This window comes from Cellulomonas timonensis, from assembly GCF_900046455.1.
Classification (GTDB): domain Bacteria; phylum Actinomycetota; class Actinomycetes; order Actinomycetales; family Cellulomonadaceae; genus Cellulomonas_A; species Cellulomonas_A timonensis.
In genome coordinates this window covers 345,119-399,557 of the sequence record NZ_FCOT01000012.1, presented here as the reverse complement: position 1 = coordinate 399,557, position 54,439 = coordinate 345,119, and the positions used below count along the sequence as shown (strand labels likewise).

General features: G+C 72.9%; 63 protein-coding genes and 1 riboswitch (2 of these 64 cut by a window edge). Of the genes, 50 read left to right on the top strand and 13 right to left on the bottom strand.

The features are described from left to right. From fliD to BN3788_RS10055, 41 genes are all read left to right on the top strand, one after another. Nucleotides 1-581, top strand: partial view of a flagellar filament capping protein FliD gene (fliD, locus tag BN3788_RS10255; RefSeq protein WP_066585359.1) — the end only. It extends 778 nt beyond the left edge of the window; only the last 581 of its 1,359 coding nucleotides appear in the window; its start codon lies off the left edge, out of view; the stop codon is at nt 579-581. 43 nt (nt 582-624) lie between these two features. Next, nucleotides 625-1,062 (top strand): flagellar export chaperone FliS, encoded by a 438-nt coding sequence (locus BN3788_RS10250; protein WP_066585356.1) that lies wholly within the window; start codon nt 625-627, stop codon nt 1,060-1,062. Then, on the top strand, nt 1,052-1,381 hold the full coding sequence (locus BN3788_RS10245) for a hypothetical protein (RefSeq protein ID WP_147525105.1): 330 nt from the start codon (nt 1,052-1,054) through the stop codon (nt 1,379-1,381). The genes BN3788_RS10250 and BN3788_RS10245 overlap by 11 nt, the downstream gene beginning before the upstream one ends. Nucleotides 1,382-1,595: 214 nt before the next feature. Continuing rightward, entirely contained in the window at nt 1,596-1,937 is a 342-nt protein-coding gene (locus BN3788_RS10240) for a flagellar basal body rod protein FlgB (RefSeq protein ID WP_066587023.1), read from the top strand. Beyond that, nucleotides 1,937-2,338 (top strand): flagellar basal body rod protein FlgC, encoded by a 402-nt coding sequence (flgC, locus tag BN3788_RS10235; RefSeq protein ID WP_066585351.1) that lies wholly within the window; start codon nt 1,937-1,939, stop codon nt 2,336-2,338. The genes BN3788_RS10240 and flgC overlap by 1 nt, the downstream gene beginning before the upstream one ends. After that, the gene (locus BN3788_RS10230; protein WP_066585349.1) at nt 2,338-2,649 is read left to right on the top strand and encodes a flagellar hook-basal body complex protein FliE; all 312 of its coding nucleotides are present in this window, start codon (nt 2,338-2,340) and stop codon (nt 2,647-2,649) included. Before flgC ends, BN3788_RS10230 begins: the two co-directional genes overlap by 1 nt. Next, nucleotides 2,649-4,247 (top strand): flagellar basal-body MS-ring/collar protein FliF, encoded by a 1,599-nt coding sequence (gene fliF, locus BN3788_RS10225; protein ID WP_066585348.1) that lies wholly within the window; start codon nt 2,649-2,651, stop codon nt 4,245-4,247. The genes BN3788_RS10230 and fliF overlap by 1 nt, the downstream gene beginning before the upstream one ends. Beyond that, nucleotides 4,247-5,248: a flagellar motor switch protein FliG gene (fliG, locus tag BN3788_RS10220; RefSeq protein ID WP_066587022.1), complete on the top strand. Its 1,002-nt coding sequence runs from the start codon at nt 4,247-4,249 to the stop codon at nt 5,246-5,248. The genes fliF and fliG overlap by 1 nt, the downstream gene beginning before the upstream one ends. After that, entirely contained in the window at nt 5,238-5,882 is a 645-nt protein-coding gene (locus BN3788_RS10215; protein WP_066585342.1) for a FliH/SctL family protein, read from the top strand. The genes fliG and BN3788_RS10215 overlap by 11 nt, the downstream gene beginning before the upstream one ends. Then, entirely contained in the window at nt 5,879-7,243 is a 1,365-nt protein-coding gene (locus tag BN3788_RS10210) for a FliI/YscN family ATPase (protein ID WP_066585339.1), read from the top strand. Before BN3788_RS10215 ends, BN3788_RS10210 begins: the two co-directional genes overlap by 4 nt. Beyond that, nucleotides 7,240-7,677: a flagellar export protein FliJ gene (gene fliJ, locus BN3788_RS10205; RefSeq protein ID WP_066585337.1), complete on the top strand. Its 438-nt coding sequence runs from the start codon at nt 7,240-7,242 to the stop codon at nt 7,675-7,677. Before BN3788_RS10210 ends, fliJ begins: the two co-directional genes overlap by 4 nt. Continuing rightward, on the top strand, nt 7,674-8,354 hold the full coding sequence (locus tag BN3788_RS10200; protein WP_066585334.1) for a C40 family peptidase: 681 nt from the start codon (nt 7,674-7,676) through the stop codon (nt 8,352-8,354). The genes fliJ and BN3788_RS10200 overlap by 4 nt, the downstream gene beginning before the upstream one ends. After that, nucleotides 8,351-9,178: a hypothetical protein gene (locus BN3788_RS10195; protein WP_066585331.1), complete on the top strand. Its 828-nt coding sequence runs from the start codon at nt 8,351-8,353 to the stop codon at nt 9,176-9,178. Before BN3788_RS10200 ends, BN3788_RS10195 begins: the two co-directional genes overlap by 4 nt. Before the next feature lie 100 nt (nt 9,179-9,278). Beyond that, nucleotides 9,279-9,737, top strand: coding sequence for a flagellar hook assembly protein FlgD (locus tag BN3788_RS10190; protein ID WP_066585326.1), 459 nt, complete (start codon nt 9,279-9,281; stop codon nt 9,735-9,737). A 30-nt stretch (nt 9,738-9,767) separates the two neighbouring features. Next, on the top strand, nt 9,768-10,946 hold the full coding sequence (locus tag BN3788_RS10185; protein WP_066585325.1) for a flagellar hook protein FlgE: 1,179 nt from the start codon (nt 9,768-9,770) through the stop codon (nt 10,944-10,946). A gap of 148 nt (nt 10,947-11,094) precedes the next feature. Beyond that, the gene (locus tag BN3788_RS10180) at nt 11,095-11,391 is read left to right on the top strand and encodes a flagellar FlbD family protein (protein WP_066585316.1); all 297 of its coding nucleotides are present in this window, start codon (nt 11,095-11,097) and stop codon (nt 11,389-11,391) included. Then, nucleotides 11,391-12,158: a motility protein A gene (locus BN3788_RS10175; protein WP_066585313.1), complete on the top strand. Its 768-nt coding sequence runs from the start codon at nt 11,391-11,393 to the stop codon at nt 12,156-12,158. Before BN3788_RS10180 ends, BN3788_RS10175 begins: the two co-directional genes overlap by 1 nt. Next, entirely contained in the window at nt 12,155-13,054 is a 900-nt protein-coding gene (locus BN3788_RS10170; protein WP_066585310.1) for a flagellar motor protein MotB, read from the top strand. The genes BN3788_RS10175 and BN3788_RS10170 overlap by 4 nt, the downstream gene beginning before the upstream one ends. A gap of 5 nt (nt 13,055-13,059) precedes the next feature. Further along, nucleotides 13,060-13,578, top strand: a complete 519-nt coding sequence (locus tag BN3788_RS10165; RefSeq protein WP_066585305.1) for a flagellar basal body-associated FliL family protein — start codon at nt 13,060-13,062, stop codon at nt 13,576-13,578. 144 nt (nt 13,579-13,722) lie between these two features. Continuing rightward, on the top strand, nt 13,723-14,667 hold the full coding sequence (locus tag BN3788_RS10160; RefSeq protein ID WP_066585300.1) for a flagellar motor switch protein FliM: 945 nt from the start codon (nt 13,723-13,725) through the stop codon (nt 14,665-14,667). Next, entirely contained in the window at nt 14,667-15,389 is a 723-nt protein-coding gene (gene fliN / locus BN3788_RS10155) for a flagellar motor switch protein FliN (RefSeq protein ID WP_066585299.1), read from the top strand. Before BN3788_RS10160 ends, fliN begins: the two co-directional genes overlap by 1 nt. Then, a complete protein-coding gene (locus BN3788_RS10150) occupies nt 15,389-15,997 on the top strand; it encodes a flagellar biosynthetic protein FliO (protein WP_066585298.1) in 609 nt (202 codons plus the stop codon). Before fliN ends, BN3788_RS10150 begins: the two co-directional genes overlap by 1 nt. Beyond that, on the top strand, nt 15,994-16,854 hold the full coding sequence (fliP, locus tag BN3788_RS10145) for a flagellar type III secretion system pore protein FliP (RefSeq protein ID WP_066585297.1): 861 nt from the start codon (nt 15,994-15,996) through the stop codon (nt 16,852-16,854). Before BN3788_RS10150 ends, fliP begins: the two co-directional genes overlap by 4 nt. A gap of 2 nt (nt 16,855-16,856) precedes the next feature. Beyond that, entirely contained in the window at nt 16,857-17,129 is a 273-nt protein-coding gene (gene fliQ, locus BN3788_RS10140; RefSeq protein WP_066585296.1) for a flagellar biosynthesis protein FliQ, read from the top strand. A gap of 5 nt (nt 17,130-17,134) precedes the next feature. Then, complete coding sequence (locus tag BN3788_RS10135) at nt 17,135-17,917, top strand: flagellar biosynthetic protein FliR (protein ID WP_234346596.1); 783 nt, start codon at nt 17,135-17,137, stop codon at nt 17,915-17,917. After that, nucleotides 17,914-19,053, top strand: a complete 1,140-nt coding sequence (locus BN3788_RS10130) for an EscU/YscU/HrcU family type III secretion system export apparatus switch protein (protein ID WP_066585291.1) — start codon at nt 17,914-17,916, stop codon at nt 19,051-19,053. The genes BN3788_RS10135 and BN3788_RS10130 overlap by 4 nt, the downstream gene beginning before the upstream one ends. A gap of 36 nt (nt 19,054-19,089) precedes the next feature. Then, nucleotides 19,090-21,147 carry a flagellar biosynthesis protein FlhA gene (locus BN3788_RS10125; protein WP_066585289.1) on the top strand — a complete coding sequence of 686 codons (2,058 nt, stop codon included), beginning with the start codon at nt 19,090-19,092 and terminating at the stop codon, nt 21,145-21,147. Continuing rightward, complete coding sequence (locus tag BN3788_RS10120) at nt 21,125-22,273, top strand: hypothetical protein (RefSeq protein WP_147525104.1); 1,149 nt, start codon at nt 21,125-21,127, stop codon at nt 22,271-22,273. Before BN3788_RS10125 ends, BN3788_RS10120 begins: the two co-directional genes overlap by 23 nt. A 57-nt stretch (nt 22,274-22,330) precedes the next feature. After that, nucleotides 22,331-22,615 carry a carbon storage regulator CsrA gene (gene csrA, locus BN3788_RS10115; protein WP_066585286.1) on the top strand — a complete coding sequence of 95 codons (285 nt, stop codon included), beginning with the start codon at nt 22,331-22,333 and terminating at the stop codon, nt 22,613-22,615. A 160-nt stretch (nt 22,616-22,775) separates the two neighbouring features. Beyond that, nucleotides 22,776-25,076: a chemotaxis protein CheA gene (locus tag BN3788_RS10110; protein WP_234346595.1), complete on the top strand. Its 2,301-nt coding sequence runs from the start codon at nt 22,776-22,778 to the stop codon at nt 25,074-25,076. Then, on the top strand, nt 25,073-25,489 hold the full coding sequence (locus tag BN3788_RS10105; RefSeq protein ID WP_066585283.1) for a chemotaxis protein CheW: 417 nt from the start codon (nt 25,073-25,075) through the stop codon (nt 25,487-25,489). The genes BN3788_RS10110 and BN3788_RS10105 overlap by 4 nt, the downstream gene beginning before the upstream one ends. A gap of 27 nt (nt 25,490-25,516) precedes the next feature. After that, complete coding sequence (locus BN3788_RS10100) at nt 25,517-27,151, top strand: methyl-accepting chemotaxis protein (protein WP_066587018.1); 1,635 nt, start codon at nt 25,517-25,519, stop codon at nt 27,149-27,151. 116 nt (nt 27,152-27,267) lie between these two features. Beyond that, nucleotides 27,268-28,863, top strand: a complete 1,596-nt coding sequence (locus BN3788_RS10095) for a methyl-accepting chemotaxis protein (RefSeq protein ID WP_066585281.1) — start codon at nt 27,268-27,270, stop codon at nt 28,861-28,863. 120 nt (nt 28,864-28,983) lie between these two features. Next, nucleotides 28,984-30,135 carry a protein-glutamate methylesterase/protein-glutamine glutaminase gene (locus tag BN3788_RS10090; protein ID WP_066585277.1) on the top strand — a complete coding sequence of 384 codons (1,152 nt, stop codon included), beginning with the start codon at nt 28,984-28,986 and terminating at the stop codon, nt 30,133-30,135. Continuing rightward, nucleotides 30,132-31,007: a CheR family methyltransferase gene (locus tag BN3788_RS10085; protein WP_082812786.1), complete on the top strand. Its 876-nt coding sequence runs from the start codon at nt 30,132-30,134 to the stop codon at nt 31,005-31,007. The genes BN3788_RS10090 and BN3788_RS10085 overlap by 4 nt, the downstream gene beginning before the upstream one ends. Continuing rightward, the gene (locus BN3788_RS10080; protein ID WP_066585272.1) at nt 31,004-31,387 is read left to right on the top strand and encodes a response regulator; all 384 of its coding nucleotides are present in this window, start codon (nt 31,004-31,006) and stop codon (nt 31,385-31,387) included. Before BN3788_RS10085 ends, BN3788_RS10080 begins: the two co-directional genes overlap by 4 nt. Continuing rightward, complete coding sequence (locus BN3788_RS10075) at nt 31,384-31,863, top strand: chemotaxis protein CheX (protein ID WP_066585270.1); 480 nt, start codon at nt 31,384-31,386, stop codon at nt 31,861-31,863. Before BN3788_RS10080 ends, BN3788_RS10075 begins: the two co-directional genes overlap by 4 nt. An 88-nt stretch (nt 31,864-31,951) precedes the next feature. Beyond that, the gene (locus BN3788_RS10070; RefSeq protein WP_199824763.1) at nt 31,952-32,314 is read left to right on the top strand and encodes a response regulator; all 363 of its coding nucleotides are present in this window, start codon (nt 31,952-31,954) and stop codon (nt 32,312-32,314) included. Then, nucleotides 32,311-32,805 carry a hypothetical protein gene (locus BN3788_RS10065; protein ID WP_066585261.1) on the top strand — a complete coding sequence of 165 codons (495 nt, stop codon included), beginning with the start codon at nt 32,311-32,313 and terminating at the stop codon, nt 32,803-32,805. Before BN3788_RS10070 ends, BN3788_RS10065 begins: the two co-directional genes overlap by 4 nt. A gap of 75 nt (nt 32,806-32,880) precedes the next feature. Beyond that, on the top strand, nt 32,881-33,708 hold the full coding sequence (locus BN3788_RS10060) for a CAP domain-containing protein (RefSeq protein WP_147525103.1): 828 nt from the start codon (nt 32,881-32,883) through the stop codon (nt 33,706-33,708). Nucleotides 33,709-33,807: 99 nt separating this feature from the next. Next, a complete protein-coding gene (locus tag BN3788_RS10055) occupies nt 33,808-35,286 on the top strand; it encodes an NCS2 family permease (protein ID WP_066585256.1) in 1,479 nt (492 codons plus the stop codon). Here BN3788_RS10055 and BN3788_RS10050 read toward each other — a convergent pair. After that, nucleotides 35,264-35,776, bottom strand: coding sequence for a VanZ family protein (locus BN3788_RS10050; protein WP_082812785.1), 513 nt, complete (start codon nt 35,774-35,776; stop codon nt 35,264-35,266). The genes BN3788_RS10055 and BN3788_RS10050 overlap by 23 nt on opposite strands. A gap of 83 nt (nt 35,777-35,859) precedes the next feature. Between BN3788_RS10050 and BN3788_RS10045 the strand changes: the two genes are divergently transcribed. Together BN3788_RS10045 and BN3788_RS10040 are read left to right on the top strand one after the other, a co-directional pair. Beyond that, entirely contained in the window at nt 35,860-36,399 is a 540-nt protein-coding gene (locus BN3788_RS10045; RefSeq protein WP_315969754.1) for a MarR family winged helix-turn-helix transcriptional regulator, read from the top strand. Beyond that, entirely contained in the window at nt 36,396-37,724 is a 1,329-nt protein-coding gene (locus BN3788_RS10040; protein WP_066585254.1) for an MFS transporter, read from the top strand. Before BN3788_RS10045 ends, BN3788_RS10040 begins: the two co-directional genes overlap by 4 nt. A 39-nt stretch (nt 37,725-37,763) precedes the next feature. Here the strand turns inward: BN3788_RS10040 and BN3788_RS10035 are convergent, their stop codons facing one another. Both BN3788_RS10035 and serC read right to left on the bottom strand, forming a co-directional pair. Beyond that, nucleotides 37,764-39,041: an MFS transporter gene (locus BN3788_RS10035; protein WP_066585252.1), complete on the bottom strand. Its 1,278-nt coding sequence runs from the start codon at nt 39,039-39,041 to the stop codon at nt 37,764-37,766. After that, nucleotides 39,034-40,176 (bottom strand): phosphoserine transaminase, encoded by a 1,143-nt coding sequence (serC, locus tag BN3788_RS10030; RefSeq protein ID WP_234346593.1) that lies wholly within the window; start codon nt 40,174-40,176, stop codon nt 39,034-39,036. The genes BN3788_RS10035 and serC overlap by 8 nt, the downstream gene beginning before the upstream one ends. Before the next feature lie 96 nt (nt 40,177-40,272). On the opposite strand from serC, the gene BN3788_RS10025 reads away from it, so the two are divergent. The 4 genes from BN3788_RS10025 to BN3788_RS10010 all read left to right on the top strand — a co-directional run bounded on the left by BN3788_RS10025 (nt 40,273) and on the right by BN3788_RS10010 (nt 43,953). Continuing rightward, nucleotides 40,273-40,962: a metal-dependent transcriptional regulator gene (locus tag BN3788_RS10025; RefSeq protein ID WP_066585246.1), complete on the top strand. Its 690-nt coding sequence runs from the start codon at nt 40,273-40,275 to the stop codon at nt 40,960-40,962. A 289-nt stretch (nt 40,963-41,251) separates the two neighbouring features. After that, nucleotides 41,252-41,443: riboswitch (cyclic di-AMP (ydaO/yuaA leader) on the top strand. Between the two features lie 2 nt (nt 41,444-41,445). Further along, a complete protein-coding gene (locus tag BN3788_RS10020) occupies nt 41,446-42,213 on the top strand; it encodes a C40 family peptidase (RefSeq protein WP_066585245.1) in 768 nt (255 codons plus the stop codon). Between the two features lie 183 nt (nt 42,214-42,396). After that, a complete protein-coding gene (locus BN3788_RS10015; RefSeq protein WP_066587007.1) occupies nt 42,397-42,897 on the top strand; it encodes an HNH endonuclease in 501 nt (166 codons plus the stop codon). A gap of 105 nt (nt 42,898-43,002) precedes the next feature. Continuing rightward, a complete protein-coding gene (locus BN3788_RS10010) occupies nt 43,003-43,953 on the top strand; it encodes a universal stress protein (protein WP_066585244.1) in 951 nt (316 codons plus the stop codon). A gap of 27 nt (nt 43,954-43,980) precedes the next feature. Here BN3788_RS10010 and BN3788_RS10005 read toward each other — a convergent pair whose 3' ends face one another. After that, nucleotides 43,981-44,469, bottom strand: coding sequence for an Lrp/AsnC family transcriptional regulator (locus BN3788_RS10005; protein ID WP_066585243.1), 489 nt, complete (start codon nt 44,467-44,469; stop codon nt 43,981-43,983). Between the two features lie 146 nt (nt 44,470-44,615). Between BN3788_RS10005 and BN3788_RS10000 the strand changes: the two genes are divergently transcribed. After that, nucleotides 44,616-45,845, top strand: a complete 1,230-nt coding sequence (locus tag BN3788_RS10000; protein WP_066585238.1) for a CAP domain-containing protein — start codon at nt 44,616-44,618, stop codon at nt 45,843-45,845. 9 nt (nt 45,846-45,854) lie between these two features. On the opposite strand, the gene rocD is transcribed toward BN3788_RS10000, so the two are convergent. From rocD to BN3788_RS09980, 4 genes are all read right to left on the bottom strand, one after another. Further along, nucleotides 45,855-47,084, bottom strand: coding sequence for an ornithine--oxo-acid transaminase (rocD, locus tag BN3788_RS09995; RefSeq protein ID WP_066585234.1), 1,230 nt, complete (start codon nt 47,082-47,084; stop codon nt 45,855-45,857). Continuing rightward, complete coding sequence (gene ddaH / locus BN3788_RS09990; protein ID WP_066585230.1) at nt 47,081-47,935, bottom strand: dimethylargininase; 855 nt, start codon at nt 47,933-47,935, stop codon at nt 47,081-47,083. The genes rocD and ddaH overlap by 4 nt, the downstream gene beginning before the upstream one ends. Nucleotides 47,936-47,997: 62 nt before the next feature. Next, nucleotides 47,998-48,474, bottom strand: coding sequence for an MmcQ/YjbR family DNA-binding protein (locus BN3788_RS09985; protein WP_082812783.1), 477 nt, complete (start codon nt 48,472-48,474; stop codon nt 47,998-48,000). Further along, the gene (locus BN3788_RS09980; protein WP_066585228.1) at nt 48,471-48,950 is read right to left on the bottom strand and encodes an SRPBCC family protein; all 480 of its coding nucleotides are present in this window, start codon (nt 48,948-48,950) and stop codon (nt 48,471-48,473) included. The genes BN3788_RS09985 and BN3788_RS09980 overlap by 4 nt, the downstream gene beginning before the upstream one ends. A 133-nt stretch (nt 48,951-49,083) precedes the next feature. Here BN3788_RS09980 and BN3788_RS09975 point away from each other — a divergent pair, with 133 nt between their 5' ends. Then, nucleotides 49,084-50,076, top strand: a complete 993-nt coding sequence (locus BN3788_RS09975) for an aldo/keto reductase (RefSeq protein ID WP_066585226.1) — start codon at nt 49,084-49,086, stop codon at nt 50,074-50,076. A 70-nt stretch (nt 50,077-50,146) separates the two neighbouring features. Here BN3788_RS09975 and BN3788_RS09970 read toward each other — a convergent pair whose 3' ends face one another. From BN3788_RS09970 to BN3788_RS09950, 5 genes are read right to left on the bottom strand one after another with little or no spacing between them, the layout of a single operon-like run. Beyond that, nucleotides 50,147-50,938: a hypothetical protein gene (locus BN3788_RS09970; RefSeq protein WP_234346592.1), complete on the bottom strand. Its 792-nt coding sequence runs from the start codon at nt 50,936-50,938 to the stop codon at nt 50,147-50,149. Further along, entirely contained in the window at nt 50,935-51,393 is a 459-nt protein-coding gene (locus BN3788_RS09965) for an OsmC family protein (protein WP_066585224.1), read from the bottom strand. Before BN3788_RS09965 ends, BN3788_RS09970 begins: the two co-directional genes overlap by 4 nt. Nucleotides 51,394-51,439: 46 nt before the next feature. Continuing rightward, complete coding sequence (locus BN3788_RS09960; protein ID WP_066585221.1) at nt 51,440-52,030, bottom strand: TetR/AcrR family transcriptional regulator; 591 nt, start codon at nt 52,028-52,030, stop codon at nt 51,440-51,442. A 17-nt stretch (nt 52,031-52,047) separates the two neighbouring features. Then, nucleotides 52,048-52,797: an ABC transporter ATP-binding protein gene (locus BN3788_RS09955; RefSeq protein ID WP_082812781.1), complete on the bottom strand. Its 750-nt coding sequence runs from the start codon at nt 52,795-52,797 to the stop codon at nt 52,048-52,050. Further along, on the bottom strand, nt 52,794-53,924 hold the full coding sequence (locus BN3788_RS09950; protein WP_066585216.1) for an ABC transporter permease: 1,131 nt from the start codon (nt 53,922-53,924) through the stop codon (nt 52,794-52,796). The genes BN3788_RS09955 and BN3788_RS09950 overlap by 4 nt, the downstream gene beginning before the upstream one ends. Nucleotides 53,925-54,372: 448 nt before the next feature. On the opposite strand from BN3788_RS09950, the gene BN3788_RS09945 reads away from it, so the two are divergent. Next, nucleotides 54,373-54,439 carry the 5' end (the start) of a MetQ/NlpA family ABC transporter substrate-binding protein gene (locus BN3788_RS09945; protein WP_066585210.1) on the top strand. Its footprint extends 821 nt past the window's final position, so only the first 67 of its 888 coding nucleotides appear in the window; its start codon is at nt 54,373-54,375; its stop codon lies off the right edge, out of view.

Sequence of the window (54,439 nt, the reverse complement as noted above, 5' to 3'; positions counted from 1 at the left end):
ACACGGCGATCACGAAGCTCGCCACCGACCTGATGGGCGCCCTCGGGGTGGTGCTGTCCGAGATCTCCAGCCGCACGGCCTCGACGACCACCACCTCCGACGACGGCCGCACGGTCATCACGGGTGGCCTGTTCAGCGGCGACAGCGCCGTGCGCGGCCTCCAGCAGCAGCTGCAATCCGCCATGGGGCTCCCGGTGGAAGGGCTGTCGCCCTCCGAGGTGGGCATCAGCATCAATGCGAAGACCGGCCACTTCGACTTCGACCAGGAGAAGTTCGCCGCGGCCCTCGCCGCCGATCCCGCCAAGGTCGAGAAGATCATCTCGGGTCTGGCGACCCGCGTCGGGGAGGTGGCGACCGGGGCCTCGGACAAGTACGAGGGCACGATGACGCTGAAGATCCAGAGCCAGGAGGGGATGGTCAAGAACCTCGGCGAGCAGATCGCGTCGTGGGACCTCCGACTCGCGTCTCGCCGCGAGGGCCTGCAGAAGACCTACGCGGCGCTCGAGGTCACGCTCTCGAACCTCCAGTCCCAGTCGAGCTGGCTGACCAGCCAGCTCGCGTCGCTCTCGACCAGCTCCTGAGGAACAGCACACCTGTCCTCGCCGATGCCCGAAGGAGACCGGCATGTATGACGTCCGATCGCGCTACCTCGCAGACACCGTCGCGACCGTCGGGTCCGAGCGCCTGCTGACGATGCTGTACGACCGGATGCTGCTCGACGTCGAGCGGGCCGAGGCCGCGCAGCGCGCGGGCGACCGGATCGAGGGCACCGCCCAGCTCACGCACGCGCAGGAGATCCTCGCGGAGCTCATCGCCAGCCTGGACGTGGACGCCTGGGACGGCGGCCCGGGCCTGATGTCGATCTACACCTACCTGCTGGCCGAGCTCATCGAGTCCTCGATGACGGCCGACCCGGACCGGACCGCCGGATGCCGCGACATCATCGGGCCGCTGCGCGAGGCGTGGCACGGCGCCGCCGACGTCGTCGCGCGGACCGCGGTCCCGGCGCCGCGGATGGCGATGGCCTCCGAGGTGCAGGTGGGCGAGCTCGGTGTCGGCTGACATGCTGGCCGAGGCTGACACTGCCGCGAGCGGCTGGGCGGCCGCACTCGACGCGCTCGAGGCCCACGTCGAGCAGGCGCAGGCGCTAGCCGGCGACGGCCTCGCCGGGGACGCGCCGTCCCCCTGGCGCCCCGAGGCCGACCTGGGCCCGCTGCCCGAGGCCCTGGCGCCTCGCGCGCGGCAGCTCCTCGACGCGCAGGCCGACGTGATTCGGCAAGTGGCCGAGGCGTCCGCGACGAGCCGGCGCCACCTCGACGTGGTCGACGTGCTGCGCACCACCGGCTCGCGGGCTCCCGTGTACCTCGACGTCGAGGGCTGAGGAGCCGTCGGCTCCAGCCGGATGACCCGGACACCGCGGGGCACACAGGTGTGAACCCATTCCGCCGTCTGGGTGAAGGTCGACCTCGATGGGTGGAACACCTCACGTCTCCGCGACCGCCTCCGATGAGGAACCCGAGCAGGGATTGCTCGCGCAACAGGCCACGGATCGGCCGACCCGAAGTACCACGTCGGTGAGGTGGTCTCGCATGTCCATGTTCGGATCGGTTAGCTACGTGGCGCTCAACAGCGCCCTCGACGGGCTGGCGCTGCGACAGCGCGCCATCGCCGAGAACGTCGCGAACATCCAGACCCCTGGCTACCAGGCCCAGCGCGTCTCCTTCGAGGACGCCCTGACGCGTGCGGTCGGCAAGGGCACAGGCGCCGCCGAGGCCACCACGGCGCGGTCGCTCGAGCCCACGCGCGAAGACGGCAACAACGTGAACCTCGACGCCGAGACGCTGCTCAACGTCGACACGAACCTCCGTTACCAGCTCGCCACGCAGGCCGTCAGCGGCACGTACTCCGGAATCCGCACCGCGATGAGGACGAGCTGATGACCACGTTCGGCGCTATCGGCATCGCCAGCACGGGCCTGACGGTCTACCGCAAGTGGCTCGACGCGGTCAGCGACAACCTGGCGAACATGTCCACCGCGACGTCCACCACCGAGGACGCGTACCAGGCCAAGTATGTGATCGCCCAGGAGATCGCCACCCAGGACGGCGGCGGGGTCCAGGTCTCCGGCATCGCCCTGGGCGACGCGGAGGGGCGGATGGTCTACGAGCCGGAGAACCCCCTGGCCGACGAGGCGGGTTACGTGCGCTACCCGGATGTCGACATGGCCAGCCAGATGAGCCAGCTGATCATGGCGCAGCGCGGCTACCAGGCGAATGCCGCCGTGGTGGACCGCGCGAAGGCCACGTACGAGGCAGCACTCCAGATCGGACGCAACTGATGAGCATCCCCGCGATCGGCGGCGTGACGACAGTCGCGCCCACCGCGTACCTGTCGGCGCTCACCGGGACGGAGGCGGCCCCGGCATCCGACGGCAGCGCCTTCGCCTCCGTGCTCGGGTCGATCGACTCGCTGCAGGGCCTGCAGGCCACGAGCAACGAACTCGCGGTGCGGGCCGTCACCGGTGACCTCGACGACGTGCACGACTACACCGTGGCCGCCGCCGAGGCGAGCCTCACCCTCGAGCTGACCGCCGCGCTGCGCAACAAGGCAGTGGACGCGTTCACCGAGATCATGCGGATGCAGGCCTGATGCCCGCGCAGATCTCCGCGGTGCTGGAGCGCATGGGCGGCACCGTGAAGCAGTTCACCCTGGCGCAGCGCACCCTGGCCATCATCGGCCTGGCCATGCTGGTGCTGGGCGCCGTGGCGCTGACGAGCTGGATGACCAAGCCGACCCTGAGCCCGCTGTTCACCAGCCTGTCCGCGACGGACGCGAGCGCCGTGGTCGACGAGCTGAGCGCGGCCGGGGTCTCCTACGAGCTCGCCGACGGCGGCTCCACAGTGATGGTGCCGGCCGACCAGCTCTACTCGATGCGGCTCAAGCTGGCCGCGGCGGGCCTGCCCGCGAACGCCGACGGCGGCGGGTACTCGCTGCTGGACGACATGGGCATGACGGCCTCCGAGTTCCAGCAGGAGGTCACCTACCAGCGCGCGCTCGAGGGCGAGCTGGCCAAGACGATCGGCGCCCTGTCCGGTGTGGAGGCCGCGACCGTCAAGCTGGCCATCCCGGAGGACAGCGTCTTCGTCTCGCAGACCGCCGACCCGACGGCGTCGGTGTTCGTGCGCACCAAGACCGGCACGTCGCTGGGCGCCGAGCAGGTGCAGGCGATCGTGCACCTGGTCTCCGCGGGCATCGAGGGCATGAAGCCCGCCGACGTCGCGGTGGTCGACTCCAGCGGCGCGGTGCTGTCCACCGTGGGCGCCGAGAGCGGAGTCGGGATGTCCGGCCAGCAGACCGCCGAGTATGAGTCCCGAGTGCAGCTCGCCGTGCAGGCGCTGCTCGACCGGGTGGTCGGGGTCGGCAAGTCGGCGGTGACGCTCACCGCCGAGCTCGACTACGACCAGACCGAGCGGGTCAGCGAGCAGTTCTCCGCCACGCCCGACGTGCCGCCGCTGATCTCGGCGACCACCACGGAGGAGTACACGGGCAAGGGCGGCGGCACTGCCACGGGCGTGCTCGGGCCGGACAACATCGCGGTGCCCTCGGGCGACGACGACTCCGGCGCGTACTCGTCCACCACCGAGAACCTCAACAACGCGGTCAACAAGGTCACCGAGCAGGTTGTGACGGCCCCCGGCAGCGTGAAGCGGCAGTCGCTGGCCGTCGCCGTGGACGCCGCCGCCGCCGCGAAGATCGACATGGCCGAGCTCACCGCGATGGTCACCGCCGCCGCCGGCATCGACACCGCGCGTGGCGACACGGTCGCGGTGCAGCGCATGGCATTCGACACCTCGACGGCCGAGGCCGCGCAGGCCGCGCTCAGCGCCGCCGACGAGCAGGCCGCCAAGGCCGCGACGGCCTCGCTCATCCGCCAGCTCGCGATCGCCGGCGTCGTGCTGGTGATCCTGCTGGCGCTGGCCATCGCGGCGGTCCGCAGGTCGCGGCGCAACCGTCGCGAGTCCTTGGACATCGGGGAGCTGCCGCTGATGGGCGGCGAGACCCTCGAGCTCGAGGGGGGCGGCCCGGACCTGGACGCCATGGCCCTCGTGGCGGCGCCCGTGGTGCAGGACAGCTCGGCGCTGCGGCGCGCGGAGATCGGCGCGCTCGCCGACGAGCAGCCCGCCGAGGTCGCGGACCTCCTGCGCGGTTGGCTCAGCACCTCCGGCTCGGGCTCGGGCGGGCGTTGATGGCCACGCTGACGGGCACCCAGAAGGCGGCGATGATGCTGCTCCAGCTCGGTCGCGACCGGGCGGCGCGCGTGATGGCGCAGCTCGACGTCGCCGAGATCGAGGAGCTCACCGCGGAGATCCTGCGCCTGGAGCACGTCGACCAGGCTGTCGCTGACGAGGTGCTCGACGAGTTCTACGCGATCTCGCTGACCGGCCCCGGCGTCGGCGGTGGGCTCGGCTACGCCCAGCACCTGCTGGAGGCGTCGATCGGCCGTGACCAGGCCGCTGGGATGATCGACCGGCTCCAGTCGTCGATGGCGGGGCAGCGGTTCGACTTCCTGCAGCACGCCGACGCCCGCCAGGTGCTGTCGCTGATCAGCGGCGAGCACCCGCAGACCATCGCGCTGGTGCTGGCCCACCTGCGCCCAGATCACGCGTCGGCGATCCTCGCCGGCCTCGACGGGGAGCTGCAGGCCGAGGTGGCGCACCGCATCGCCCTGATGGAGCGCGCGTCGCCGGATGTGGTGGCAGTGGTGGCCGACAACTTGCGCCGCAACGCGTCGACGGTGTTGACCCCGCAGGAGCTGTCCGCGGTGGGCGGCGTGCAGCCGCTGGTGGAGATCATCAACCGCGCGGACCCGACCACCGAGAAGCTCATCCTCGAGGGGCTGCAGGCGCGCGACGAGGCCCTCGCCGAGGAGGTCCGCAGCCGCATGTTCGTCTTCGGCGACATCGTGCTGCTCGAGGACCGGGCGATGCAGCTCGTGCTGCGCCAGGTGGAGATGGCCGAGCTGTCGGTGGCGCTCAAGGGCGTGGCCACCGAGGTGCGGGAGAAGATCCTGCGGAACCTGTCGGAGCGCGCGCGGGAGAACCTCACCGAGGAGGTCGATTTGCTCGGACCGGTGCGGCTCTCCCAGGTGGAGGACGCCCGCGCGAGCATCGTGCAGGTGATCCGACGCCTGGAGGAGGGCGGCCAGATTGTCATCCGCCGCGACGGCGAGGACGAATATGTCTCCTGACCTGCGCACCAGCCCGTTCGAGACGGCCTTCGTGGGCCAGCGGCGCGACGAGTCGCGTGACGCGGCGCTCACGGCCGAGCTCGACCGGGCGCGCGGGGCGGGGCACGCCGTGGGGTTCGCGGCGGGTCGCCGGGAGGCAGCCGAGGCTGCGGCGGTGGAGTCGGCGCGGGCTGCCCGCGAACGCGAGCAGGCCGTCGCGGCGCAGGCCGCCCAGCACGCCGCAGCCCTAGCCGTGCTGCAGCGGGCGGCAGCAGCAGCCGCGGCGCGCACGGCGCCTGTGCTCGCCGAGCTGGAGCAGCGCCTGCACGCCGCGGCCCTCGAGCTCGCGCAGGCGATCCTCGGCCACGAGCTGCGGGACGGCGAGCACTCCGCGCGGGCCGCGCTGGCCCGGGTCCGGTCGCAGCCGCAGCAGGTCGGCGGCCAGACCGTGCGCCTGCACCCGCGCGATCTCGCGGCGCTCGAGGCTGCCGTGGCGCCGGCCGACGTGTCGGGGCTCACGCTGGTTGCCGACGCGGCACTCGCCGTGGGCGACGCCGTGAGCGAGCACGCCGACGGGTACCTCGACGCCCGCCTGACCACTGCGCTGGACCGGGTCCGCGCGGTGCTCGACCTACCCGAGCAGGCCGGCCCATGAGCGCCCCCACCCTCGACATCGCCGCCGCACCCGCGGTCTTCTCCGACGCGGGATCGGCGGGCTGGGCGCGTGCCCTGCGGGTCGCCCGCCCCGAGCTGGTCGGCGCGGTGCGCGGCGTCGTGGGCCTGACGGTGGAGGTCGCCGGGACGGCCTCCGCGGTGGGCGACCTCGTGGAGATCGGCAGCGGCCCGGACGCCGTGCCCGCGGAGGTCGTCGCGGCCGAGCGCGGCGCGGCGCGCTGCATGCCGCTGGGCCCGACGCACGGCCTGCGCGCCGGGATGCCGGTGCGGGCGCTGGGAACCTCGCTCATGGCGCCCGTGGGCCGTGGCCTGCTGGGGCGCGTGGTGGACGGCCTGGGCCGCCCGATCGACGGCAAGGGCCCGCTGCGGGCCGACGCGTATGTGCCCGTGGCGGGCGTCGCGCCGCATCCGCTCGAGCGCTCCGGTGTGGCCGAGCCGCTCGAGCTGGGCGTGCGGGTGCTCGACACACTGGTGACGGTGGGGCGCGGGCAGCGCATGGGCCTGTTCGCCGGCTCCGGCGTCGGCAAGTCGAGCCTGCTGTCCATGGTGGCGCGCGGCACCGACGCCGAGGTCTCCGTGATCGCCCTGGTCGGCGAGCGCGGGCGCGAGGTCCGCGAGTTCCTGGAGGACGACCTGGGCCCCGAGGGCCTGGCCCGTTCCGTCGTGGTGGTCGCGACGTCCGACGCGCCGCCGTTGGTGCGCCTGCGCTCGGCGTTCGTCGCCACCCGCATCGCGGAGCACTTCCGCGACGACGGCTCCGACGTGGTGCTGATGATGGACTCCCTGACCCGCGTGGCGATGGCGCAGCGTGAGATCGGGCTGTCCGTGGGGGAGCCCCCGGCCACCCGCGGCTCCCCGCCGAGCACGTTCGCCCTGCTCGCCCAGCTCCTCGAGCGCGCGGGGACGTCATCCGCCGGGTCGATCACCGGGATCTACACCGTGCTGGTCGACGGCGACGACCACAACGAGCCCATCGCCGACGCGGCCCGCTCGATCCTCGATGGGCATGTGGTGCTGGACCGCAAGCTCGCCGTGGCCGGGCACTTCCCGAGCGTCGACGCGCTCGCCTCCATCTCCCGGGTCGCGACCCGGGTCATCTCCCGCGAGCAGCGCGACCTGGCCGTGCGCCTGCGCACCGTCATGGCCGCGCGGCGCCAGGCGCAGGACCTGCTCGACGTGGGCGCCTACGTCGCGGGCTCCAACGTGCTGGTGGACGCCGCCGTGACGCACAGCCGCGCCATCGACGCGTTCCTGCAGCAGCCGCTCGAGGAGTCCGCCGGCTCGGAGGACTCCTGGCGCCGGCTGGCCGAGCTCGTCGCCGCGATGGGGGTGCTCCGATGAGCCGCCCCTTCCGGCTGGCCAGCCTGCTGCGGCTGCGCGGCATCGCCGAGGACACCGCCGCCGTGGAGCTCGCGGCCGCCACCCGCCGCCGCGACGAGGCCGAGCGCCGCAGGCTCGACACCGAGGTGATGCTCGGGAACGCGTCCCTGCCCGCCCGTGCCGATGAGATGCACTGGCGTGCCGCCGTCGCGAGCCGCACCGCGTTGAGCAGCCTGCTGCTCGAGCACGGAACCCACGTGGTGCAGGCCCAGGAGGTCGTGGACGACGCGCAGCAGGCCTGGTCGCAGGCGCGGACGGCCACTCGCACCCTCGAGAAGCTCGAGGAGCGCCACGACGTCGAGGTCCGCGACGAGGACGCGCGGGCCGAGCAGGCAGTGATCGACGAGGTCGCCGGCCGGCGTCCGGCAGCACATCCGGAAGGAGGGGTCCGATGAGCGGGATCGCCGCCGTGCAGGCGCGCATCGCCGAGCTCCGGCAGCTCGTGGAGCCGCAGGCCACCACGTCGACGGCTGCGTCATCGACGGCGTCCGCGGCGTCCGGCGCCGACGCCACTTTCGCCGCGGCGCTCGCGGCGCTCGGCGTCGACCCGACCCAGTACGCCGCCCTCACGGGCTCCACCGCCACCTCCACGTCGGGGACGGCCACGGGCCAGGGCCTCGTCGAGGCCGCGAAGAAGTACCTGGGCGTCCCGTACGTCTGGGGTGGGGAGACGCTCGACGAGGGCGGCCTGGACTGCTCGGGCCTGGTCCTGCGCGCGATGACCGACCTGGGTGTCGGCGACGGCGTCCCCCGCACCGCACGGCAGCAGATGACGATCGGCACGCCGGTCAGCTCGCTCGACCAAGCCCTGCCGGGAGACCTGCTGGTCTTCGGTGGCGGCACGCACATCGGCATCTACATGGGAGACGGCCAGATGATCGACGCCCCCAAGGCGGGCTCCTACGTGCAGATCCGCGACGTCTTCGCGACGCCCACGGCGATCCGCCGGGTGCTGCCGCAGGAGGCTGCGGCCGCGGCCGATCCGAGCGCCGCGCTGTCGGCGGCGCTCACCACGGCCACCGCGCAGCGCACTGTGTTGAACCTGCTGGCGGGGACGGCGGTGACCTCATGACCACCCCGGTGCAGTCGAGCGGCGTGCCGGCCCCCGGGCCGTCCGTGCGCCCAGCGTCGAGCCCGTCGACGTCCACCTCCCAGCGGGACTTCGACGCGGTGCTGCGCGACCAGGTGGGACGCGATCGCCAGGCACAGACCCGCGCGCAGGACAAGGCCCGTGCGCAGGACAGGGCTCGGGTGCAGGACAGGGCTCGGGCGCAGGACAGTGCCCGCGCGCAGGACAGGGCTCGGGTGCAGGACAAGGGCCCGGCTCAAGAGAAGGCGCCGGTGCAGGACAAGGCTCCAGTGGTCGGCGCGGGGGATTCCGTCACCGACGGCACGGCTTCCGCTGCTGTGGCCCTCGACGCCGTCCCACTGCCCGCTGGCCTGGCCGTCACACCGCCGGCGCCCCTCGCGCTCATCGCAGGCGAGGCGGGGCCGGGCCTGGCCGCAGCCGTCGACGCCGCGCTGGCGGCGGCGGATCCGTCCGCGACCAGCGCGCCGCAGCCCGTCCTCACGACTGCCGCGCCCGCCGATGAGGCAGCCGCCGGTCAGGCGCGTGCCGGGCCGGCGCCGGCGCTGCCCACAGCGCCGGCTGTCGCGAGCCTGTCGGGTGACGGCAATGCCCAGGCCGCCGCGTCGGCCCAGCCCGCTGGGCCGCCCTCGCCCGCAGCCGCGTCACCCGCTCCGCTGGGCCCCGTCGCCCCGGCTGTGGCCCGGACCGCCACGACGTCGCCCGATCTCACGGCTCAGCCTGTCTCCGGCGCGGGCCAGCCCGTCGAGGCCGCGACGGCCGGGGTGTTGTGCGAGCGCGGAGGGGCCCGCCGGAAGCTACACGCGTAAGATCGTCGGCAGCGTCAGAGGTGTATAAGAGACGGGCCCCGCACCCCGTCGGCCACCCGGCCCGGCGGCATCGACGTCATCGCCTGAACAGGAGCGCCCCATGAGCATCGACACGTCAGCCATCTACTCGGCTCCCGCCTCGGCGACCGGCCAGACCGCCTCGACGGCCAAGAACACCCTCGACTCGCAGGCGTTCCTCAACCTGCTCGTCGCGCAGCTCGCCAACCAGGACCCGAGCTCGCCGATGGACACCAACGACCTGATGGCGCAGACCACGCAGCTCGCCACGATGGAGCAGCTCACCGAGCTGACCTCCACGTCGCGTGAGGGCTTCGCGCTGCAGATGCGGATGGCCGCGGCCAGCCTCGTCGGCCAGCAGGTCACCTACACCGACGCGGAGGGCGAGACCCAGACCGGGATCGTGTCGTCCGTGTCCTACAAGACGGCAGTGCCGACGGTGATGGTCGGCGACAAGGAGGTCACGCTCGACGCCGTGGCCACCGTCACGACACCCGGCGCCACACCCGCGCCCCCCACGACCCCCGCGCCCAGCGCCTGACGCAGGCCTCCTCCACCGAAGGGAACTCCCATGCTCCGCTCGCTCTTCTCCGGCATCAGCGGTCTGCGCAGTCACCAGACCATGCTCGACGTGACCGGCAACAACATCGCCAACGTCAACACCACGGGCTTCAAGTCCTCGCAGGTCCAGTTCCAGGACACGCTCAGCCAGGTGCTCCAGAACGGCGGCGCCGCGCAGGATGGCGCCGGTGGCACGAACCCCGCGCAGGTGGGCCTGGGCGTGCGCGTCGCGGGCATCACCACGAACTTCACGCAGGGCGCCTCGCAGTCCACCGGGCGCAGCACCGACATGATGATCCAGGGTGACGGCTTCTTCGTGGTCCGCAAGGGCGCCGAGACCTTCTACACCCGGGCCGGCAGCTTCGACTTCGACCCCACGGGGCAGATGGTGCTGCCGGGCGAGGGCGCCATCGTGCAGGGCTGGGCCGCCGTGAACGGCGTCATCGACACCAACAGCCCGCTGGTGGACCTCAAGGTCCCCGCCGGCACGGTGATGGCCGCCGTGCAGACCTCCAAGGCGGGCTTCGTGGGCAACCTGCCCGCCGACGCGGCGGACGGGACGGTGCTGAACCGCAGCATCTCGGCCTACGACTCCACAGGCGTCGAGCGCGAGATCCAGCTCACGTTCACGAAGTCGGCGGCCGGCTGGTCGCTGGACGCCACCGACGGCGCGGCCACCGCCACGCCGGGCGCCCTGACGTTCGCGGCGGACGGCTCGCTCACCACGCCCACCACGTTCAACCTCGGCGGGGTGGCTGTGGACCTGTCCACCATCACCGGCTTCGCGGGCATCGAGACGCTCAAGGCCGGCACGCAGGACGGCCAGGCGGCCGGCACCCTGCTGTCGTTCGCGCTGGGCGCCGACGGCACCATCACGGGCTCGTTCAGCAACGGGCTCAAGCAGGCCATCGGGCGCATCGCGCTGGGCAACTTCACCAACCCGGGCGGGTTGGAGAAGGCCGGAGGCTCGCTGTTCCGCACGGGCGTCAACTCCGGCGACGCGCAGATCGGCACCGCCGGCACCGGCGGGCGGGGCGGCCTCGCGGGCGGCTCCCTCGAGATGTCCAACGTGGACCTGTCCAGCGAGTTCACCTCGCTGATCATCGCCCAGCGTGGCTTCCAGGCGAACTCGCGGGTCATCACCACGTCGGACGAGGTGCTGCAGGAGCTCGTCAACCTCAAGCGCTGACGCGCCACCCGTCGGAGGACCGGGCCGTGTGACATCCACGTCGGCCCGGTCATCCGCGGGAAGCCTCATACCGGCCGCCCAGCGGCCGATCAGAACAGCACGGGGCCCACGGATGGGCTCGTCGGCCAGGACCAGGGACGGAACCGCTGTGATCGTCGTGACGCGCCTCAACGGGCACCAGTTCGGGGTGAACCCCGACCTGCTCCAACGCATCGACAGCGCGCCCGACACCATCCTCACGCTCATCGACGGGTCCAAGTACATCGTGGAGGAGTCGATGACGGAGGTCATCGCCTTGGTCCACGAGCACCGCGCCCAGTTGCTGGCACGCGCGCAAGAGATCCAGACCGCGCCCAAGCCGACGGTCGAGCTGGTCCGGGATGACGAGTCCCAGGACGACGCGCCCCTCGCGCGGCCGGTGCCCCTTCGACCCAGGAGTCGCTGATGGACCCCGCCGGCTTCATCGGGATCGTCGTCGCCTTCGGCGCCATCTTCGGCGCGCTCCTCATCGAGGGCGCGGACCCGATGTCCATCTTCCTGCCCGCCCCGCTGATGCTGGTGTGGCTCGGCACCATCGGCGTCGGCATCGCCGGCCACACCGTCAAGGACGTCATCGCGTCGTACGCGGCAGTGCCGCGCGCGTTCCTCAGCAAGGCGCCGGACCCGGGCGCGATGGTCGACACCGTCGTGGACCTCGCCGACCGGGCGCGCCGCGAGGGCCTGCTGGCCCTGGAGGACGCCGCGAAGGACATCGACGACGAGTACCTGCGCTCCGGGCTGCAGGCCGCGATCGACGGCACCGACCCGGAGGACCTGCGCATCATCCTCGAGGACCGGATCGCCACGAAGCGCACCCAGGACCGCGTGCACTCCAAGTACTTCCAGGACATGGGCGGCTACGCGCCCACCATCGGCATCATCGGCACGGTCATCTCGCTGGTGCACGTGCTCGAGAACCTGGCCGACCCGGCCTCGCTGGGACACTCGATCGCGGCGGCCTTCGTGGCGACGCTCTGGGGCATCCTCTCCGCGAACGCGGTGTGGCTGCCGATCGGCGTGCGCATCCGGCGCATCTCCGACCTGGAGTGCCTGCAGATGGAGGTCACCCTCGAAGGGCTGCTCGCGGTGCAGGCCGGAGCGAACCCGCGCCTGGTGGGCGAGCGCCTGCGCAGCCTGGTCCCGGCGGCGTCCGCCGCGAAGGCAGCGGCGTGAGCTCCGGGCGCGGACGCGGCGGCCGTCGTCGCGTGCAGCACGACGAGGAGCACGTCAACCACGAGCGCTGGCTGGTCAGCTACTCGGACATGATCACGGTGCTGATGGCGCTGTTCATCGTGCTGTTCGCGATCAGCCAGGTCGACCAGCAGAAGTACGTCGCGTTGCGCGACTCGCTCTCCGCCGGCTTCAACACGAACGCCGCTCCCTCAGTGCTGGACGGCAGCACGGGCACGCTCGACGGGGCCAGCATCGTGCCGGAGACCGCTCCGGCGTCGAGCACCGGCGGGATGGTGGACGCGGACGCGGGCCTCGGCACGCAGGGCTCCAACCCGTCCTCCGTCCCGGGGGAGACGGTCGATCCCGCGGTGCTGGAGGCGGCGCGCCGTGAGGCCGCGCACCTCGAGGGGGTGCGGGCCCAGCTCACGGCGTTGCTGGAGGCGAACGGGCTGAGCGACGCGGTGCGGTTCCGCATCAACGAGCGCGGGCTCGTGCTGGGCCTGGTGGCCGACGACGTGTTCTTCGCGGCGGCGAGCGCCGAGCTGACGCCCACCGCGCGGCAGGTGCTCGACGTGTCCGGGCCGACTCTCGTGGGCCTCGCCGAGTTGATCTCGGTGGAGGGGCATGCCAACAACATCCCGGTGTCGGGGCGGTACCCGACCAACTGGGAGCTGTCGTCCGACCGGGCCACGCAGGTGCTGCGGCACCTCGTCGAGGTGGACGGCGTGCAGGCCCAGCGGATCATGGCCGTCGGCTTCGGCGACGCCCGCCCACTCATCGACGGCGTCGGCGAGGACGCCATCGTCGCGAACCGCCGGGTCGACCTCGTCATCCTCAGCAGCGCGCCGGAGGCCGTGCGCGCGCTGGTGCCCACCCTGACCGGGACGGAGGGGTAGATCCCATGCCCATCGAGCAACGAGTCATCTCCGGCGGCAAGATCGGGGCGAAGAACGCCCAGCCTGGCGCCGCACTGAAGGCCGCCGACGAGCCGGTCGCGAAGAAGGGCGGCGGCAGGCGCAAGCTGCTGGTCATCGGCGCCGTGGTGCTGTTGCTGGTTCTCGGCGCAGCCGGCGCGTACCTGGGCGGGGTGTTCGACAAGGGCGCGTCCGCGTCGCCGTCCGCGCCGCCCGCGCCCGTGCCGGGCGAGGTGCTGGCGGTGGAGCCGGTGAGCCTCAACCTGGCCGGGGGCCACTACCTGCGCCTGGGGCTGGGCCTGCAGCTCACCACCGACGTGACCGAGGCGCCCGACCCATCGAAGGCGGTGGACGTGGCGATCGCCCTGTTCTCCGGCCGCACCATGGAGGAGGTCTCCGACCCGGCCACCCGGGACGCCCTCAAGGCGGAGCTCGCGGAGCAGCTCGCCGAGGTCTACGAGGGCGAGGTGATGGACGTCTACCTGACGAACTACGTCACCCAGTAGGACCCGGCAGACAGCCGGTGAAGTCGGGGCGCCATGGAGGGCGCCATACCGCTCCGCCCATCAGACGGCCCATGACGGGCCAGGCCGGAGAATCCGCGCGCGTCGCTTGCTCATGAATGCGCGCCGTCCGCCGATGAGTCGTGCGTGACCGTTGACGAGACCGTGCACGCTCCCGCTCGCACCGCGACGCGGCGCGCTCGACTGCAGGAGCCGGAGCCCTACGACTTCCGGCGGCCCATGACCATGGCGCGTGAGCACGGCCGCGTCCTGGAGATGGCGTTCGAGACGTTCGCCCGCCAGTGGGGCAACCAGCTCAGCGCCCGGCTGCGCGTGAGCGCCCAGGTCACCTTCGACGAGCTGACGCTGTGCTCCTACGACGAGTACGTGCGGGCCCTCCCGTCCACCACCGCGATGGTGCTGTGCGGTGTCGAGCAGTCCCGCCAGACGGCAGTGGTGCAGATCCCCGTGGGCGCCTTCATGGTGTGGATCGACTACCTGCTGGGCGGCGCCGGCAAGGGCGACGAGCGGGAGGGGCGCGAGCTCACCGAGATCGAGATGGTGCTGGTGCGCGAGCTGCTGCAGCTCGCGCTCGGCGACCTCGGCTACGCGTTCGCCGGCCTGCTGCCGCTGCACGTCACCGTGCGGTCGGTGCAGTACAACCCCCAGTTCGTGCAGGCCGTCGGCGCCACCGACCCGGTGCTCCAGGCCTCGTTCACGTTGCGCTCCGGCCAACGCGAGGACCACGCGACGTTGATGTTCCCCGCGGACCTGCTGCTGGCGGCGCTGCTGAGCGGGGAGGGCGCGGACTCGCGCTCCGCGGACGACAGGCGCGCGCAGGCGATCGCCGTGGAGGACCTCGAGCTGGCCGTCCAGCACGTGCCCGTGGACGTGGCGGTGCGCTTCACGCCGATGTCGGTGCGCCCCCCGCAGGTCATGAGCCTGGCGGTGGGCGACGTCCTGCCCTTGAACCACCCCTCGTCACGGCCGCTGGACGTGGTCGTCGACGGGGTTGTGCTCGCCCGAGCCGCCGCCGGGAACAACGGTTCCCGGCTCGCCTGCATGGTTGTCGACGTCGAGGAGAACCTCTGATGAACCCCGCCCTCCCGCTCACCGCCGGCTCGCTCACGGCCGCCGCGCTCGACGCGGCGGCGGCGGTGGCCCGACTGCTGCCGTCGACGGCGCCGCTCACCGCGACACCAGCGCCCGCCGGGGCGCGGCCCGGCCCGGACGACGTCGCAGTGGTGGCGTCCTTCGTCGGGTCGGTGAGCGCCGACCTGGTGATCATCGCCGAGGACGCCGTTCGGGAGGCGCTGCTCGCCGCCGCGGACGCCGGGGCGCCGGTCGCCCTGGCCGACGCGCTGCGCCCGGCGCTCGAGGCGGCCTGCGCCGAGCTGGGCGCGGGGGTGCTGGACGCTGCGACCACGGCGCCCGCGAGCCAGGCCGTGGCCTCCGACGCGCATCTGTTCGCCCTCACACATGAGGGCGTCACGCACGCCTGGTTCGCGCTGCGGGTGCGCGCCGAGCCGGTCCCCGCACGTGAGGCGGGCGTCCCGACGCAGCGCGCGGGCCTGCACGTGCTCTACGACGTGGAGATGACCCTCACCGCCGAGCTGGGCCGCACCCGGCTTCCGGTGCGCCAGGTGCTCGAGCTGACCCCCGGCGCCGTGCTCGAGCTGGACCGCACCGCCGGCAGCCCGGCGGACGTCATGGTCAACGGGCGCCTGATCGCGCGGGGCGAGGTCGTCGTGGTGGATGAGGAGTACGGCATCCGCATCACGCAGATCGTCGCGGGCTCGGACGGCCTCGCCTGATGGACGGGCCCGTCCTGGTGCTGCGCGTCGTCCTGGCCTTGGCCTGCGTGGTGGGGCTGATCTGGCTCGCCAGCCGCAAGCTCGGCGGCGCGCAGGGGCGGCGCAAGCTGACCGCGCCGGAGATGCAGGTCGTCTCGCGCCAGGTCTTCGGGCGGCACTCGGGCGTGGCCGTGCTCGCCGTGGGCAACCGCCGGCTGTTGCTCGGGTACGGCGAGCAGCAGGTCACGATGCTCACCGAGCTGGCGCCGGTGGCGGACACCGCGCCGCATCTGGTGAGCGCGCACGGCCATGCCGTGGCCGACACCGCGTCGGGGCCGCTCGGCGCGCGCCGGGCGGGCCAGGCGCCGGTGCTGGCCGCTGTGCCCTCGCCGCCCTCGCCCTCCTCGCCGCGACCCGACCTGGACATCGACGCGGTCCTCGCACAGGCGCGGGTCGACGCGGGCAGGCCGGCGCCCTCGGCGGACCGTGCCGGCGCGGGTGATCGCGCCGTCGGCGAGCAGGCGGCGGTCGATCTGGTCGCGAAGGGCCCCCTCGACGGGTCGATCCTCTCGCCGGCGACGTGGCGCCGTGCCGTCAACGTGCTCCAAGACCGCACGGTGCGCCGATGACGTCGACGGCCACGGTGACGACGGCGCCCGCGCGGCGCGGCCTGGGGCGCGTGCTCGCGCTCGCCGCGCTGCTCGCCGGGCTCGTCGTCGTGCTGCTGGTCGTGGGTGGCGGCTCCGCGCACGCCGCCCCGCTGGACCCCCTGGACCCGACGGCGCCCGCGGCGCCCGGCGATCCGGGCGCGGGGGACACCGTCTCGGTGTCGGTCAACGGGGTCAACGGCACCCCGAGCAGCTCCATCGTGGTGCTGCTCGCGATCACGCTGCTGTCCGTGGCGCCGTCGCTGCTGCTGATGATGACCAGCTTCACCAAGATCCTGGTGGTGCTTTCCCTGACCCGCAACGCCCTCGGCCTGCAGGGTGTGCCGCCCAACCAGGTGCTCGCGGGCCTGGCGCTGTTCCTCAGCCTGTTCGTGATGGCGCCGGTGATCGGCGACGTCAACGACGTGGGCGTGCAGCCCTACCTGGCGGGGGAGTTGACGTTCTCCCAGGCCGTGGACGTGGGATCGGACCCGCTGCGCGAGTTCATGCTGGCGCACACCCGCGAGGCGGACCTGGCGCTGGTCACCCGCGCCGCGGACCAGCCCAACCCCGAGGACCCGGCCTCGGTGTCGATGCTCACCCTGATCCCGGCGTTCATGCTCTCCGAGCTGCGGGCCGCGTTCATCATCGGCTTCGTCATCTTCGTGCCGTTCCTGGTGATCGACCTGGTGGTCTCCGCGTCGCTGATGTCGATGGGCATGATGATGCTGCCGCCGATCATGGTGTCGCTGCCCTTCAAGCTGCTGCTCTTCGTGCTCGTCGACGGGTGGGGCCTGATCCTCACCGCGCTGATCGGCTCCTATGCGGGCGGTGGTTGACGGTGGACACCAATGCCGTCCTGGACATCGGCCTGGACGCCCTGATCCTCGCGGCGAAGCTGGCCGCGCCCGTGCTGGTCACGGCGCTGGTGGTCGGCTTCGTGGTGTCCCTGCTGCAGTCGGTGACCCAGATCCAGGAGGTCACGCTCAGCTTCGTGCCGAAGGCCGTGGCCGCCGCTGTGGCGCTACTGGTCTCGGGGCACTGGATGATCTCCGAGCTCGTCACGTTCACGCATGAGCTGTTCAGCCGCATCCCCCAGCTGTTGGGCGGCTGAGCGCGGTGGGCCCACTGACCGTCACGTTGCCGCTGGCGATGGTGGAGCTGGTGATGCTGGCCGGCGTGCGCGTCGCCGCGTTCCTGGTCATCGCGCCGCCGTTCGCGAACAGCTCCGTGCCGGGCCGGGTCAAGGCGATGCTGGCGGTGGGCCTGGCGCTCGCGATGAGCCCGCGGCTGGAGCCGGCGGACGGGACGCTGGGCACGGGGCTGAGCACTGCGGGCTTCGTGGGGGCCCTGTTCATGCAGGTGCTGATCGGCGGCGCCTTGGGCTTCCTGGTGGCGCTCGTGTTCGCCGCGGTGCAGGGCGCCGGCACGTTCATCGACCTGTTCGGCGGCTTCCAGATGGCCGCTGCCTTCGACCCGATGAGCATGACCAGCGGCGCGCAGTTCGCCCGGCTGTACCAGTTCACCGCCGTGGTGCTCCTGTTCGCCTCGGACGGCCACCAGATGCTGATCGCGGGCCTGGCGCGCACCTTCGACGCGCTGCCGATCGGCGCGGCCCTGGACCTCAGCCGGCTGGGCAGCACGCTGGTGGACGGCACCGGGCAGATGTTCGTGGCGGCCCTGCAGATCGCCGGCCCGCTCATCGTGGTCCTGTTCCTCACCGACGTCGGGCTCGGCCTGCTCACCCGGGTCTCCCCGGCGATGAACGCGTTCGCGCTGGGCTTCCCGCTGAAGATCTTGATGACCCTCACCTTCGCCACGTTCGCGTACCTCGCGATGCCCGGCGTGATCGACGGCCTGCTGGGCACCGCTGTCGAGGCTCTGCTGGGGGTGGTCCGATGAGCAACGACGGCCAGGAGCGCAGCGAGAAGGCCACCCCGCAGCGGATGAAGGAGGTCCGCCGCAAGGGCGAGCTCGCGCGCTCGCAGGACCTCTCCGCCTGGATCGGCCTCGGCGCGGCGGCGATCATGCTGCCGACGGTGATCGGCGCTGCTGGCGAGGCCGCGAAGTCGCAGCTCGCCGCCGTCCGCGACATCGCCTCGAATCCGCGCGAGGGCGCGGTGACGGCGGTGCTCGACCAGGGCTTCGGCTCGCTGCTGCCCACCCTCGCGCCCATGTTCGCCGTGGTCGTGCTGGTCACCGTGGCGGTGGCCGCGGCCCAGGGCGGCGTGCACTTCAAGAAGCTCAAGCTCAACGTCAAGCAGCTCAACGTGTTCGCCGGGATCAAGCGCCTGTTCAGCGGCCAGACCTGGTGGCAGGGGGCCAAGACGCTGCTCAAGACGGGTGTCGTGGCCGGGGCGCTGTACCTGGGCGTCCAGTCGCTGGTGCCGCTGCTGATGGGCTCGGGCCGCCTGACCCTCGCGCAGCTCATCGGCGCGGCGTCCTCCGGCGCCACGATGCTGCTGCGGCTGGGGATCGTCGCGGGCGTGCTGCTCGCCGTGGCCGACGTCGCGGTGGTCATGCGCCGCAACCGGAAGAAGACCCGCATGACCATGCGCGAGGTCAAGGACGAGCACAAGCGCACCGAGGGCGACCCGATGCTCAAGGGCGCGATCCGGTCCAAGCAGATGGCCATGAGCCGCAACCGCATGATGGCCGCGGTGGCCGATGCGGACGTCGTCCTGGTCAACCCCACGCACGTGGCCGTCGCGCTCGTCTACAAGCCGGGCTCGGGGGCGCCGCGCGTGGTGGCCAAGGGCGCCGGCGCCGTGGCCACACGCATCCGCGAGGAGGCCGTTGCCCAGCACGTCCCCATGGTCGAGGACATCCCACTGGCCCGCGCGCTGCACGGCGCCTGCGAGCTGGGCGAGGAGGTCCCCGAGTACCTGTTCACCGCCGTCGCCCGTGTGCTGGCCTTCGTCATGACACTGCGCCGCCGTGGCGCCGCGACAGGCAAGCACCGGGTGCCGGGCGTCGCGCCCGAGCTGCCCGACGCCCCGGAGCGCCGTGGCCGCCGCCGACGGGCGGTCGCGGCATGAGCCCCTTGTCCCCCAGCACGCCAGGAAGGCCCGCCCATGAAGAACCGCCCGATCGCCCAGCTCGCGGTCCCCGTCGGAGTCGTGGGGATCGTGCTGCTGCTCGTCGTGCCGCTGCCCCCCGGGCTGCTCGACGTGCTGCTCGCCGTCAACATCACGGCCTCGCTGGCGATCCTGCTGACCAGCATGTACGTGCAGCGACCCCTGGACTTCTCGATCTTCCCGTCGCTGATCCTGGTGTTCACGCTGTTCCGGCTCGGCCTCAACGTCGCCTCGACGCGCCTTGTGCTGCGGGACGGCTACGCGGGCCAGGTGATCGACGCCTTCGGGCACTTCGTGGTGGGCGGCTCGCTCGTCATCGGGCTGGTGATCTTCCTGATCCTGGTGGTCATCCAGTTCGTCGTGATCACCAACGGCGCCGGGCGCGTCGCCGAGGTCGGGGCGCGCTTCACCCTCGACGCGATGCCCGGCAAGCAGATGGCCATCGACGCGGACCTCAACTCAGGCCTCATCACCGAGGACCAGGCCCGCAAGCGCCGTGCCGACGTGGCAGCCGAGGCCGACTTCTACGGCGCGATGGACGGCGGCTCGAAGTTCGTCAAGGGCGACGCGATCGCCGGCATCATCATCACGGTCATCAACCTGGTCGGCGGATTCGTCATCGGCATGATGCAGATGGGGATGACGGCGGGGGAGTCGCTTGAGCGGTTCAGCCTGCTGACCATCGGCGACGGCCTCGTCACCCAGATCCCCGCACTGCTGCTCTCGGTGTCCACGGGCATCGTCGTCACGCGCGCCACGGCCGAGGGCGACATGGGCACCGCCGCGGCCAAGCAGCTCATGCAGTCCCGCTCGGCGCTCGCCATCGCGGGCTGCGGCGCCATCGCGCTGGCCATGCTGCCGGGCATGCCCAAGCCGCCGTTCCTCATCGTGGGCGCCGCGCTGCTGATCGCCGCGCAGCGGATCAAGGCCACCGAGGACCGTGACGCGCAGGCCGCGAAGTCCGCCGCCGACGCGGAGGCCACGCCCACCGCCGGCGACACCCCCGAGCAGCTCATCGAGCAGATGCGGGTGCACACGCTGGAGATCCTGCTCGCCCCCGACCTGGTGGACCTGGTCGGCGCGGGCCCGGACCGGGACCTGCTCACCCGCGTGCGCGGGCTGCGCCGCAAGATCGCGATGGACCTGGGCATCGTGGTGCCGCCCGTGCGCACCCGCGACTCCGTGGACCTGCCGCGCTCCACCTACGTGGTGCGGATCTCCGGGGTGGAGGTCGGCCGCGGCGAGGCGCCCGCCGGCCGGCTGCTCGCGCTCGGCGACGACCTCGCGGCGCTGCCCGGGCAGGCCGTCGTGGAGCCCGTCTTCGGGCTGCCGGGCAAGTGGGTGCCCACGGAGCTGCGGCACGCCGCCGAGCTCTCCGGCGCCACGGTCGTGGACCGGGTCTCGGTGCTGATCACGCACCTCGGCTCGATCATCGCCCAGAACGCGCCGCGCCTGCTGGGCCGCGAGGACGTGCGCGTGCTCACCGAGGGCGTCAAGCAGGTCAACCCGTCGGTGGTCGAGGAGCTGGTCCCGGGGCTGCTGAGCCTCGGCGAGGTGCAGCGCGTGCTGCAGGGGCTCCTCGCCGAGGAGGTCGCCATCCGCGACCTGTCGCGGATCTACGAGGCGCTGACCCTGCGCGCGAAGACGGGCACCGACCTGGAGGGGCTCGTCGAGGCGTCCCGCGCCGCGCTCGGCCCCGCGCTGAGCGCCCAGCACACCCACGAGGGCGTGCTGCGGGTCGTCACGCTCGACCCGGCCCTCGAGCAGGGACTCGTCGAGCAGATCCGCCCGTCGGACGCCGGCTCCCAGCTCCTCGTGGAGCCTGAGCGCCTGGAGTCGATCCTCACGCAGTTGCGCACCGTCGTGGGCACGGCAGAGGCCGCGGGCTACCCCGTGGTGCTGGTGTGCGCCCCGGCGCTGCGTCCTGCCCTGCGCCGCCTGGTGTTGCTCGGCCAGACGCGCACCGCTGTGCTGTCCTACTCCGAGGTCACAGGCGCCGGAGTCAAGATCGAGACCGTCGGGGTGGTGAGCGGTGTCCACACGATTGCTGCTTGAGGGGACTGACCTGCCCGAGCTCATGGCGCATGTGCGCGCCGAATTCGGCAGCTCGGCGCGGATCGTGCGCGCCGAGCGCGTGCGCAGCGGCGGGTTCGCGGGCTTCTTCGCCCGGCAGCGCTATGAGCTGACCGTGGACGTCGCGGACGAGCCGCACACCCGCCCGCGTGCGATGCGCCAGCATCCGGCGCCGTCGGGGCTCGAGGCCCTGCTCGCCGCCGCGGACGCGGCGGAGATCGACGCGGCCCCCGGACAGGAGCTGGCGCCTGTCGCCGGCCAGGGCCTCTCCGCGCCGCCCGCCGCCGACACCGGCCCGCGCATGTCCACCGGCGAGGACGCCTTCGCCTCGGTGCTGGACCAGGTGCGCGCCATGGCGGGCGGCGCGGCGGTCGCCGCCGTCGAGGTGCCGGCCCCCACCGCGCGCACCTTCGAGCCCCTGGTGCCGGCCACCGCGTCGCCGTCCAGAGGTGGCGTGGGCCGCGAGGCGCTGCGCGACCTGGGCGTGCCCGAGCACTACCTGGCCCGGCTCCCCGGCAGCGGCCCGGTGCTGCTGTCCACGGTGCTGGAGGCGCTGCCCGCCGTCCCGCGCCTGCCGCGCACGGGAGGCGCGGTGGTCGTGGTGGTCGGCCCGGCCGGGGAGGCGCTCGCAGTCGGCGCCCAGCTCGCCGAGCGGCTCGGCCAGCCCACGTCAGCCGTGTTGCTGGCCGGCCGGGGTGAGGCGGCCTCGGGGCACGGACGCCGCGTGACGACTGCCGTGGCCGCCCGGCGGTGGCGCGCGCAGCCCGACGCGGACAGCCAGGTCGCCGTCGTGGCCCTCGGGGTCGGGCCCGACGCGGCCTCTCGCGCCGAGGCGGCGGAGCTGCTCGAGGCCTTCGCCCCGGACCAGGTCTGGGGCGTCGTGGACGCGCACAGCAAGCTGCGCGACTGCGCGCGCTGGCTCGCCGAGACCGGCGCCCGGCGGGGGATCGACGTGTTGGCCGTGCGCGGGGTCTTCGAGACCACGCAACCGGGCACGGTGCTCGACCTCGGCGTGCCCGTCGCCTGGATCGACGGCCTGCCCGCGACCCGGGTGGCCTGGGCGGCGGCGCTGAGCGACCGCCTGGGAGCCGGCGCGCGATGGGACTGACGCGCCGTGCCGACGCGCCGCAAGGGCGACGAGGTCGGGCGCGGGTAGGCTGACCGGATGTTGGTCCTGAGCCGTCGCGTCGGCGAACGCCTCGTGATCGGCGACAACATCGTCCTGACGGTCATCGAGGTCCGCAGCGACGGGGTCCGCCTGGGCATCGACGCCCCGCGTGACGTGCGCATCCACCGCGCGGAGATCCTCGAGGCCGTGAAGGCCGCCAACGTGGAGGCCAGCGCCGTCGACGACGACGCCGTCGACGCCCTCCGCGAGCTGGTGACCCGCCCGCGCCCTGCCGCCACCGTCGTCGTGGATCCCGCGCCAGGAAACGCTGAGCAGCGCTGACCGCCCGTCCGCGCGCAGGTCAGCGTGCGGGCCAGCCCACCGGGATCACCCGGTGACGCCTCGCCGCATCCCTCAATTGCGGCCCCGCACTGTCGATCAGTGAGTCGACGTCGGTGGACCGCCCTCGACGGGGTACGGGTGGAGGCGCTTCGTGGAGGACATGGACGACATCGTTCGCGAGTTCCTCGTGGAGAGCCACGAGAACCTGGACCAGCTCGACCAGGACCTGGTCGCGCTCGAGGGCTCGCCCGGGTCGCGCGACCTGCTCAGCAGCGTCTTCCGCACGGTCCACACGATCAAGGGCACCAGCGGCTTCCTCGCGTTCAGCCAGCTCGAGCGGGTGACGCATGCGGGGGAGAACCTGCTCGTCGAGCTGCGCGACGGACACCGCGCGATGGACGGGCCCACCACTGACCTGCTGCTGCGCCTCGTGGACACCGTGCGCGCGATCCTCGCGGCCATCGACCGCGACGGCACCGAGGGCGCTGTCGCGGTGGACGACGTGATCGCGGCGATCGGCGAACTGCAGCACGGCGGGGCCACTGCCACTGCCACTGCCACTGCCACTGCCACGACGCCTGAGCCTGCCGAGACTGTGGAGCCCGCCGCGCCTGTGGAGCCCGCCGCGCCTGTGGAGCCCGTCGAGGCCGTCGAGCCCGCCGCAGCCGACCCCGTCGTCGGGGTGCCGCAGCCACGTCGCATCGGCGAGCCTGCCGCCCCCGGCCCCGCGCCCGCCGCCACCGAGGACCCCACCTCGTCGCGTGGCGTCGCCGACGCGTCGATCCGCGTCGACGTCGACCTGTTGGACGCCCTGATGCGCCAGGTCGGCGAGCTGGTGCTCGCGCGCAATCAGATCACCCGGCTCGCGGCGGGTGGCGAGGACGCCGAGCTGACGCGCACCGCGCAGCGCCTCCACCTGATCGCCGGGGAGCTGCAGGAGGGGGTCATGAAGACCCGCATGCAGCCCATCGAGCATGTGTGGTCCAAGATGCCGCGCATCGTCCGGGACCTGGCGGCGCACTGCGACCGCGAGGTGCAGCTCGAGATGACGGGTGGCGACACCGAGCTCGACCGCAGTCTGCTCGAGGCAGTCAAGGACCCGCTGACGCATCTGGTGCGCAACGCCGTCGACCACGGCATCGAGTCGCCCGCTGAGCGGGTCGCCGCCGGCAAGCGGCCCAAGGGGCTGCTCTCCATGCGGGCGTACCACGCGGGCGGGCAGGTGGTCGTGGAGATCGCCGACGACGGGCGTGGCATCGACCCGGAGAAGATCGCGGCCAAGGCGCTCGAGCGCGGTCTGCGGACCGCGGAGCAACTCGCGGTGATGAGCCAGGGCGAGATCATCAACTTGGTGTTCCACGCCGGGTTCTCCACCGCCGAGTCGGTCACGAACGTCTCCGGCCGCGGTGTGGGCATGGATGTGGTCCGCACGAAGATCGAGGCCATCGGCGGCGCTGTCGACGTCGACTCGACGGTCGGGCGGGGCACGGTGTGGCGGCTGGGCATCCCGCTGACGCTCGCGATCATGCCGGCGCTGACGGTCGAGTGCGCCGGGGACCTGTACGCGGTGCCGCAGGTCAACCTGCTGGAGCTCGTCGCGCTCGACACGCAGCGCTCGCGCGCGGGCATCGAGTACGTGCACTCGGCGCCCGTCTACCGGCTGCGCGGCGAGCTGCTGCCGCTGGTCTCGCTCGCAGGAGTGCTGCAGGTCGGGTCGGGCCCCGAGGCGGGAGCCGAGCAGGCCGGGGTCATCGCCGTGGTGCAGGCCGACCAGCAGCGGTTCGGGCTGCTGGTGGACCGGGTGCTCAACACCGAGGAGATCGTGGTCAAGCCGCTGGCGGCGCGGCTCAAGTCCATCGGCGTGTACGCGGGGGCCACGGTGCTCGGCGATGGCCGTGTGGCGCTCATCCTGGATGTGCAGTCGATCGCCCGCCGCGCGCTGGCCAGCGAGGGCGAGCTGGCCCGTGCCACCCGCGAGTTCGACGTGGAGCTGGAGGTTGCCGCCACCGAGCAGGTGCTGGTGGTCGGCATCGGGCGCGGCCGTCGTGTCGCGATGCCGCTGGCGTCCGTCGCCCGGCTCGAGCTGGTGCCGGCCGATCAGGTCGAGCTGGTCGGCGGCCGGGAGGTCATCCAGTACCGCGGCACGATCCTGCCGCTCGCCCGGCTCGACCGGGTGCTGCGGGCGCACGGCGCCGCGGGCGCGCAGGATCCCGCCGAGCTGCTCCTGGTCGTCTACACGCTCGCGGAGCGCAGCGTCGGGCTCGTGGTGGACGAGATCGTCGACATCGTCGACGACGACGCCGGGCAGCACTCCGACATCGTCGACACCGGCCTGCTGGGCTCGACGGTGCTCGGCGACCGGGTCACCGAGCTCCTCGACGTGCGCGGCGCCGTCCTGGCCGCTGATCCGTCCTTCTACGACGCCGATGCCAGCCACCACCTCGTGGGAGCCATCCGATGAGCCAGTTCGTGACCTTCACGCTCGGCGGGGGCTTGTACGGAGTCGCCGTGACGCGCGTGCAGGAGGCGTTGCGCGCCCACACCCGCACCCGTGTCCCGCTCGCCCCGGTGGGGGTGGCCGGGCTGGTGAACCTGCGCGGGCAGGTGGTGCTGACCGTCGACCTGCGGGCCCGTCTGGGGCTGGGGCCGCTGGCCGAGGGCGCCGAGCCGATGATGGTCGTCGTGCAGGTGGACGGCGAGCCGGTGAGCCTGCTCGTCGACGAGATCGGCGATGTGGTGGACGTCGGCCCCGAGGCCTTCGAGCCACCGCCGGACACCCTCGACGCCCGTATGCGCTCGGTGATCCTGGGCGCCTACAAGCTCGACGCCGAGCTGCTCCTGGTCCTGGACGTCGACTCCGCGGCAGCGGCCTGACCGCATTTCCCACGAAGGAGCCCGATGATGAGCACCTCTGCGACCTCGCCCGACACGCCCCAGGCGTCACGACGGGGCATGCGGTCGTGGTTCGTCGACCGGTCGGTGCGCACCAAGATCCTCAGCTGCATCCTGCTGCTGGGCGCGGCCGCCGCCGGGACGGGTGTGTTCGCCTTCGTCTCCCTCGGCAAGGTCGCGGACCGGTCCGCGGAGCTCGCGACGGTGCAGCGGGAGGTCGTCGCGCGGGTGGCGCAGGTGGCGGAGGGCGAGGTCCGCGCCCAGCTCCTGGTCGCGCAGATCGCGGCAGCCGACGTGTCGCTGGCGGCCAGCCTGAAGGGCGAGCAGGACAAGAACGACGCGGCGATGAACGCCGCGATGAAGGGCTTCGAGGCCAAGGGCGGCGCCAACTACGACGTGTGGCAGGTGTTCAGGGACGACTACGCGACGTGGCTGGGGGTGCGTGACACCGAGCTGGTCCCCGCCGGCCTGGCGAACGACCTCGCGAAGTACAACATGCTGCTCGAGACCCGGAGCCAGGCGCTGACGATGGCCTTCGAGGCGTCGCTCGCCGACCTGCAGATGGACATCACCTGGTACTTCGACGACGTCGCCGCGCAGGGGCAGGCCGAGGCGCGGACCGCGAAGGTGATCCTGGTGGTGAGCCTGGCTGTCGGGCTCGCGCTGTCGATCGTGCTGGGGACACTCACCGCGGGCTGGATCCGGCGCTCCGCGGCGAGCGTGCAGGCCTCCCTCGAGGCGATGGCGGACGGCGACTTCACCGTCCGCAGCCCGGTGTCCTCGCGCGACGAGATCGGGAGGATGGCCAGCGCGCTGCGCGTGGCCCAGGACTCCGTGCGGGGCGCCCTGACCGAGGTCGCCAGGACCGCCCAGGCGGTCGCCGCGGCCACCGAGGAGCTGTCGGCCGCGACGGTGCAGGTGGCCGCCGGGTCCCAGGAGACCTCCGAGCGGGCGGGCGTCGTCGCGGCGGCGTCCGCGCAGGTGAGCCGCAACGTGCAGGCGGTCGCCGCTGGCTCGGAGCAGATGGGGGCCTCGATCCGGGAGATCGCCCAGAACGCCAACGAGGCGGCGAAGGTGGCGTCGGCCGCCACGGGCGTCGCCGAGTCGACGAACGACCAGGTCGCGAAGCTGGGCACCTCGAGCCAGCAGATCGGCAACGTGGTCAAGGTCATCACCTCGATCGCGGAGCAGACCAACCTGCTGGCGCTGAACGCCACGATCGAGGCGGCCCGGGCCGGCGCCGCGGGCAAGGGGTTCGCCGTGGTGGCGGGCGAGGTGAAGGAGCTGGCCTCCGAGACCGCGCGGGCCACCGAGGACATCGCCCGCCGGGTCGAGGCCATCCAGGTCGACACCTCGACGGCCGTCGGAGCGATCGCCGAGATCGCCCAGGTCATCGCGACCATCAACGACTTCCAGCTCACCATCGCGTCGGCGGTGGAGGAGCAGACGGCCACCACCAACGAGATGTCGCGCGGGGTCGGCGAGGCCGCGGCCGGCTCGGAGGAGATCAGCGCGACCATCTCGGGCGTGGCCTCTGCCGCGGAGTCGAACGCCGTGGTGGTCGGCCAGATGCGCGCGGCGGTGGAGGAGCTCGCGCGGATGTCCGCCGATCTGCACGCCCGCGTGGAGACGTTCACGTACTAGGGCGCCGGGTGTTTTTCACCTCCTGACGCCGGGGTTTCCACCCTTCCCGAGCCTCACTCATCCCTCGCGGCCGCCGATGGGCCCCGTACGAAGGATCTCCCACGAAGGAGCGGGGCATGCGTGTCATGAGGGTCGCCTGGCTCACGGCACTATCGGTGCGGACGAAGATCCTCAGCGCCATCCTGCTGCTCGCGGTGGTGGCCCTGGCCGCCGGCGCCTACGCGGCCGTCGCGATGCGCTCGATCGCAGCGGACACGCAGGAGCTCGCGCGCTTGCAGGAGGAGATGGTCTTCACGCGCAGCGAGGTCGAGCAGGGGCAGCTCGCCGCGCGGGTCATCGCCGCGGAGATCGCCGCCTTTGACAACGAGCGGATGACCGACGCCTGGCTGGCGAAGCAGGTCGAGAACGACGCGGCGTTGAGCGAGGCCATCGTTGAGTACGAGCAGGCCTTCGACAGCGGCGAGGCGTGGGAGACGTTCAAGACGACCTACGCCAAGTGGGTCAAGCTGCGCGACGGGGTGCTCATCCCCACCGCGCTCAAGGACGACCGCGTCTACTACTCGACGCTCGTGGAGGACTCCAGCCAGCCGCTGGTGGACACGTACACCGCGGCGCTCGGACGGGTCGCGGACGAGACCAACGCCTACTTCTACGAGGTCGCCGAGAGCGCCGACGCGAAGGCGCAGCGCGCCGTGGTGATCCTCATCGCGAGTCTGTCGGCGGCACTGGTGCTCGTCGTGGCGCTCGGGCTGGTCATCGCCCGATCCATCCGCCGGTCGGTGCAGGAGGTGCACCACGCGCTCGAGGCGATGGCCGAGGGCGACTTCACCGTGACCGCCACGCAACGCTCCGAGGACGAGCTGGGGCGCATGGCCAAGGCGCTGACGCAGGCGCAAACCTCGGTGCGCGCGACGCTGGAGGGCGTCAGCGCCACCGCGGGCGAGGTGTCCGGCGCGGCGCACGACCTGGCCGGGGCCGCGGGGCGGGTGCGCGCGGGCTCGCATGACACGTCCGCACAGGCCGGCGTCGTGGCTGCTGCGGCGGAGCAGGTCAGCCGCAACGTGCAGGCCGTCGCGGCCGGGGCCGAGCAGCTCGGCGACTCGATCCGGGAGATCGCGCAGAACGCGAACGAGGCCGCGAAGATCGCGTCGGAGGGCGTCGCGCAGGCCCGGGCCGCCGCGGCCACCGTGGACGCCCTCGGGGCCAGCTCCGCCGAGATCGGCGCCGTGGTCACGTCGATCACGGCGATCGCGCGGCAGACGAACCTGCTGGCCCTCAACGCGACCATCGAGGCCGCCCGGGCCGGCGCCGCCGGCAAGGGGTTCGCCGTGGTGGCGGGCGAGGTCAAGGACCTGGCGCTGGAGTCGGCGCGCGCGGCGGACGACATCGCGGGCCGGGCGCGGGCCAACCAGGAGCACACCGCGTCGGCGGTGGCCGCGATCGAGGAGATCTCCCAGGTGATCGCCCGGATCAGCGGCTACCAGATCACCATCGCCTCGGCGGTGGAGGAGCAGACCGCCACGACCGGCGAGATGTCGCGCGGCGTCACGGAGGCCGCGGCGGGCACGGGGGAGATCGCCGAGCGCATCACGGCCGTCGCGGGGGAGGCGGCGCAGACCTCGGGCGTGGTCGCGCGGATGGAGGGCTCGGTCGAGGTCCTGGCGACGAACTCGGCGGACCTTCGGGCGCGGGTGGCCGCCTTCACCTACTGACATCAGACGGCGTGCGCGGGTAGGCGTGCGCCGGATCACTGTGGCGCACCGCTCAGGATCTGTCCGCGCCAGCCGATCAGCACGACATGCGCCTGCTCCGGGCGCCAGGCAGGAGCTCACATGACCCGCATCCGGGTGCTGGTGGTCGACGACTCGGTCGTCATCCGCCGCCTCGTGGCCGAGGCGTTGTCCACCGACGCGTCGGTCGAGGTCGTGGGCAGCGCCTCCAACGGCCGTCTCGCCCTGGCCAAGGCCGCCCAGCTCGCGCCGGACATCATCACCATGGACGTCGAGATGCCGGAGATGAACGGCATCGAGGCGGTGCGCGAGCTGCGCCGCGCGGGCCATCGGATGCCCATCGTCATGTTCTCCACGTTGACGGAGAAGGGCGCCTCGGCGACCCTCGACGCGCTGGTCGCGGGGGCCAGCGACTATGTGACCAAGCCCAGCGGCAGCGGCAGCGTCCAGGAGTCGTTGCAGCGGGTGGCCGGGCAGCTCCTGCCCAAGATCCATGCGCTGGCTGGTCCGTCGATCGAGCAGCGCCGCCGAGCCGAGCCCGCCTCGCCGTCGGCCGCCGGGCCGTCCCCCTCCGCCCGGCACGAGGGCGAGCCCGCCCAGGCCCGCGCCGACCAGTCACGCCATCCGGTGCGCGCGGTGGTGCTGGGCTCCTCGACGGGCGGCCCCGAGGCGTTGTCGCGGTTGCTGGGCGCGCTGTCCAAGCCGCTGCCCGTCCCGGTGCTCGTCGTGCAGCACATGCCACCGGTGTTCACCCGCCAGCTCGCCGCGCGGCTGGACCGGCTCGGGCCCTCCACCGTCGTCGAGTGCCATGGCGATGAGGACGTGCTGCCCGGGCACGTGTACGTGGCCCCCGGCAACCACCACCTCGAGCTGCGCCGCGCGGGCTCCGCCCTGCGCACCACGCTCACCCAGGCGCCGCCGGTGAACTTCTGCCGGCCGTCTGTCGACGTGTTGTTCCGATCCGCCGTGCAGGTGCTGCGGGGCGACCTCCTGGGGGTCGTCCTGACCGGCATGGGCTCCGACGGGCGGACCGGCTGCGAGGACGTGGTGACCGCCGGCGGCACTGTGGTCGTCCAGGACAAGGCGACCAGCGTCGTGTGGGGGATGCCGGGGGTCGTGGCCGCCGCGGGCCTGGCCCACCGGATCGTGCCGCTCGACGAGATGGCGCAGGTGATCGAGTCCACCGTGTCACGGGCCACGGCACGCCCAGCGGGCCTGCGCGGCCTCGCGACATTGCACGGCGAGGCGTCATGACGCTGACCACCGACTCCTTCGAGTTCGTCGCGGACCTCGTCCGGCGTCGCAGCGCCATCCAGCTCGAGGCCGGCAAGGAGTACCTGGTCGAGAGCCGCCTGGCCCCGCTCGCGCGCCGGGCGGGCCTCGGGATCGACGAGTTCGTGCGGGCGGTGCGCGCGGCGCCCTCCGAGCATGAGCGCGACCTGGTGGTGGAGGCGCTCACCACCAACGAGACGTCCTGGTTCCGCGACGGCGCGCCGTTCGTGGCGCTGCACCAGCACATCGTCCCGGCGCTGACCGCCGAGCTCGCCCCGCGGCGGCTGCGGGTGTGGTCGGCGGCGTGCTCCACCGGCCAGGAGCCGTACTCCATCGCGATGACGCTGCAGGACGCGCTGCCGCCGCAGACGGAGGCCGACATCCTGGCCACCGACCTGTCGGAGCAGGTGCTGGCCCGCGCGCGCGCCGGACGCTACTCCCAGCTCGAGGTGGACCGCGGACTGCCCGCGGCGATGCGCGCCCGCCACTTCCAGGCCGACGGCGCCGAGTGGCGCATCAGCGACGAGCTGCGCGCGTCCGTCAGGTTCCTGCGGCACAACCTGCTGGACGCCTCACCCGCCGGGCAGGGGTTCGACCTCGTCTTCTTGCGCAACGTCCTCATCTACTTCGACGTGGCCACCAAGCAGCAGATCCTGGCGCGGATGCACCGGGTCCTGCGGCCAGGCGGGTTCCTGGTGCTGGGCGCGGCGGAGACCACCATCGGCGTCGACGACGACTGGGAGCGCCTGCCCCTCGGCAGGGGCTCGGTGTACCGGCCGCGTGGCGCCGCAAGTGACCCGCCGCCGTGGCCGGCCACAGTCCCGACCCCCTTCGGATCAGGAGCCCCCCGATGAGAGCACTGGTGATCGACGACTCGCGGACGATGCGGCGCATCGTCACCCGCATCTTGGAGCCGCTCGGGTTCGAGGTGGCGGAGGCAGCCGACGGCCAGCAGGCCCTCGACCTGCTCGTAGGCGGACTCGAGGTCGACCTCGCGTGCGTCGACTGGAACATGCCCGTCATGGACGGCCTCACCTTCGTCACCCAGGTCCGCGCGAACCGCGAGTGGCGGGGGATCACGCTGATGATGGTGACCACCGAGAGCGAGCAGGGCCAGATCGTGCGTGCGCTCGCGGCGGGCGCCCACGAGTACCTGGTGAAGCCGTTCACGCCGCTGGAGTTCGAGGAGAAGCTCGCGCTGCTCGGCCTGCTCCCGGTGGGAGGCGCCCGATGAGCATCGTGCAGGTCAGCGGAGAGGGCCAGCGCCGCACGTTCGACGGCTCGCAGGTGCAGTCCATCGCGGAGCAGGTGTTCTCGGCGATGATCGACGACGACCCCAGCGCGCTGGTCCTGTGGGCGGGGGTGTTCCCGGCGCTGGACGACCCGTTGGAGGCGTGGGTCGACCTCACCGGGCCGTGGACGGGGCGCGTGGCGTTGACCACCGAGCGCGCCACCGCGCATGACCTGAGCCGCGCGCTGCTGGGCATGTCGCCCGACGAGCCGGTGGACGACGGCGACGTCGTCGACGCGTTCGGCGAGGTGGCGAACGTCGTCGGGGGGAATGTGAAGACCCTGTTGACCGAGGTGGGGCGCCTCGGGCTCCCGCAGGTGGCGCCCAGCGCCCCGCCGATGGCGGGCAACGTGCTGCATGAGCTGCGCATGGCGTGGCGCGGCCGGCCGCTCAACATCGTGGTCACCGCCGCCGAGTAGGCGGCCCTCGACAGAGTGTTGACAGGACAGAGTTCCGACAGCCAGGAGATCCGGTGCGTGACAGCGCACCCCAAGGGAGAGGAACACCATGCTGCGAGTCCTCGTCGCAGACGACAGCCGCGTGATGCGGCAGATCGTGATCCGCACGCTGCGCCAGGCGGGCTACGACTGGTCTGTCACTGAGGCGGCTGACGGCGCCGAGGCGTTGGCGGCGGTCCGGGCCGATGAGCCAGACCTCGTGCTCTCGGACTGGAACATGCCAGAGATGACGGGCATCGAGCTGCTGCGCGAGCTGCGCGCTGCCGGGTTCTCCACGCCGTTCGGCTTCGTGACGTCGGAGGGGTCCCCGGAGATGCGCCAGTCGGCCGAGCAGGCCGGGGCGCTGTTCCTCATTGCGAAGCCGTTCACCGCGGAGTCCTTCCGCGACGTGATCGAGCCGGTGCTCGCATGAGCGACCTGACGCCACTGCCCGCCGCCAAGGAGGTCCGCGACCTCATCGCCGAGCTCCTCGGCCGTGACGTGCAGGTGCTGACGGGCGGCGGGATGGTGGACCCGGCGGACGAGTTCGGCGCCCTCGTCGGGGTGTACGTCGATCGTCGCCTGCAGCTCAGCGCGCTCGTGATCATGGATCTCGACCTCGCGGCGCGGTGCGGGGCGGCCATTGCGCTGATCCCGTCATCGGGCGCCGAGCGCGCGATCGGCGCGGGCGCGCTGCCGGACAACCTGCTGGACAACGCGAGCGAGATCCTCAACGTGCTCGCCTCGCTGTTCAACGGTGAGGGGCTTCCGCACCTGAAGCTCGACACGGTCTACGCGCCGGGCGAGTCGCTGCCGAGCGACGTGTCGCAGTGGGTGCTGACGTACGTGCGGCGCCTCGACCTGGACGTGGACGTGAAGGGGTACGGGCCGGGGCGGTTCTCGATGCTGGTGCTGGGCGGCTGACCCGACGCGTGTGATGAGAGCTTTCACATGCGCCGCTCGGCCATCCGTGGGTCACGATCGGATAACGTGCCGCAGATGAACTCGACGGGTGCGGACGCCACGGCTGGGGACGCGACGCCGCGCCGCCGCGACCTCCGCGCGTGGCGGGACCGTCGGGCCAAGCGCGTGCGCAGGCTCCGCCGGGTGGTCGGGGTCGCCGGCGTCCTGGTGCTCGGCGCGGCGGTGGCCGTCGCGGCCCCGGCACTGCGTGACGAGTCGGGCTCGGTGACGCTGGCGGGCTTCCCGGACCGGGTCACGGCGCTCGTCGAGCGGGCCCCCGGAGTCTCGCGCAGCGGGTCCCGTGACGCGACGCCGCGGGTCAGCGCCGCGAACGCGTCGGGTGATCCGACGACGGCCGACACTGCGCCCGCCGACCCGGCGCAGACGGCGTCAGCCGCGCCGACCGATGCCGCCGCGCCGCCGCCCGCCGCCGCAGCGCCGCCCTCCGACACCGCGCAGGCCGCCGAGCCTCCGGCGCCCGGCGCCGAGGCCCCCGCCGACCCAGCGGGGGAGTTCGCCGCGAGCCTCGTCGCCCAGACCAACGAGCAGCGCGCCGCAGGTGGTCTCGCGGTGCTGGCGACGTCGGAGTGCGCAACGTCACAAGCGATGCAGCGCGCGTCGCTCCTCGTCGCGGAGGGGCGGTTCGAGCACGATCCGCTGGGCCCGATCCTGTCCGCATGCGGTGGCCGCACCGCCGGGGAGAACCTCGCGCTGGGATACCGGACGCCGGCGGACATGACCGCGGGATGGATGGGATCGCCGGGCCACCGCGAGAACATCATGCGCGCGTCCTACACGTCGATCGGCATCGGCTGCGTCGACGGCCCGCGCGGCATGCTGTGCGCCCAGGTCTTCCTCGGCTGAGGCCTTATCGCACAGCCTCCACGCGCGCGCAAGCGGTGGAGTGTTCAGGCGATGGACGCACGCACGATCTCCTCAGTTCGATCTGCGACTATTCGCGCCATGGCGACAACCTCCCCCGATGTCGTGAAGGCGTCACCCCCGCAGGGCGCCCTCGACCGCTTCTTCAAGATCACCGAGCGTGGCTCCACCATTGGCACCGAGATTCGCGGCGGCCTGGTCACGTTCTTCACGATGAGCTACATCATCGTCCTCAACCCGATCATCCTCGGACTCGTCCAGGACGGCACCGGCCAGTACCTGGGTGGGGGCGACGAGCCTAATCTGGCGATGATCGCCGCGGCCACGGCGCTGGTCGCCGGCGTGCTCACCATCCTCATGGGCGTGGTCGCGAACTTCCCGCTCGCCCTCGCCGCAGGCCTGGGCCTGAACGCCGTCGTGGCGTTCTCCATCGCCATGCTCCCGGACATGACGTGGGCCGACGCGATGGGCATCGTGGTGCTCGAGGGCCTCATCATCCTCGTGCTCGTGCTCACCGGATTCCGTGAGGCCGTCTTCAAGGCCGTGCCCGCACCGCTGAAGACCGCCATCAGCGTCGGCATCGGCCTGTTCATCGCGTTCCTCGGCCTCATCAACGCGGGCTTCGTCCGCTCCGCGGAGTCGACCCCGCTGGAGCTCGGCATCGGCGGCTCGCTGAGTGGCTGGCCCGTCTTCGTCTTCGTCGTCGGCCTGGTCATCGCCATCGTGCTGATGGTGCGCAAGGTCAAGGGCGCGATCCTCATCGCGATCCTCAGCTCCACGGTGCTGGCCGTGATCGTCGAGGCGATCGCGAAGGTCGGCCCGCAGAACGCCGACGGCTCCAACCCCTCCGGCTGGGAGCTCAACGCCCCGTCGATCCCCGACACGTTCGTCAGCGTCCCGGACTTCGGCCTGCTCGGGCAGTTCTCGCTGTTCGGCGCCTTCGGCAAGATCGGCATCGTCGCGGTCATCCTGCTGGTCTTCTCGATCCTGCTCGCGGACTTCTTCGACACGATGGGCACCATGGTGGCCGTCGGTGGCGAGGCCGGCCTGCTCGACGAGGACGGCAACCCGCCCAAGACCAAGCAGATCCTGATCGTCGACTCGTTCGCCGCCGTGGCGGGTGGCGCCGCGGGCGTCTCCTCCAACACCAGCTTCGTGGAGTCGAGCGCGGGCGTCGGCGACGGCGCGCGCACCGGCCTGGCCTCGGTCGTGACGGGTATCGCGTTCCTGCTCGCGACGTTCCTGGCCCCGCTGGTCGACATGGTCCCGTCCGAGGCCGCCGCCCCCGCGCTGGTCGTCGTCGGCTTCCTCATGGTCATGCAGGTCACCGGCATCGACTGGAAGAACTACGAGATCGCGATCCCGGCGTTCTTCACGATGATCATGATGCCGTTCACGTACTCGATCACCGCGGGCATCGGCGCGGGCTTCATCGCCTTCGTCATCATCAAGATCGCCGTCGGCAAGATCCGTCAGATCCACCCGCTGATGTGGGTCGCGAGCCTGTTGTTCCTCGCGTACTTCACGCTCACCCCGATCAAGGAAGCCCTCGGCCTCTGATCTGCGTCTCCTGCTCGCGAGCCGGGTCCACCCCTTGGGGGGAGGGGCCCGGCTCGCGGCGTCTGCCGGCCCGCGCGGCGAGGGCGGCGAAGGCCGCGGCGAGCAGGGCGAGGCCCACGGCGGCGCCGCTGGTGTTGAGCACGACGTCCTGGACGGTGGGCACCCGGCTCGGCAGGAAGGCGCGCTGCGCGAGCTCGATGCCGGCGGACGTGGCGCAGGCCGCGCCGATCACCACTGCCCACCGCCTCCGCCAGTCCAGGAGCAGCCCGACAAGCACCCCGAACGGCACGAACATGAGCACGTTCGACACCGCCTCCACACCGTTGTAGGTGATGGGCGCGCCGCGCTCGGCGAGCCAGGCGATGACCGTCCGCACCAGGTCGAACGTCTCGGGCTCGGCGGGCTCGGGGCGCAGCGTCATGCGGGCCACGAGCGCGAGATAGGCGCCCAGGGCGACGAGCAGGGCGGCGCGACGGCGCGATCCGGACATCTGGCCAGCGTAGGGGCGGGTGGGGCCGGGCGGATGGGCCCTGGCAGGTTTCGTTACCTGAAGTAATGAGTTAAGGTAACGGCATGACCTGTGCTCCGCCTGCTGACATGCCCGGCCGGGGGGCGTCGAACCCCGGCGCGAACCCCGCCGCGAGCCCTGTCGCCGCCAGCCCTGTCACAGCGAGCCCTGTCACAGCGAAGCAGGCGCGCCCGAACGAGCTCGCCCGCGATATGCGGGTCGCGGTCTTCCGCACCGCGCGCCGCGTCAAGGCCGAGCGGGGCGCCGCCGACCTCTCCGACTCCCAGTTCTCCGTCCTCGCGTGGCTGCACCAGGACGGCCCGCTGGCGCCCGGCGCCCTCGCCGAGCGCCAGCACGTCCAGCCGCCGTCCATGACCCGCACGGTGAACTCCCTGGTCGAGCTCGGACTCGTCGAGAAGGGGGAGCACCCCACCGACCGCCGCCAGGTCGTGGTGAGCCTCAGCGACGCCGGCTCCGCCGAGGTCCGCGAGACCCGCCGTCGCCGCGACGAGTGGCTCACCAAGCGGCTCGCGTCGTTCACCCCCGCCGAGCGCGCCACCCTGGCCGAGGCCACTGTCCTGCTGCGGAGGCTCGTCGCCGAATGAGCCAGATGTTCGCCTCGCTCAAGCACTTCAACTATCGGCTCTGGTTCTTCGGCGCACTGGTCGCCAACATCGGCACGTGGATGCAGCGCGTCGCCCAGGACTGGCTGGTCCTCACAGTCCTCAGTGACGACTCCGGCGTGGCTGTCGGCGTCACCACAGCGCTGCAGTTCGCCCCGACCCTCCTGCTGTCCGCGTGGGCCGGCGTGCTCGCCGACCGGGTCGACCGCCGCAAGCTGCTGATCGGCACGCAGGCGGCGCAGGCGGTGCTCGCGCTCGGCCTCGGCGTGCTCGTCCTGGGCGGCCACGCCGAGCTGTGGCACGTCTACCTCTTCGCGGCGGCCCTCGGCTGCGTGTCCGCCATCGACGGCCCTGTGCGCCAGACCTTCGTCGCCGAGATGGTGCCGGCCGCCGGCCTGTCCAACGCGGTGGGCCTGAACAGCGCGTCCTTCAACGCGGCGCGGCTCGTGGGCCCCGGCCTGGCCGGGCTGCTCATCGCGTGGGTCGGCACCGGCTGGGTCTTCATGATCAACGGCGTCACCTTCGTCGCGACGATCTTCGCGCTCACCCAGATGCGCTCCGCCGAGCTGCACCGGCTCCCGTCCGTGGCGCGCGCCAAGGGGCAGATCCGCGAGGGCATCGCCTACGTGCGCCGGCGCAGCGACATCTTGGTGATCATGGTCGTGGTGAGCGTCGTGTCGACCTTCGGCCTCAACTTCCAGCTCACCAGCGCCATGATGGCCCGCACCGAGTTCGGCCGCGGGGCCAGCGAGTACGGCATCCTCGGCTCGGTGCTGGCCATCGGCTCGCTCGCGGGCGCCCTGATGGCCGCGCGGCGCGAGCGCCCACGCGTGCGGCTGGTGATCGGCTCCGCCTTCGCCTTCGGCATCGCGAGCGGCGCGATGGCGCTCATGCCCACCTACACCAGCTACGCGCTGGCCTGCATCCCCGTCGGCTTCGCGTCGCTGACCATGATGACAGCGGCCAACACCACCATCCAGATGAGCACCGACCCCGCGGTGCGCGGGCGCGTCATGTCGCTGTACATGATCGTCTTCCTCGGGGCCACGCCCGTCGGGTCGCCCATCGTCGGGTGGGTGGCCGAGGAGTTCGGCGCCCGGTGGGCCATCGGCATCGGCTCGATCACCGCGCTGCTGGTCGCGTCCGGCGCGGCGCTGTGGGTCAAGCGGCACTGGCGGCTCGAGGTCCGCTACCGGGTCCGCAGCCGCCCGCACCTCGATGTGCGCCACCCCCCGGTGAGCACCCCGCAGACGGCGGTCGCCGAGGTCCGCGCGCAGGAGACGACGACCACGTCGACGGCGGTCTGATCACCGCCGTGGCCGCTGGGCCTCGCGAGGCCCCCAGGGCTACAGCAGCGCGATGCCCGCCGTGCGGCGTGCCGAGCGCCTGGCGAGGATGACCGCCCCGGCCGCCACCGTGAGCAGCACCGGCACCAGCATGAAGGCCAGATGCGGCCCCACCTGGTCGGCGAGCGCGCCGAGCAGCAGCGGCGCCACGGCGATGGCGGCGCCCGCCGCGACCGTCGAGCGGGACTGCGCCATGTCGGGCCGTCCCTCGGAGGCCGCCATCGTCGAGGCGATCATCAGCGGGTAGTGGGCGCCGTACCCGAGGCCCGCGAGGATCAGGCCTGCGAGCCCGACGGCCGGGCTCGTCGCCGTCCAGAACAGCAGCCAGCCCGCCCCCGCCACCACGAACGACGCGAGCAGCAGGCTGACCGTCGAGAACCGCAGCGCGAGTCGCCCCACGGCGAATCGGGAGGCGGCCATCCCGGCGATCAGGCCCGACACCGCGCCGGAGGCGAGCCCTGCGCTGGCGCCTGTCTGCTCGCGCAGCAGGTCGGAGGCCCAGAACGTGGTGGCGTTCTCCACCCCGATCACACACACCAGTGCGGCCCAGAACAGCCAGAACGCGGGGGAGAAGCCGCGCTGGCGGGGCTGGGCGGGCAGGTGGGCGACCTCGATGCCCGGCTCCGGCTCCCCGTCGGCCTGCGGACCGGCGTCCACGGCGTGCCCCGGCCGCCCGAGCGCCCCCGTCGCGGCGAAGCGGGACATGGCGCCGCCCACGACGATCGCGAGCACAGCGGTGAGGGCCACCGACGGCCGCCAGCCGACCCCGAGGGCCACGGACAGCCCCAGGGCGAGCGGGGCGAGCAGGCCGACGAGTGCGCCCGTCCCGTTCGCCTCGGTCAGCGCCGAGGCGCCGGCCGGGCCCTGGTGCACGCTCAGCGCGGGCTGGAAGCCCGAGATGCACAGCGAGCCGCCCAGCGCGGTGATCGCGGCGGCGGGCAGGGTCTGGGCGAGCGTGTGCCCGGTGGTGAGCAGCGCCACACCGACGATGACGATGCCGGGGCTGATCAGCAGCACCGCGCGGCGGCCCAGGCGATGCGCGAGCCGGGCGCTCATCATCCCGGCCAGCACGGTGCCGACGGCCATGAACGTGCCGTGCAGGCCAGCCTCGGCCCGCGAGATGCCCAGGTCCGCCGCGATCAGCGGGATGGCGGGCGTGAAGCTGTAGAGGTACCAGCCCCACATCACCGAGTACCCGTAGAGGGCCAGGGTGAGGCGGTCCCGGACGAGCCGGGCGGGCGCGGCGCGCTCGAGGCCAGTTGCCCCGCGGTCAGGCAATGCGGTCGACCACGTGGTCGACGCAGGCGGTCAGCGCGCGCACGTCATCCGGGTCGACTGCGGGGTACATCGCCACGCGGAGCTGGTTGCGGCCCAGCTTGCGGTAGGGCTCGACGTCCACGACACCGTTCGCGCGCAGCACGCGCGTCACCGTCGGCGCGTCGATCTCCGGCGCCAGGTCGATCGTGCCGACCACGTTGGAGCGGTGCGCGGGGTCGGCCACGAACGGCGTGGCCCACTCGCGCGCCTCGGCCCACCCGTACAGGTGGCCAGCGGAGGCCGCGGAGCGCCGCGTCGCCCAGTCCAGGCCGCCCTGCGCGAGCATCCACTCGATCTGCTCGGCCATGAGCACCAGCGTCGCGATGGCCGGGGTGTTGAGGGTCTGGTCCAGGCGGGAGTTCGCCAGCGCGGTGCTGAGCGACAGCGACTCGGGCACCCAGCGCCCGCTGGCCTCGATCGTCGCCGCCCGCTCGATCGCGGCGGGGGACAGCACTGCGAGCCAGAGCCCGCCGTCGGAGGCGAAGCCCTTCTGCGGCGCGAAGTAGTAGGCGTCGGTCTGCGACACGTCCACCGGCAGGCCGGCCGCGCCGGAGGTGCCGTCCACCAGCATCAGCGCGCCCTGCTCGCGTGAGCCCTCCACCCGGCGCACCGGCGCCGCGACCCCCGTGGAGGTCTCGTTGTGGGGGTACGCGTAGACGTCGATGCCGTCCTCGAGCTCGGGGAGCACGAGCTCGCCGCCGGGCGCGGTGCGGATCGTGGGCGCCCCGAGGAACGGGGCGCGCGCCGTGGCCTGGGCGAACTTGGCGCCGAACTCGCCGAAGCTCGCGTGCTGCGCGCGGTCCTGCACCAGGCAGAAAGCGGCCAGGTCCCAGAACAAGGTGGAGCCGCCGTTGCCCAGCGCCACCTCGTAGCCGTCGGGCAGGGCGAACAGCTCGGAGATCCCGCTGCGGACCCGGCGCACGATGGCGCGCACGGGCTCCTGGCGGTGCGAGGTGCCCAGCACCGTCGTGCCGAGCGCCGCGAGCGCGTCGACCTGCGCGGACCGCACCTTGCTGGGCCCGGAGCCGAATCGGCCGTCCTTCGGCAGGAGTTCGGAGGGGATGCTGATCTGCGGAATCTCACGGGCCTCTGACACACGCAGAGGATAAGGCGTGCTGGTCGGGAACTGCACGGACCACGCCTAGGACCAACTAGCCTAGGGTCGCGAGACTTGCGAATGAGAGGGAGTGCCGTGAGCGACCTGATCGACACGACCGAGATGTACCTGAAGACGATCTACGAGCTCACCGAAGAGGGCATCACCCCTCTGCGGGCCCGGATCGCCGAGCGGCTCGGGCACAGCGGGCCCACCGTGTCGCAGACGGTCGCCCGGATGGAGCGCGACGGCCTGCTGGTCGTGAGCGGGGACCGTCACCTCGAGCTCACCGAGGCGGGCATGGGCAAGGCGGTGCGCGTGATGCGCAAGCACCGCCTCGCCGAGCGCCTGCTCACCGACGTGATCGGACTCGACTGGGAGTTCGTGCACGAGGAGGCCTGCCGCTGGGAGCACGTCATGAGCGAGCGCGTCGAGCGCCGGCTCGCGGCGCTGCTCGACCACCCGCACTTCGACCCCTACGGCAACCCGATCCCCGGACTGGCGGAGCTGGGCGAGGAGAGCACCTCGGTGGGCTTCCTCGACGGGGTCGCGTCGTTGGCCGCCCCCGGCAGCGGCAGCGGCAGGGCCGTCGTCGCGCGGCTCGGCGAGCCCCTGCAGACCGACGTGGAGCTGCTCGCGCGGCTCGCGCAGGCGGGGGTCGTCCCCGGCGGGGAGATCAACATGGAGCGCGGCCCGGGCGTCGTCACGGTGGGCCGCCCCGACGCCGAGACGGTGCTGGACCTGCCCGACGAGGTCGCCCGGCACGTCTTTGTGCGCGTCGAGTAGGCCCCTGAGCACACCCCGGAGCGGCCCCCGGACGGGCCATCGGGCGTGATGTCCGTGTGACGCGGCCGTCACGTCCGGGTGAGGATCGCCACGGCCCGACCAGTCGGGCGGCGCTCCAGGTTCCCGACATCGGCGCAGGTCAGCGCCGCTCCATCTGACGGCCCCGTGCGATGTCGCACGGGGCCGCGGTATTTGCGGCGTTCAGCAGATCGTGACCGGAGCGTGACACGGCAGCAGGTCTGCTGTACGTTCAGTCCTGCTTCAAGGAACCCTCCTCCCTTTGAAGCCCTCGAGCGGAACGCCGAACCCTGCCGCCGCACGAGGTCCGTACAACTTCGCCGGCAGGGGCGGGGGACCCACGTAGTGGGCGCTGAACTCTGGCGCCCTTGGGGTGAAGCCGAGGGATGGAAACTCATCCACCGGCCGGGTGTTCTCCCACCCGAACCCGACAGCTCACCTCGTAGGCGACAGGAGAGGCACTTCGTGACCGTGAGCTCGAACCGCGCACGCCATCGTGCAGCGCGACGTCCCGTGACACCACTGACCGATCTCGCCCATGCAGCCACCGAGTCCATAGGCGTCGTCGGACGCCGGACCGCTGTCGTCGCCGCCACCTCTGGCCTCGTCGTCACCATGCTGGGCACCAGCGCCACCGCCGCGAACTCGGGCACTGCCGCCGGTTCGCTCCCCGCCGTCGACACCTCGGCCCTCACCGCCTCGGCCCGCGCGGTCCTCGAGACCGCCCCGGTCGTCACCGCCCCCGTGGACGCCGCCTGGTCGTTCGACGCCCCGGCCGTCGAGGCCGTCGAGCCGGTTGTCGCCCCCACGCGTGCCGCCACTCGCGCCGCCGCCACCCAGACCGCCTCGCGCACAACGGAGCGCGCAGCGGTCGCTGCCAGCGCCGTCCCGCAGTCGGTCTCCGGCAACGCGGTCCTCGAGATCGCGGCGCTGTACGTCGGCGTCCCGTACGTCTCCGGCGGCGCCACCCCCGACGGCTTCGACTGCTCGGGCTTCGTGTCTTACGTCTACGGGCAGCTCGGCATCTCGCTGCCCCGCACCTCCGCTGGCATCAAGGCCGCCGCGACGGTCATCTCGCGTGACGAGGCGAAGGCCGGCGACCTGATCTGGAGCCCCGGCCACATCTCGATCTACGCCGGTGGCGACCAGCAGATCGACTCGCCCCGCCCGGGCAAGACGGTCCAGTTCCGCTCGATCTGGCAGAGCGCGCCGGTCTTCCTCCGCGTCGGCTGACCAGTTCTGCACGAAGGCCCCGGTGACTCAGGTCGCCGGGGCCTTCGGCGTCTCCACCCGGTCGGTGGCGCGGAAAGACTGGGTGTGCGAAGGGCAGCCGCGTACGCTGGTCGCGCTTGCACCTCCCCCCGGGGCACCGGCAGCCAGCCGGGCCCCTCTCCGGGCCTAGGAGTCGCCGTGCTGATGCCCGTACCGCGCCGGACGCTGCTGCTGAACGCCAGCATGGAGCCCTTGTGCGTGGTGAGCCTGCGGCGGGCCGTCAGCCTGGTGATGTCCGGGAAGGCCACGATCCTGGAGTCGGACGGCCGGCTGCTGCACTCCGAGCGCACGGTTCTCCCCGCCCCGGTGGTGCTGTGCCTGACCCGCTACGTGCACGTTCCCGTGCGGCGCCCGCAGCCGCCCACCCGCCGCACGGTGCTGCAGCGCGACTCCTACTGTTGCGCGTACTGCGGGGGCTCGGCCGACACCGTGGACCATGTGCACCCCCGATCGCGCGGAGGGCTGCACGAGTGGGCCAACGTGGTCGCCGCCTGCGCCCGGTGCAACCACCGCAAGGCCGACCGGCTGCTGGCCGAGCTGGGGTGGGAGCTCGGCTACGTGCCGCGCACCCCGCGCGGCCCCTCGGCCCTGGTGGCGGGGGTCCTCGCCATGGAGCCGGCGTGGTCGGCCTACCTGGTCGCCTGAGCGTCAAGGTTCCCTCAAGAGCAACTCCAGGATCCCCCCGCGGAAGGTGCGCTGAGGGCATGGTCTGGGGCACACTGGCCGCGTGAGCCATAGGAGGCTGGACCCATGAAGCACGAGGCCACGGTGATGGTGGGGGTGGACGGCTCAGCGGCGAGCCTGCACGCCCTGGACTGGGCTGCCGCCGAGGCGCGGGCCCGCGGGCAGGCGCTGCGGATCGTCTGCTCCTACTCGGTGCCGTCGTTCACGGCGGCGTCCCTCGACGGCGGGTACGCGGCGTTGGACGACACCGCGATCCTCGAGGGCGCGAAGGCAGTGCTGCTGGAGGCCAAGGAGCGTGCGCTCGTCGGCGGCCCCCTCGACGTGACCGCGACGGTTGCCACCGGTGACGCCACGGGCGTGCTGGTCGAGATGTCCCGCGAGGTGAGCCTCGCCGTTGTCGGCACGCGCGGCCGTGGCGGATTCGCTGACCGGTTGTTGGGGACGGTGTCCTCGGCGCTGCCGGCCCACGCCTACTGCCCGACTGTCGTGGTGCCGCTGCGCGGCGCTGACGGCAAGCCGGTGGCCGAGGACTCGCCGCTGCCGCAGGTGCGGCCGCTGCGGCGCGTCGTGGTCGGCATCGACGGGTCGCCGCAGGCCGACCTCGCGCTGCGGCGGGCCATCGTCGAGGCGCGCGCCTGGGAGGCCGAGCTCGTCGCGGTGGCCGGGGTGCCCGTGGGCGCCGGCGCCGGGATCCTCGCCTGGATGCCCGCGACGATCGACCACGAGCAGCTGCTCGCCGACGCCACCGAGGGGCTGAACGTGGTGGTGGACCGCGCGCTGCGCGATCACCCCGATGTGCAGGTGCGACGGGTCGTGCTGGACGGGACGGGCGCCGAGCTGCTCACGGAGTTCTCCTCGGCGAGCGACCTCGTGGTGGTCGGCTCGCGGGGCCGCGGCGGGTTCGCCGGGCTGCTGCTGGGCTCGACCAGCCAGGCGGTGCTGCACCATGCGCAGTGCCCGGTGATGGTCGTGACGAACCGCTGCAAGGACGTGGACGAGCCGGACGCCTCGAGCTGACCGCGCGGGGCCACAGGGCCCGGCGGGTCAGTCGGCCAGGGCGGGCGGCACCTCGGGGCGGCGCACGAGTGCCGAGAGCACGATGGTGGAGCGCGTGCGGGCGACGAAGGGCTCGGCGGCGAGCCGCTCGACGACGCGCTCCAGGTGGCGCATGTCGCGGGCCCGCACCTGCACCATGAGGTCCACGTCGCCGGTGACGGTGCTGGCGGAGACGACCTCGGGGTACCGCTCGACGGCCGTCTGCATGGTCGCCGGGCTGGTGGAGCCGTGGCAGAAGAGCTCGATGAACGCCTCGGTGGACCAGCCGAGCGCGGCCGGGTCCAATCGGACGGTGAAGCCCCGGACGACGCCGCGAGCCCGGAGCCGGTCCACCCGCCGCTTGACGGCCGGCGCGGACAGCGACACGACGGCGCCGATCTCGGCATAGCTCGCGCGGGCGTCCAGTGAGAGCTCGCGCAGGATCGCCTCGTCCAGGGCGTCGAGGGCGTCAACCCGTGTTCCGGAGTCGTGGTGCACCCGCTCATGATGGCCCAGATCCCCTGCGGCGCATCGGCGCCCGCAACACGCGGCACAGGTTGCTCCCAGCGACTTCAGAAGTTTCTCCCGGTTGCCGATGCTCTCGGGGTCGAGGAAAGTCGTGCACGACACGAGGGGGCTCACTAATGGCGACAGTCCGGCACAAGCATCAGCGGCGGCTCGAGACAGTGCCGACGCAGCGGCAGGGGAGCGGGCTCGCGCAGGTCAGCGCGCCGCCCGTCGAGTCCCGCCCGGCGTCGTTCGTCCCCCCGCCCCAGCTGGAGCCGCTGCCGCCTGAGACGGCCGCGCTGCTGCTGCCCGACCTCGCCGGCCTCTTCGTCCCGTCGGCGGAGCCGCCTGCGGCGCCGCCGCAGACCGACACGTCACGTCCGCGCCGCGCCGCGAGGTCCGCAGCGCGCCCGGGCCGCCCGACCACGGTGGTGGTGAGCCTCAGCGTCGTGGTGATCATCGCGGCGATCGCGGGTGGGACCGTCGTGCGGTTGCAGCAGGAGTCGCGGGCCGCCGAGCTGGCCAGGGTCCAGGACCGCGTGGCACGCGTCGTGTCCGAGCAGCGGGCGGACGCCCAGTTCTTCCAGCAGAGCCGTGCCGCGGTCGCGCGGGCCGGTGTCGCCTCCGCCCTCGCCGCACAGGGCGACGCCGCGTTGGCGGCGCATGCCCAGGCCCAGGCGGTGCTCGACGCGAACGCGCAGGCCGGGGACGTGCCCCGTGCCGCGCTGCAGGAGGCGATGGACACCGCCGCCGCGAAGGCGGCAGCACTGGGCCAGGGGACGAGCCCTGTCGACGTGCGCGGGTCCGTCGCGGCCCTGGCGGCCCCGCAGCAGGCGGTCGTGGAGGCGCAGGCGCAGTGGCAGGCCGCCGAGGACGCCCGGCTCGAGGCCGAGCGGGTGGCAGCGGCCGAGGCCGCGGCCGCCGCCGAGCGGAAGACTCGCGCCGCGAGCTCGAAGGCCACGCCCCGCAGCAGCCGTGCGGCAGCCCCGGCCGCCGCATCGGCGGGAGCCGCTGCCGGGGCCCCGGCCGCGGCGCAGGTCGCCGGCATCGAGGCCTACGGCATCCAGTCGATCGGGGACGCGCTCAACGCGCACCGCGCGAACAACGGGCTGCCCGCGCTCAGCATCTCGGGCTCGTCGACGCTGAGCGCGCACGCCACCGCGATGGCCAGCGAGTGGCGCATCTGGCACGGCGGCAACGACTCGATCGTCGGCTGGGTGCAGCCCGCCAGCTCCAGCGCGATGATCAACGCCTACGCCAACTCCTCGTCCCACAACACGTGGATGCTGAAGAGCGACATCAGCCGCATGTCGATCGGCGCCGTGGTGCGGGACGGCCGCCTGTTCACCGCGATCAAGCTCAGCTGAGCGGGCGCCTCAGCACAGGGCCTGGCCCAGCCGGTCCAGGGCCAGGTCGAGGTCCTGCTCGTCGATCGTGATCGGCGGGGCCGGGCGGATCGTCGAGCCGTGGGTGTCCTTGGCGAGCACGCCGCGCTCGAGCAGGCGCTCGCACAGCTCGCGGCCGGTCAGGTGGGCGGGGTCCACGTCGATGCCCGCCCACAGGCCGACTCCGCGGCTGCGCTCGATCAACCCGGCGCTGGCCATCGTGGCGAGGCGGGCGTGCATGTGGGCGCCGAGGGTCCGGGCGCGGGCCTGCATCGTCCCCGTGCTGAGCAGCTCGACGACGGCCAGCCCGACCGCGCACGCCAGCGGGTTGCCGCCGAACGTGGAGCCGTGGGTGCCGGGGGCGAGCACGTCCAGGACGTCCTCGCGGCCCACGACGGCGCTGACCGGCACGATCCCCCCGCCGAGCGCCTTGCCCAGCGTCATGAGGTCGGGCTGCACGTCCCACAGCTCGCAGGCGAACGTCGTCCCGGTGCGGCCGAGCCCCGACTGGATCTCGTCGGCGATGAGCAGCACGCCGGTGTCGTCGCAGATCGCGCGGACTGCCGGCAGGTAGTCGGCGGGCGGCACGACGACGCCCTGCTCGCCCTGCACGGGCTCGAGCAGCACCGCGACGGTCGTCTCGTCGATGGCCGCCGCCAGGGCCTCGGCGTCCGCGTAGGGCACGACCCTGAAGCCCGGGGTGAACGGGCCGAAGCCGTCCCGGGCCTGCGGGTCCGTGGAGAACGACACGATCGTGGTGGTGCGGCCGTGGAAGTTGCCGTCCGCGACGATGATCGTGGCCCGCTCGGGCGTCACGCCGCGCACGTCGTACCCCCACTTGCGGGCCGCCTTGATGGCGGTCTCCACGGCCTCGGCCCCGGTGTTCATCGGCAGCACCAGCGGCTCGTCCCCCCGCATCGCGGGCGCGGCGAGGCGCGCGAGCGCGTCGGCGAACGGCTCGAGGAGGTCGTGGCCGAAGGCGCGGGAGGACAACGTGAGCCGGTCGAGCTGGTCATGCGCGGCGGCGACCAGTGCGGGGTGCCGGTGGCCGAAGTTCAGCGACGAGTACCCCGCGAGCATGTCGATGTACGCGTGTCCGTGCACGTCGCGGGCCCAGGCGCCGGAGGCCCAGGTCAGGCTCACGGGCAGCGGGGCGTAGTTCGAGGCCAGCCGGCTGCGCCGGGCGTCGGCTCCCACGTGGGGGCCCGCGGTGGCGGTCATGGCACGTCGCGGATCTCGAGCGTGCAGCACTTGGCGCCGCCGCCGCCCTTGAGCAGCTCGCTGGTGTCCACCGGGATGGTCGTGTAGCCCCGTTCGCGCAGCGCGGGCGCCAGGTCCACGGCCCCGGGCGCCACGACCACGTGCTTCCCGTCGCTGACCGCGTTGAGCCCCAGCGCGGCGGCGTCCCGGTCGGTGGCGTGCAGCGCGTCGGGGAACAGCTCGCGGAGCGTCGCCTGGGACTCGGCGGAGAACGCCGGCGGGTAGTAGGCGATCTGCGGGTCGGCGGGGTCGCTCTGCAGCACGGCCAGCGCGGTGTCGAGGTGGTAGTAGCGCGCGTCGACGAGCTCCAGGGACACCACCCGGTGGCCGGTGACCTGCGCGAGCTCGGCGTGGGCGGAGCGGTCGGTGCGGAAGCCGGTGCCGGCCAGGATCAGGTCGCCCACGGGGAGGATGTCGCCCTCGCCCTCGTTGACCTCGGCGGCGGTGTGCGTGACGAAGCCCCGGTCCGCGAACCACTTCTGGTACGCCGGGCCCTCGGGGCCGCGCTCCGGGTGGCGGAACCGGGCCGAGTAGACGATGCCGTCGACGATGAGGGCGCCGTTGGCGGCGTAGACCATGTCGGGCAGGCCGGGGATCGGGTCGATCGTCTCGACGGTGTGGCCGAGGTCGAGGTACACGTCGCGCAGCGTGCGCCACTGGCGCAGGGCGAGGTCGGTGTCGGTGTGCCGGGTCGAGTCCATCCACGGGTTGATCTCGTAGGAGACGGTGTAGTGCACCGGCTCGCACATGAGGTAGCGGCGCGGGGTGGCGGTGCGGGGCGTGGAGTGCTCGGTGACCGGGCTCACGGGCATGGGTGCTCCTTCAGGAGGGCAGGAGGGTGGCGTCGCGTCATCGGGACAAGGTCGTATCGAGCCTACGAGCCGCCTGGAGGCGGAATCGACAGGTCGCGTTGTGCCATGGGTGGCAATCGTTGCGTCGAATGCGCTTGTGGCGGCGATTCGTTGCGCGGGCTTGCGGGGCGCCCGTCGAGCGCTCGCAGCATGCGGCGCAGCGCCACCTGGCGGTAGGAGTCGTCGAGCAGCTCGGCGACCTCGTCCCAGTCCAAAGGCTCGGCGTCCAGGTCCAGCGCCAGCCAGCCCGCCGGCCCGTAGTACGGCGGCACGGAGAAGCGCGGGTCGCCCAGCAGGGCGGCGCGCTCGTCCTCGTCGGGGCGCAGCACGAGGCCGTGCGGGCTCACCTGCGTGCCGAAGGCCGCGAAGATCCTGCGCCCGGCGCGGAATGTGGGGCGGCCCCACGACTCCACCTCGGACGACTCGGGGAAGCCGGCGGCGAGGAGCCGCACCTGCGCGAGGCATGGGTCGTGCTCGTCGTACATCCGCGGGTGCGTCATCGCCCCGGTCCCGGCGAGGGCGACGCCCGCCTCCGGAGCTCGCGGGCCACGCGGGCGAGCGCGAGGGCCAGCATGCCGCGCAGCACGGGCGCCACCAGGGCGGCGGCGGGGACAGGGCCGGCCAGCCACGCCCGTTCGGACCACGTGACCCGGCTGTGGCGGGGGCCCGCGGGCGCCACCTCCATCCGAGACTCGCCGAGCAGCACCGGGCCGAGTTTGGCGAACACCGCGACCCCCGGCGTCCCGGCCGCCGGATCGGGCGGGTCCAGGCGGTCGATCCGCATCCGGTCGACCAGCCCCGGCGCGCCGCGTCGGGTGAGGGGGCCGGACACTGCCGTCACGAGCGCGCCCAGCCGAGGCGGGCCGGGCGGCACGTGCACCCGCGTCATCGGGATCCAGCGCGCGTGGCTCCGCAGGTCCGTCAGCAGGGCGAACGCCTCGGCGGCGGGGATCGGGAGCAGTCGGGTGACCGACACCAGGCGCCCTGCGCCCCCAGCCCGGCGGGCGGCGACGTTGTCGCTGACCCGCGAAGGCCTGACCTGTGGAGACGACATGCCAGGCCTCCCGGCGTGTGCTGGATCGCGTCCTCCTCACGGTAGCGTCACGGACATGGAGACGCGTGTGCTGGGACGGACGGGCAGGTCGGTCGGGGTTGTGGGCCTGGGCTGCTGGCAGCTGGGCGGGGACTGGGGCGAGGTGGCCGACGACGACGCCTTCGCGGTGCTCGACGCGGCGGTCGCCAGCGGGGTGACCTTCCTCGACACCGCCGACGTGTACGGCGACGGTCGCAGCGAGCGGCTGATCGGCCGGTTCCTCGCCGAGCGGGGCGACCAGGCCCAGGGGCTGACCGTCGCCACCAAGATGGGCCGACGCGCGGACCCGCATGTGGCCGACGCGTACACGCTCGACGCGTTCCGCGGCTGGGCCGACCGCTCCCGCCAGAACCTCGGGGTGGACACGCTCGACCTGGTGCAGCTCCACTGCCCGCCCACCGAGGTCTTCCACCGCGACAGCGTGTACGACGCGCTGGACGAGCTCGTCGCGGACAAGGCCATCGCCGCCTACGGGGTGTCGGTGGAGACGGTCGACGAGGCATTGGCCGCCATCGCCCGCCCGAACGTCGCGTCCGTGCAGATCATCCTCAACGTCTTCCGCCGCAAGCCCCTCGAGGCGGTGCTCCCCGCCGCCGTCGAGGCTGGCGTCGGGATCATCGCCCGGGTGCCGCTCGCGAGCGGCCTGCTGTCCGGCAAGTACGACGAGAGCACGACGTTCGCCGCCACCGACCACCGCACGTTCAACCGCCACGGCGAGTCCTTCGACGTGGGCGAGACGTTCGCCGGGGTGCCGTTCGAGGTGGGCGTCCTGGCGGCGCGCGAGGTCGCCGCGCGCACCCCCGACGGCGCCACCACCGCACAGCTCGCCCTGCGCTGGATCCTGGACCAGGAGGGCGTCTCCGTGGTGATCCCGGGGGCGCGCAACGCCGAGCAGGCGCGGGGCAACGCGGCGGCCGCAACCCTGGCGCCGCTGGACGAGGTCACCGCTGCCGAGCTCGAGCGGGTCTACGACACGTCGGTGCGCGCACACGTCCACGACCGCTGGTGAGCGGACGCCTCTGACTTGCGCCTGGGGGCGGGCGGCCGGCTGAGCGACAGCTCAGACGAGGCGCCCGCCCTCAGCCTTGCCCGTTCCCGATCTGGCCGGGGACCACGAGGCCGCCGACACCCTCGATGACCTGGGGGAAGTGCTCAGGGGCGGGGCCGAAGGCCAGCCGGGCGCCCTGCACCACGGGCTTGCCGAGCGCACGGGCGCCCGCGACGCCCACCGCGGCGCCGATGCCGAAGGGGAGCAGCCGACCGAAGGCAAGCCCACCCTGCCGGGCCGCCTGCGACCGGACCAGGCGCCGCGTGAGCGTCGAGTTGACCTTGCGGATCGTCGACGTCGGCATGCGGGTGAGCAGGGCGCGGGCGAAGTGCGCCGAGCCGATCTGCGCGGAGTCCGTGACGATCTTCGCGCCGCTCTCGCCCAGCACCGTGGCGAGGAGCAGCGCGCGACGCCGCTCGGCGTCCTGCACCTCGATGCCGTGCACGCTGGCCACGGCCAGGGAGAACGCCGCCGACGCGGCGAAGAACGTCGCCACGTCGCTGGCCGTCAGGGCCATCGCCACGCCGGTGCCGACGGCCGGGGCGGCTGCCGCCACGCCCACGGCGCCCCCGGTGGCCTGCACGACGCGCATGTACTCGCGCTCCAGCAGCCAGACGATCTGCTGCGGGGACGCGTGCGGGTTGCGGCGGCGCAGGCTCTCGACGTGCGCGTGGATCGTCGCCGAGGGGATCGTCACCGCCTTGTCGAGGGCCGCGTCGAGCAGCGGGGTCCGGCGCAGGTGCGGACCATCGGTGTCCTGCCCAGCCGGGACGACCTCGGCGCGCTCCCGGGGCGGCTTGCGGCGCGCGAGGGCCGGGCTCATCGCTCGCCCTCCACAGTGAGCTCGATCGTGGCCCCGTGGGTGAGCGTGCGGCCCACCGTGCAGTGGTTGTCGACGGCGCGGTGCACCACCGTCAGCAGGCGCTCGCGCTGCGCCGCGTCAAGGCTGCTGAGGTCCACCACCAGGCGCTCGGTCAGCACGGGGTAGCGGTCCTCGTCGGGGTCGCTGGGCCCCTCGACCTCCACGGTCACCGCGACGTCGTCGCCCAGGCGGTGGGCCAGCGCGGTGTCCGCGCTCATCCCGGTGCATCCGGCGAGCGCGATCTTCAACAGCTCCCCGGGGGTGAAGACGGCGCCGGCCTCGACGGGACCGATCAGCACCTCGGCGCCGCGCGAGTTGCGCCCGGTGTAGGTGCGCCGCCCGGTGCGCTCGACCCAGAGCTCGGCGGGAGTGGCCGCGGGGGTGGGGGTGGTCTGCGATGCCTGGTCCGTGGTCATCCCGCGATCCTGCCACGCACGACCTGGACAGGCGCGGGCGTGCCGGTCAGAGGCGGGGGAGCCAGCTCCGCACGAACGGCTCGAGGAGCTCGCGGGCGCGCTCATCGGCGTCCGATGCCTCGTGGCCGGCCTCGATCAGGCGGCTGGCGGTGAGCACCACGCCATTGACCAGCTCGGCGGTCACCCGCGGCTCGGGCGTCCCGAGGTCGGTGAGCGCGGCGACCAGGGGGAGCAGCAGCGCGTCGTGCATCTCCCTGCTGCTGCGGGCCAGGGCGTCGCCGGGCGCGATCTCGGTGAGGGCCCGCGCCACGGCGTGCTCGCCCGCGGCGACCAGGTCCAGGTTGGCGCGGACGTAGGCGAGGACCCGGTCGCCGGGGTCGCCCGCGGCGTCCATGGCCTGCTGCACTGTGGCCGACCAGCGGGGGAATACCTCGGTGACGAGCGCGCCGAGCAGGTCGTCACGGGACGCGAAGTACTGGTAGACGCTGGAGCGGGCGAGCCCGGCCCGGGCGCCCACGGCGGCGAGGGTGGGCGGCTGGTCCGGCCGTTCCATGAGGAGCGCGTGCGCGGCGTCGAGGAGGGCCCGGTGCTGGGCCGCGCGGTGCTCTGCCACCGTCGCCGCCTGGATCTTCGGCACGGGCCCTCCTCGTTCGGTCAGTCGTCCAGCCCCTCGGACACCCGGGTGGATGCCGTCGAGAGGGCGCCGTCGACCATCTCGAGCACGCGGTCGCAGTGAAGCAGGATGTCATGGTCGTGCGTGACCATCACAGTCGCGACCCCGGCTTGGCGTGTCTCGCGGGCCAGCAGCTCGACGATCTCCTGGCTGCGCGCGCGGTCCAGGGCGGATGTCGGCTCGTCGACCAGCAGCAGCGACGGGCCGCACACCAGGGCGCGGGCGATGCCGACGCGCTGCCGCTCACCGCCGGAGAGCTCATGCGGGCGTCGCCCGCGCTTGTCCGCCAGGCCGACCTCCGCGAGCAGCTCGCGCGGGTCGCGCGCGGGCTTGCCGCCCCGCATGTGGAGCGCGAGGCGCAGCTGGTCCTCGGCGGTGAGTGCGGGCACCAGGTTCCCGGACTGGAACACGAAGCCGATGTGCTCCAGGCGGAACCGGGTCCGCTCGCGGTCCCGCATGGCCACCAGGTCCTGGCCGTCGATCAGCACCGAGCCCGAGTCGGGCGTGGTGAGGGCGCCGGCCACGGCGAGCAAGCTCGACTTGCCGGAGCCGGACGGCCCCACCACGGCGACGAGCTCGCCGGGGGCGACGGTCAGCGACACGCGGTCGAGTGCGGTGACGGTGCCGTCGCCGTCGCCGAGGGTGAGCGTCACGTCGCCCAGCTTGAGGCCGTGCTGCGCGCCCGTGAGGTCGCTGGCGCCGCCCGAGGCGCGGGTGTCTGTGCTGGTCATCGCTGTCCTCCGAGTGCCTTGAGCGGGTCGACCTTGGCGATGCGGGCGATCGCGAACGCGGCGCCGATCAGTCCCAGGCCGATGAGCAGGATGAAGGCGAGCCCGATGGCCGGCGCCTCCAGGGCGAAGGGCATCGGGGTGCTGGCGAGCAGCGCCCCGCTGCCCACGCCGATGGCCACGCCAACGAGCGTGGAGGCCAGCAGCACGATGAGCGCCTGCGCCAGGCCGTCCCGCAGGAGGTAGCCGGTGGAGGCGCCCATGGCGCGCAGCACGGAGAGCTCGTGGCGGCGCTGGATGGTCCAGACGGTGAAGAACGCGCCGACGACGAGCGCCGAGATCGCGTACAGGAACACCTGGATGAGCATCAGCGTCGAGGTCTCGGCCGAGTAGCCGGGGGAGGCGCCGAACGACTCGACGAGGGTCTTGCTGGACGTCCCGGCGGCGGCGTCGCCAGCCGCGAGGTCGATGGCCCGGCCGTCGGCGGCCTGCAGCGCGACGGCGCTGGCCTCGGTGTACGCGTCGGCCCGGACCTCCTCGCCGGCGGAGGCTCCGGAGTGGACCTCCTGCCAGGTGGTGAGCGGCAGGTAGGCGACGTCGACGTGGCCGAACGTGTGCTGGTTGCCGGTGCTGCCGATGATCGTCAGCTCCGTGCCGACGCGGTCGATGGTGAGGGTGTCGCCGACCGCGAGCCCGTCGTCCAGGACGGTCTGGCTCACGACGATGCCGTGGGGGTCGCCGAGGCGCTGGCCCTCGGCCACCGCGGGCTCGAGGAACGAGCCGGGCTCGACGCCGAACAGCGCGAGGTCCACGGGGACGTCGGTGGAGCTGTGCGCGTTGACGAGCATGGAGCCGAGCGGCTCGGCGGCTGCCACGTCGGGGCGGTCTGCCCAGACGTCGACCTGCGACACGTCGATGATGCTCCGCGAGAAGGCGGAGTCGGTCTTGGTGCCCTCGGCGAAGGCGAAGGCGTCGACGGGCTGGGCCTTGAGCCCGGAGACGCCGTCGTTCACCAGTCCGGAGGAGAGCCCGGAGAGCATCACCATCAGCACGGCGATGAGTGCGACGACGCCTCCCATCAGGCTGAAGCGCGATCGCGCGAAATGGAGCTCGCGGAGTGCGAGGAACATCGGGGGCCTTTCGTCGGATGCGCGGCTGGGTTACCGACGCTATGTCGGCATGATATCAACGCCCAGTCGGGAAAGTCTGGGAAGAGTGACGATTGCCTCAAATCCCCCGGGCGTCCCACTGTGTGAGACGGTCTCGCCACGGAGTGGACGTCACGGCGGCGGAGGAGCACCATCCTCGCCATGAGCACCCCGCGAGGAACGCACGCGTCACGACTGGCCATGGGCCACGTCGCGATGATGTGTTGTCTGCCCCTCGCCGCGTGCCGCTGACGCCAGCGACTCTCCGCTCGGCCCCGCCGCCCCTCTGAGGGCGTGCCGCACCCTCCCTCTGCCTCGCAGGTGTGACGTCTGCGCCGAGGGCTAGCACCGCTCCCGCACCTCCCCGCATCGCCGGGCCGTCACCCACCGTGGCGAGCCTCGGGCTGCACCCACCGGAAGGAACATCCCCATGCTCCGCACCCTCGTCCGCACCCTTGCCGCAGCTTCGGCGGTCGCCCTGCTCGCCGCGTGCTCCG

Bases quoted from the DNA above. Each gene is read 5' to 3' on its own strand.
- BN3788_RS09950 (WP_066585216.1), bottom strand. From the start codon at position 53,924: ATGTTCCTCGCACTCCGCGAGCTCCATTTCGCGCGATCGCGCTTCAGC.
- BN3788_RS10000 (WP_066585238.1), top strand. From the start codon at position 44,616: ATGGCGACAGTCCGGCACAAGCATCAGCGGCGGCTCGAGACAGTGCCG.
- BN3788_RS10130 (WP_066585291.1), top strand. From the start codon at position 17,914: ATGAGCAACGACGGCCAGGAGCGCAGCGAGAAGGCCACCCCGCAGCGG.
- csrA (WP_066585286.1), top strand. From the start codon at position 22,331: ATGTTGGTCCTGAGCCGTCGCGTCGGCGAACGCCTCGTGATCGGCGAC.
- ddaH (WP_066585230.1), bottom strand. From the start codon at position 47,935: ATGCCCGTGAGCCCGGTCACCGAGCACTCCACGCCCCGCACCGCCACC.
- BN3788_RS10055 (WP_066585256.1), top strand. From the start codon at position 33,808: ATGGCGACAACCTCCCCCGATGTCGTGAAGGCGTCACCCCCGCAGGGC.
- BN3788_RS10215 (WP_066585342.1), top strand. From the start codon at position 5,238: ATGTCTCCTGACCTGCGCACCAGCCCGTTCGAGACGGCCTTCGTGGGC.
- BN3788_RS10165 (WP_066585305.1), top strand. From the start codon at position 13,060: ATGCCCATCGAGCAACGAGTCATCTCCGGCGGCAAGATCGGGGCGAAG.
- flgC (WP_066585351.1), top strand. From the start codon at position 1,937: ATGACCACGTTCGGCGCTATCGGCATCGCCAGCACGGGCCTGACGGTC.
- fliN (WP_066585299.1), top strand. From the start codon at position 14,667: ATGAACCCCGCCCTCCCGCTCACCGCCGGCTCGCTCACGGCCGCCGCG.
- BN3788_RS10175 (WP_066585313.1), top strand. From the start codon at position 11,391: ATGGACCCCGCCGGCTTCATCGGGATCGTCGTCGCCTTCGGCGCCATC.
- BN3788_RS10040 (WP_066585254.1), top strand. From the start codon at position 36,396: ATGAGCCAGATGTTCGCCTCGCTCAAGCACTTCAACTATCGGCTCTGG.
- fliF (WP_066585348.1), top strand. From the start codon at position 2,649: ATGCCCGCGCAGATCTCCGCGGTGCTGGAGCGCATGGGCGGCACCGTG.
- BN3788_RS09965 (WP_066585224.1), bottom strand. From the start codon at position 51,393: ATGACCACGGACCAGGCATCGCAGACCACCCCCACCCCCGCGGCCACT.
- fliG (WP_066587022.1), top strand. From the start codon at position 4,247: ATGGCCACGCTGACGGGCACCCAGAAGGCGGCGATGATGCTGCTCCAG.
- BN3788_RS10230 (WP_066585349.1), top strand. From the start codon at position 2,338: ATGAGCATCCCCGCGATCGGCGGCGTGACGACAGTCGCGCCCACCGCG.
- fliP (WP_066585297.1), top strand. From the start codon at position 15,994: ATGACGTCGACGGCCACGGTGACGACGGCGCCCGCGCGGCGCGGCCTG.
- BN3788_RS10065 (WP_066585261.1), top strand. From the start codon at position 32,311: ATGAGCGACCTGACGCCACTGCCCGCCGCCAAGGAGGTCCGCGACCTC.
- BN3788_RS10015 (WP_066587007.1), top strand. From the start codon at position 42,397: ATGCCCGTACCGCGCCGGACGCTGCTGCTGAACGCCAGCATGGAGCCC.
- BN3788_RS10190 (WP_066585326.1), top strand. From the start codon at position 9,279: ATGAGCATCGACACGTCAGCCATCTACTCGGCTCCCGCCTCGGCGACC.
- BN3788_RS10250 (WP_066585356.1), top strand. From the start codon at position 625: ATGTATGACGTCCGATCGCGCTACCTCGCAGACACCGTCGCGACCGTC.
- BN3788_RS10150 (WP_066585298.1), top strand. From the start codon at position 15,389: ATGGACGGGCCCGTCCTGGTGCTGCGCGTCGTCCTGGCCTTGGCCTGC.
- BN3788_RS10050 (WP_082812785.1), bottom strand. From the start codon at position 35,776: ATGTCCGGATCGCGCCGTCGCGCCGCCCTGCTCGTCGCCCTGGGCGCC.
- BN3788_RS10075 (WP_066585270.1), top strand. From the start codon at position 31,384: ATGAGCATCGTGCAGGTCAGCGGAGAGGGCCAGCGCCGCACGTTCGAC.
- BN3788_RS10240 (WP_066587023.1), top strand. From the start codon at position 1,596: ATGTTCGGATCGGTTAGCTACGTGGCGCTCAACAGCGCCCTCGACGGG.
- BN3788_RS10200 (WP_066585334.1), top strand. From the start codon at position 7,674: ATGAGCGGGATCGCCGCCGTGCAGGCGCGCATCGCCGAGCTCCGGCAG.
- BN3788_RS10045 (WP_315969754.1), top strand. From the start codon at position 35,860: ATGACCTGTGCTCCGCCTGCTGACATGCCCGGCCGGGGGGCGTCGAAC.
- BN3788_RS09975 (WP_066585226.1), top strand. From the start codon at position 49,084: ATGGAGACGCGTGTGCTGGGACGGACGGGCAGGTCGGTCGGGGTTGTG.
- BN3788_RS10080 (WP_066585272.1), top strand. From the start codon at position 31,004: ATGAGAGCACTGGTGATCGACGACTCGCGGACGATGCGGCGCATCGTC.
- BN3788_RS10090 (WP_066585277.1), top strand. From the start codon at position 28,984: ATGACCCGCATCCGGGTGCTGGTGGTCGACGACTCGGTCGTCATCCGC.
- BN3788_RS10210 (WP_066585339.1), top strand. From the start codon at position 5,879: ATGAGCGCCCCCACCCTCGACATCGCCGCCGCACCCGCGGTCTTCTCC.
- BN3788_RS09955 (WP_082812781.1), bottom strand. From the start codon at position 52,797: ATGACCAGCACAGACACCCGCGCCTCGGGCGGCGCCAGCGACCTCACG.
- BN3788_RS10070 (WP_199824763.1), top strand. From the start codon at position 31,952: ATGCTGCGAGTCCTCGTCGCAGACGACAGCCGCGTGATGCGGCAGATC.
- BN3788_RS10125 (WP_066585289.1), top strand. From the start codon at position 19,090: ATGAAGAACCGCCCGATCGCCCAGCTCGCGGTCCCCGTCGGAGTCGTG.
- BN3788_RS09985 (WP_082812783.1), bottom strand. From the start codon at position 48,474: ATGACGCACCCGCGGATGTACGACGAGCACGACCCATGCCTCGCGCAG.
- BN3788_RS10105 (WP_066585283.1), top strand. From the start codon at position 25,073: ATGAGCCAGTTCGTGACCTTCACGCTCGGCGGGGGCTTGTACGGAGTC.
- BN3788_RS10060 (WP_147525103.1), top strand. From the start codon at position 32,881: ATGAACTCGACGGGTGCGGACGCCACGGCTGGGGACGCGACGCCGCGC.
- rocD (WP_066585234.1), bottom strand. From the start codon at position 47,084: ATGACCGCCACCGCGGGCCCCCACGTGGGAGCCGACGCCCGGCGCAGC.
- BN3788_RS10195 (WP_066585331.1), top strand. From the start codon at position 8,351: ATGACCACCCCGGTGCAGTCGAGCGGCGTGCCGGCCCCCGGGCCGTCC.
- BN3788_RS10010 (WP_066585244.1), top strand. From the start codon at position 43,003: ATGAAGCACGAGGCCACGGTGATGGTGGGGGTGGACGGCTCAGCGGCG.
- BN3788_RS10095 (WP_066585281.1), top strand. From the start codon at position 27,268: ATGCGTGTCATGAGGGTCGCCTGGCTCACGGCACTATCGGTGCGGACG.
- BN3788_RS10110 (WP_234346595.1), top strand. From the start codon at position 22,776: ATGGACGACATCGTTCGCGAGTTCCTCGTGGAGAGCCACGAGAACCTG.
- BN3788_RS10100 (WP_066587018.1), top strand. From the start codon at position 25,517: ATGAGCACCTCTGCGACCTCGCCCGACACGCCCCAGGCGTCACGACGG.
- BN3788_RS09970 (WP_234346592.1), bottom strand. From the start codon at position 50,938: ATGAGCCCGGCCCTCGCGCGCCGCAAGCCGCCCCGGGAGCGCGCCGAG.
- BN3788_RS10085 (WP_082812786.1), top strand. From the start codon at position 30,132: ATGACGCTGACCACCGACTCCTTCGAGTTCGTCGCGGACCTCGTCCGG.
- fliJ (WP_066585337.1), top strand. From the start codon at position 7,240: ATGAGCCGCCCCTTCCGGCTGGCCAGCCTGCTGCGGCTGCGCGGCATC.
- BN3788_RS10185 (WP_066585325.1), top strand. From the start codon at position 9,768: ATGCTCCGCTCGCTCTTCTCCGGCATCAGCGGTCTGCGCAGTCACCAG.